At 42.9% G+C, this 57,671-nt stretch carries 49 protein-coding genes (2 of these 49 cut by a window edge); 31 read left to right on the top strand and 18 right to left on the bottom strand.

From position 1 onward, the window contains the following. From JMW39_RS07005 to dnaJ, 3 genes are all read right to left on the bottom strand, one after another. Nucleotides 1–243: the 5' portion of a hypothetical protein gene (locus JMW39_RS07005; RefSeq protein WP_201545124.1), read on the bottom strand. 693 nt of this gene lie to the left of the window's left edge; 243 of the gene's 936 nt are visible here — the first part of the coding sequence; it begins with the start codon at nt 241–243; the stop codon falls past the left edge of the window. Between the two features lie 88 nt (nt 244–331). Next, nucleotides 332–1,162, bottom strand: a complete 831-nt coding sequence (gene dapB / locus JMW39_RS07000; RefSeq protein WP_201545123.1) for a 4-hydroxy-tetrahydrodipicolinate reductase — start codon at nt 1,160–1,162, stop codon at nt 332–334. A 211-nt stretch (nt 1,163–1,373) separates the two neighbouring features. Further along, entirely contained in the window at nt 1,374–2,507 is a 1,134-nt protein-coding gene (gene dnaJ, locus JMW39_RS06995) for a molecular chaperone DnaJ (protein ID WP_201545122.1), read from the bottom strand. A 428-nt stretch (nt 2,508–2,935) separates the two neighbouring features. Between dnaJ and JMW39_RS06990 the strand changes: the two genes are divergently transcribed. Next, nucleotides 2,936–3,601 carry a DUF2939 domain-containing protein gene (locus tag JMW39_RS06990; protein WP_201545121.1) on the top strand — a complete coding sequence of 222 codons (666 nt, stop codon included), beginning with the start codon at nt 2,936–2,938 and terminating at the stop codon, nt 3,599–3,601. A 137-nt stretch (nt 3,602–3,738) separates the two neighbouring features. Here the strand turns inward: JMW39_RS06990 and JMW39_RS06985 are convergent, their stop codons facing one another. After that, nucleotides 3,739–4,821: a thioredoxin fold domain-containing protein gene (locus JMW39_RS06985; protein WP_201545120.1), complete on the bottom strand. Its 1,083-nt coding sequence runs from the start codon at nt 4,819–4,821 to the stop codon at nt 3,739–3,741. Nucleotides 4,822–5,191: 370 nt separating this feature from the next. Then, the gene (locus JMW39_RS06980; protein WP_201545119.1) at nt 5,192–5,896 is read right to left on the bottom strand and encodes a pseudouridine synthase; all 705 of its coding nucleotides are present in this window, start codon (nt 5,894–5,896) and stop codon (nt 5,192–5,194) included. A 197-nt stretch (nt 5,897–6,093) separates the two neighbouring features. Between JMW39_RS06980 and JMW39_RS06975 the strand changes: the two genes are divergently transcribed. The 5 genes from JMW39_RS06975 (at nt 6,094) to JMW39_RS06955 (ending at nt 10,480) form a co-directional block, all read left to right on the top strand. Further along, nucleotides 6,094–6,690, top strand: a complete 597-nt coding sequence (locus tag JMW39_RS06975) for a YigZ family protein (RefSeq protein ID WP_201545118.1) — start codon at nt 6,094–6,096, stop codon at nt 6,688–6,690. A 218-nt stretch (nt 6,691–6,908) separates the two neighbouring features. Then, nucleotides 6,909–7,970: a YheT family hydrolase gene (locus tag JMW39_RS06970; RefSeq protein ID WP_201545117.1), complete on the top strand. Its 1,062-nt coding sequence runs from the start codon at nt 6,909–6,911 to the stop codon at nt 7,968–7,970. A 75-nt stretch (nt 7,971–8,045) separates the two neighbouring features. Further along, complete coding sequence (locus tag JMW39_RS06965; RefSeq protein WP_201545115.1) at nt 8,046–8,588, top strand: acyl-CoA thioesterase; 543 nt, start codon at nt 8,046–8,048, stop codon at nt 8,586–8,588. 214 nt (nt 8,589–8,802) lie between these two features. After that, the gene (locus tag JMW39_RS06960) at nt 8,803–9,180 is read left to right on the top strand and encodes a DsrE family protein (RefSeq protein ID WP_201545114.1); all 378 of its coding nucleotides are present in this window, start codon (nt 8,803–8,805) and stop codon (nt 9,178–9,180) included. 256 nt (nt 9,181–9,436) lie between these two features. After that, nucleotides 9,437–10,480, top strand: coding sequence for an NAD(P)H-dependent flavin oxidoreductase (locus tag JMW39_RS06955; protein ID WP_201545113.1), 1,044 nt, complete (start codon nt 9,437–9,439; stop codon nt 10,478–10,480). Between the two features lie 98 nt (nt 10,481–10,578). Here JMW39_RS06955 and JMW39_RS06950 read toward each other — a convergent pair whose 3' ends face one another. Together JMW39_RS06950 and nadR are read right to left on the bottom strand one after the other, a co-directional pair. Continuing rightward, nucleotides 10,579–11,526 (bottom strand): alpha/beta fold hydrolase, encoded by a 948-nt coding sequence (locus JMW39_RS06950; RefSeq protein ID WP_201545112.1) that lies wholly within the window; start codon nt 11,524–11,526, stop codon nt 10,579–10,581. Nucleotides 11,527–11,641: 115 nt separating this feature from the next. Next, nucleotides 11,642–12,718: a multifunctional transcriptional regulator/nicotinamide-nucleotide adenylyltransferase/ribosylnicotinamide kinase NadR gene (nadR, locus tag JMW39_RS06945; RefSeq protein ID WP_201545111.1), complete on the bottom strand. Its 1,077-nt coding sequence runs from the start codon at nt 12,716–12,718 to the stop codon at nt 11,642–11,644. A gap of 173 nt (nt 12,719–12,891) precedes the next feature. Between nadR and JMW39_RS06940 the strand changes: the two genes are divergently transcribed. Next, on the top strand, nt 12,892–14,472 hold the full coding sequence (locus JMW39_RS06940; protein ID WP_201545110.1) for an MATE family efflux transporter: 1,581 nt from the start codon (nt 12,892–12,894) through the stop codon (nt 14,470–14,472). Nucleotides 14,473–14,510: 38 nt separating this feature from the next. Here the strand turns inward: JMW39_RS06940 and JMW39_RS06935 are convergent, their stop codons facing one another. Continuing rightward, a complete protein-coding gene (locus tag JMW39_RS06935; RefSeq protein ID WP_201545108.1) occupies nt 14,511–15,260 on the bottom strand; it encodes an aspartate/glutamate racemase family protein in 750 nt (249 codons plus the stop codon). Nucleotides 15,261–15,539: 279 nt separating this feature from the next. Here JMW39_RS06935 and JMW39_RS06930 point away from each other — a divergent pair, with 279 nt between their 5' ends. The 8 genes from JMW39_RS06930 (at nt 15,540) to JMW39_RS13395 (ending at nt 22,032) form a co-directional block, all read left to right on the top strand. After that, on the top strand, nt 15,540–15,794 hold the full coding sequence (locus JMW39_RS06930) for a DUF2798 domain-containing protein (RefSeq protein WP_183619317.1): 255 nt from the start codon (nt 15,540–15,542) through the stop codon (nt 15,792–15,794). A 115-nt stretch (nt 15,795–15,909) separates the two neighbouring features. Continuing rightward, complete coding sequence (locus JMW39_RS06925) at nt 15,910–17,010, top strand: DUF2157 domain-containing protein (RefSeq protein WP_201545106.1); 1,101 nt, start codon at nt 15,910–15,912, stop codon at nt 17,008–17,010. Beyond that, nucleotides 17,003–18,181, top strand: coding sequence for a DUF4401 domain-containing protein (locus tag JMW39_RS06920; RefSeq protein ID WP_201545104.1), 1,179 nt, complete (start codon nt 17,003–17,005; stop codon nt 18,179–18,181). Before JMW39_RS06925 ends, JMW39_RS06920 begins: the two co-directional genes overlap by 8 nt. Continuing rightward, the gene (locus JMW39_RS06915) at nt 18,178–18,789 is read left to right on the top strand and encodes a GDYXXLXY domain-containing protein (protein WP_201545102.1); all 612 of its coding nucleotides are present in this window, start codon (nt 18,178–18,180) and stop codon (nt 18,787–18,789) included. The genes JMW39_RS06920 and JMW39_RS06915 overlap by 4 nt, the downstream gene beginning before the upstream one ends. Nucleotides 18,790–18,936: 147 nt before the next feature. Further along, complete coding sequence (locus JMW39_RS06910; protein WP_201545101.1) at nt 18,937–19,914, top strand: zinc-binding dehydrogenase; 978 nt, start codon at nt 18,937–18,939, stop codon at nt 19,912–19,914. A gap of 66 nt (nt 19,915–19,980) precedes the next feature. Next, a complete protein-coding gene (locus JMW39_RS06905) occupies nt 19,981–20,985 on the top strand; it encodes a YhdH/YhfP family quinone oxidoreductase (protein WP_201545100.1) in 1,005 nt (334 codons plus the stop codon). 190 nt (nt 20,986–21,175) lie between these two features. Then, a complete protein-coding gene (locus JMW39_RS13225) occupies nt 21,176–21,829 on the top strand; it encodes a hypothetical protein (RefSeq protein WP_227679445.1) in 654 nt (217 codons plus the stop codon). Beyond that, nucleotides 21,742–22,032 carry an HNH endonuclease gene (locus JMW39_RS13395; RefSeq protein WP_413786225.1) on the top strand — a complete coding sequence of 97 codons (291 nt, stop codon included), beginning with the start codon at nt 21,742–21,744 and terminating at the stop codon, nt 22,030–22,032. Before JMW39_RS13225 ends, JMW39_RS13395 begins: the two co-directional genes overlap by 88 nt. A gap of 191 nt (nt 22,033–22,223) precedes the next feature. On the opposite strand, the gene guaA is transcribed toward JMW39_RS13395, so the two are convergent. Continuing rightward, complete coding sequence (gene guaA, locus JMW39_RS06895; RefSeq protein ID WP_201545099.1) at nt 22,224–23,819, bottom strand: glutamine-hydrolyzing GMP synthase; 1,596 nt, start codon at nt 23,817–23,819, stop codon at nt 22,224–22,226. 634 nt (nt 23,820–24,453) lie between these two features. On the opposite strand from guaA, the gene JMW39_RS06890 reads away from it, so the two are divergent. From JMW39_RS06890 to JMW39_RS06880, 3 genes are all read left to right on the top strand, one after another. Then, nucleotides 24,454–26,202, top strand: coding sequence for an FAD-binding oxidoreductase (locus JMW39_RS06890; protein WP_201545095.1), 1,749 nt, complete (start codon nt 24,454–24,456; stop codon nt 26,200–26,202). Nucleotides 26,203–26,282: 80 nt separating this feature from the next. Then, nucleotides 26,283–27,947, top strand: a complete 1,665-nt coding sequence (locus JMW39_RS06885) for a glycerol-3-phosphate dehydrogenase/oxidase (RefSeq protein WP_201545093.1) — start codon at nt 26,283–26,285, stop codon at nt 27,945–27,947. Between the two features lie 163 nt (nt 27,948–28,110). Further along, the gene (locus JMW39_RS06880) at nt 28,111–29,679 is read left to right on the top strand and encodes an FGGY-family carbohydrate kinase (protein ID WP_201545091.1); all 1,569 of its coding nucleotides are present in this window, start codon (nt 28,111–28,113) and stop codon (nt 29,677–29,679) included. Here JMW39_RS06880 and JMW39_RS06875 read toward each other — a convergent pair. The 3 genes from JMW39_RS06875 to JMW39_RS06865 form a co-directional block, all read right to left on the bottom strand. Then, a complete protein-coding gene (locus JMW39_RS06875; RefSeq protein ID WP_201545090.1) occupies nt 29,672–30,847 on the bottom strand; it encodes a MalY/PatB family protein in 1,176 nt (391 codons plus the stop codon). The genes JMW39_RS06880 and JMW39_RS06875 overlap by 8 nt on opposite strands. Before the next feature lie 245 nt (nt 30,848–31,092). After that, nucleotides 31,093–32,079 (bottom strand): hypothetical protein, encoded by a 987-nt coding sequence (locus JMW39_RS06870; protein WP_201545089.1) that lies wholly within the window; start codon nt 32,077–32,079, stop codon nt 31,093–31,095. 17 nt (nt 32,080–32,096) lie between these two features. Then, complete coding sequence (locus JMW39_RS06865; RefSeq protein WP_201545088.1) at nt 32,097–32,924, bottom strand: crotonase/enoyl-CoA hydratase family protein; 828 nt, start codon at nt 32,922–32,924, stop codon at nt 32,097–32,099. Nucleotides 32,925–33,127: 203 nt separating this feature from the next. On the opposite strand from JMW39_RS06865, the gene JMW39_RS06860 reads away from it, so the two are divergent. Together JMW39_RS06860 and rlmF are read left to right on the top strand one after the other, a co-directional pair. After that, complete coding sequence (locus JMW39_RS06860; protein ID WP_201545087.1) at nt 33,128–33,865, top strand: LysE family translocator; 738 nt, start codon at nt 33,128–33,130, stop codon at nt 33,863–33,865. Between the two features lie 72 nt (nt 33,866–33,937). Then, nucleotides 33,938–34,975, top strand: a complete 1,038-nt coding sequence (gene rlmF, locus JMW39_RS06855; RefSeq protein WP_201545086.1) for a 23S rRNA (adenine(1618)-N(6))-methyltransferase RlmF — start codon at nt 33,938–33,940, stop codon at nt 34,973–34,975. A gap of 111 nt (nt 34,976–35,086) precedes the next feature. On the opposite strand, the gene JMW39_RS06850 is transcribed toward rlmF, so the two are convergent. The 5 genes from JMW39_RS06850 to dnaA form a co-directional block, all read right to left on the bottom strand. Next, complete coding sequence (locus JMW39_RS06850; protein WP_201545085.1) at nt 35,087–35,668, bottom strand: manganese efflux pump MntP family protein; 582 nt, start codon at nt 35,666–35,668, stop codon at nt 35,087–35,089. Between the two features lie 125 nt (nt 35,669–35,793). Further along, a complete protein-coding gene (gene gyrB / locus JMW39_RS06845) occupies nt 35,794–38,379 on the bottom strand; it encodes a DNA topoisomerase (ATP-hydrolyzing) subunit B (protein WP_201545707.1) in 2,586 nt (861 codons plus the stop codon). Between the two features lie 608 nt (nt 38,380–38,987). Next, the gene (recF, locus tag JMW39_RS06840; protein WP_201545083.1) at nt 38,988–40,238 is read right to left on the bottom strand and encodes a DNA replication/repair protein RecF; all 1,251 of its coding nucleotides are present in this window, start codon (nt 40,236–40,238) and stop codon (nt 38,988–38,990) included. 78 nt (nt 40,239–40,316) lie between these two features. Next, nucleotides 40,317–41,492 (bottom strand): DNA polymerase III subunit beta, encoded by a 1,176-nt coding sequence (gene dnaN / locus JMW39_RS06835; protein WP_201545081.1) that lies wholly within the window; start codon nt 41,490–41,492, stop codon nt 40,317–40,319. Between the two features lie 206 nt (nt 41,493–41,698). Next, on the bottom strand, nt 41,699–43,144 hold the full coding sequence (dnaA, locus tag JMW39_RS06830) for a chromosomal replication initiator protein DnaA (RefSeq protein WP_201545079.1): 1,446 nt from the start codon (nt 43,142–43,144) through the stop codon (nt 41,699–41,701). Nucleotides 43,145–43,781: 637 nt separating this feature from the next. On the opposite strand from dnaA, the gene rpmH reads away from it, so the two are divergent. The 8 genes from rpmH to JMW39_RS06790 all read left to right on the top strand — a co-directional run bounded on the left by rpmH (nt 43,782) and on the right by JMW39_RS06790 (nt 51,322). Beyond that, on the top strand, nt 43,782–43,916 hold the full coding sequence (gene rpmH, locus JMW39_RS06825) for a 50S ribosomal protein L34 (RefSeq protein WP_007394757.1): 135 nt from the start codon (nt 43,782–43,784) through the stop codon (nt 43,914–43,916). 200 nt (nt 43,917–44,116) lie between these two features. After that, a complete protein-coding gene (gene rnpA, locus JMW39_RS06820; protein WP_201545078.1) occupies nt 44,117–44,488 on the top strand; it encodes a ribonuclease P protein component in 372 nt (123 codons plus the stop codon). A gap of 1 nt (nt 44,489) precedes the next feature. Next, nucleotides 44,490–44,864, top strand: coding sequence for a membrane protein insertion efficiency factor YidD (gene yidD / locus JMW39_RS06815; RefSeq protein ID WP_201545076.1), 375 nt, complete (start codon nt 44,490–44,492; stop codon nt 44,862–44,864). A 216-nt stretch (nt 44,865–45,080) separates the two neighbouring features. Continuing rightward, nucleotides 45,081–46,763, top strand: coding sequence for a membrane protein insertase YidC (gene yidC, locus JMW39_RS06810; RefSeq protein WP_201545075.1), 1,683 nt, complete (start codon nt 45,081–45,083; stop codon nt 46,761–46,763). Between the two features lie 208 nt (nt 46,764–46,971). Next, nucleotides 46,972–48,417 (top strand): tRNA uridine-5-carboxymethylaminomethyl(34) synthesis GTPase MnmE, encoded by a 1,446-nt coding sequence (mnmE, locus tag JMW39_RS06805; protein ID WP_201545704.1) that lies wholly within the window; start codon nt 46,972–46,974, stop codon nt 48,415–48,417. Nucleotides 48,418–48,530: 113 nt separating this feature from the next. Then, nucleotides 48,531–48,989 (top strand): transcriptional regulator NrdR, encoded by a 459-nt coding sequence (gene nrdR, locus JMW39_RS06800; RefSeq protein ID WP_149490272.1) that lies wholly within the window; start codon nt 48,531–48,533, stop codon nt 48,987–48,989. A 125-nt stretch (nt 48,990–49,114) separates the two neighbouring features. After that, nucleotides 49,115–50,170, top strand: coding sequence for a bifunctional diaminohydroxyphosphoribosylaminopyrimidine deaminase/5-amino-6-(5-phosphoribosylamino)uracil reductase RibD (ribD, locus tag JMW39_RS06795; RefSeq protein ID WP_201545074.1), 1,056 nt, complete (start codon nt 49,115–49,117; stop codon nt 50,168–50,170). A gap of 477 nt (nt 50,171–50,647) precedes the next feature. Beyond that, complete coding sequence (locus tag JMW39_RS06790) at nt 50,648–51,322, top strand: riboflavin synthase (RefSeq protein WP_201545073.1); 675 nt, start codon at nt 50,648–50,650, stop codon at nt 51,320–51,322. Nucleotides 51,323–51,408: 86 nt separating this feature from the next. Here the strand turns inward: JMW39_RS06790 and JMW39_RS06785 are convergent, their stop codons facing one another. Then, on the bottom strand, nt 51,409–54,378 hold the full coding sequence (locus tag JMW39_RS06785; protein WP_201545072.1) for a response regulator: 2,970 nt from the start codon (nt 54,376–54,378) through the stop codon (nt 51,409–51,411). A 233-nt stretch (nt 54,379–54,611) separates the two neighbouring features. On the opposite strand from JMW39_RS06785, the gene fmt reads away from it, so the two are divergent. The 3 genes from fmt to thrC all read left to right on the top strand — a co-directional run. Further along, nucleotides 54,612–55,718, top strand: coding sequence for a methionyl-tRNA formyltransferase (fmt, locus tag JMW39_RS06780; protein ID WP_201545071.1), 1,107 nt, complete (start codon nt 54,612–54,614; stop codon nt 55,716–55,718). Nucleotides 55,719–55,803: 85 nt separating this feature from the next. Further along, the gene (locus JMW39_RS06775) at nt 55,804–57,375 is read left to right on the top strand and encodes a transcription antitermination factor NusB (RefSeq protein ID WP_201545069.1); all 1,572 of its coding nucleotides are present in this window, start codon (nt 55,804–55,806) and stop codon (nt 57,373–57,375) included. Between the two features lie 41 nt (nt 57,376–57,416). Further along, a protein-coding gene (thrC, locus tag JMW39_RS06770) for a threonine synthase (RefSeq protein ID WP_201545067.1) crosses the window boundary here: on the top strand, nt 57,417–57,671 show its 5' portion. 1,167 nt of this gene lie beyond the right edge of the window; 255 of the gene's 1,422 nt are visible here — the first part of the coding sequence; it begins with the start codon at nt 57,417–57,419; its stop codon lies off the right edge, out of view.

Below are 57,671 nucleotides of genomic sequence, written 5' to 3'. Positions count from 1 at the left end.
GTCGCGACTGGCACTTAACTGCTGACGAACCGCTGGTAATAAGCTCTCACCCCCATAAGTATGAATCACATAGGTTTGATAAGTAGCTGCTTGTACGACTATTGGCAATATAGTTAAACTTAAAGTAAATGCTATCGGACGCGCATAACTTATGCTTCTGGCAATTTTTATATTTTTAATAGTATTAAGTATAGCCACCGTGCGACCAAAACTCGCTATTATATTTTCACTAAACTTATTCATAACTGACCTCTAGCAATAAGTAAACGCTATCAAGAGCCATACTCAGCAGCTACCAAACCATAAGCAAAAAACCTTAATCCTTTAAGCTTTAGTCATTTAAGCCTAAAACATCCTGCATATTATATTGCCCAACCTCTTGCTTAATAACCCAAGTTGCCGCACGCACTGCACCAGTTGCAAAAGTCATGCGCGCACGGGCACGATGGGTAATTTCAACCACTTCACCATCTGCAATAAACATCACCGTATGATCACCAATGATTTCGCCACCACGTATCGCATGAATACCAATACTGCCGACTTCACGTGCGCCAGTTTGCCCTTCGCGGCCATAAACGGCAACGTCTTTTAGGTTCTGTCCGCGCGCTTCTGCGACCGCTTCTGCCATCATATAAGCCGTGCCCGATGGCGCATCAATTTTATGCTTATGATGGGCTTCGATGACTTCTACATCGGCATCGGTACCAAAGGCTTTTGCTGCCATCGCTAGTAATTTTAATGATAGATTAACGCCTGTTGAATAATTACCTGCATAGACGATAGCGATTTGCTTACTTGCTTCTTTTAACACTTGCTCTTGCTGCTCATTAAAGCCTGTAGTACCAATCACCATCGCAACATTATTTGCTGCGCAGATTTGCATATTTTGTTCAGTGGCATCAGGTAAGCTAAAATCAATCAGCACATCGATGTCATTAATGACTGCTTTTAAATCATCTACAATCTGCACATCTAAACGACCAATCGCTGCGACTTCGCCAGCATCGGCACCAACAAGGCTTGAACCTTGACGTTCAATCGCGGCGTTCAGCGTTGTTTGCGGGTTGTCCTGTACGGCTTCGATAAGCATACGCCCCATACGCCCACCGGCACCGATAACACCAACATTAATGGTTTTTTTATTTTCTTGCTGACTCATATCTTTATCCTAAATACTTTATTTTTAATAAGAGAGTTTTTGCATAATATTTATCATAAGTTTAGCAAATATCACTGCACGAGTGGCTTTTTATACGCTCAATAAAAAATCCAGAGGTTTCACATGAAACCTCTGGGTTAGCATAACTACTTATTTGAGCGGCTTATTTTAGCTATTTGCTTTAGATATAGCGATTCAGCCATAAACAGCGTTAATCAAACAAGTCGCCAATCTTTTTAAAGAATGACTTTTTATGGGGTGACTGCTGATGTTTGCTGTCGCCATCAAGTGTGTCTTGGAATTGACGTAACAAGTCTTTTTGCTCGCGCGTTAAGTTTACTGGCGTCTCGATGACCACACGGCAAATTAAATCACCTTTCATCGTGGTGCGTACTGGCGTCACACCTTTACCGCGTACACGTAAAAGCTTACCACTTTGCGTACCTTCGGCAACCTTGATTTTGACTTTGCCATCTAAGGTTGGGATTTCAACTTCTTTACCGAGGGCCGCATCAGTAATGCTCACTGGTACATCCATATAAAGGTCGGCACCTTGACGAGTAAAGACATCGTGCGGTTTTACGCGTACTTCGACGTATAAATCGCCGTTTTGTACGCCAGCACCACCCGCTTCGCCTTCACCTGCAAGGCGTACGCGGTCACCATCATCGACGCCTGCTGGAATAGATACTTCAAGCGTGCGTGATTTGTCTTTGACGCCATTACCATGACAATCAGGACAAGGGTTTTTAATCTGTTTACCAGAGCCGCCGCACTGTGGACACGCTTGCTGCACGGCAAAAAAGCCTTGCTGCATACGCACTTGTCCCTGACCATGGCACATCTGACAAGTCACGATATCAGAAGCATTTTTTGCGCCTTTACCATCACAGGTATCGCAAGGCGCAGGAGCGGTAAAGCTGATTTCTTTTTTACAGCCGCGCACCGCTTCTTCTAGGGTCAGCTCAATCACATAACGCAAATCTGAGCCACGGCGCGAACGTCCACCGCCGCCCCCACGCGACTGACCAAATATATCGCCAAAGTTGCCGAAAATATCGCCAAATATATCTTGGAAATTACCACCACCGCCGCCGAAACCGCCACCGCCCATGCCGTTCTCAAAGGCAGCATGACCCATACGATCATAAGCTGAGCGTTTTTCTTCGTTACTCAATACCTCATAAGCCATCGACGCTTCTTTGAACTTCTCTTCGGCATCAGGGTCATCAGAGTTACGATCCGGATGGTATTTCATAGCAAGCTTGCGGTAAGCTCGCTTGATTTCTTTGGTATCTACAGTCTTACTGACACCTAATATCTCATAAAAATCGCGCTTACTCATGGGCTCTCCTATCGTCTTCACAGTCCACCGGTCGGTCGATTCATCAACCCGAGTCAATCATCTTACTTATAATCCTGCTTATATTCGCATCAAAAGGTTTCACATGAAACACAGCAAAATAGGCGCAGGCAAAAAGGATGATTTATGAATCTTACAAGCGAGTACGGCGGGATGCTGCTTAGCCAAATCAATTATTAAAAGTTTGCGCTATTTATGGAGATGGCAATATGATTTATCAAGCGCTTGGCAGTCAAAATTCTCACATATGACGTTTAAGCACTTAAAAAAGGTTTTATTAAGAATTCAATAAAGGTTTTTATACCTTTATAAAGGCTGACCATGCTAGTATTTAGCGCCATATTGATGGGGTTTCAAATCCTATTTTTGAGATTTTTAGCCACTAGGTTTGCAATAAGGTAGCAATTTTTATGAAAAAGCTGATTGTTTTATTGATAGTGATTGCTATTGCAATCTATGGCGGCTCGCCTTACTACAGCGCCTATCAGCTTAAAAATGCCTACGACGCCAAAGATGGTGCGACTATCGCAGCGGCGATTGATTATGAGCAAGTGCGCCCCAGTATCCAAAATCAGCTGACCAGCCAGTTTGCAGTGACCATGACCAAATACCCATTGGTTGCCGAACTTGGCGGCGCGCCATTAACCGAAGCGGCCAACGGTTTTATCATCCAAGCAGTCGATGGTGCGATTACGCCACAAAATATCGAAAAGCTGATTAATACCCAAGGTCAAGCTAACACTGCGACCAAAGAGCTTGCCGCTGCATGGGCAATCGCCAGTAATCAAGTCGATTTAAAGAACTTGATTCAAAGCTTGATTATTCAGCGCGGCGATATCAATGCCGTGGTTAAAAATCAAATGCAGCAAATTATGGATAAACAAGCGGCAGAACTTGAACAACAAGCGGCGCAAGGAACAGATAGCGATAAGCCAAAGTTGGGCTATTGCGGTATTAATTGCTTTAACATTAGCGGTCAGGTTAAAGGCTACCCGCTCACGATCAAAATGCAGCGAGATGGTTTGATAAATTGGAAAATCGTCGATATCATTTTGCCGCAATACACGTTCCCATAATAAACATTGCCACAATAAGTTGGCTAGAGCCAATCGTTAAGCGCATAAAAAAACCACCACATGAATATAGTCATGCGGTGGTTTTTTATTGGTGGTTTTTTATTGATTGTATTCCATGCTATAGCATACTAAACAACTTACTCCACGCCCAAGAACTCTAAAAACTCAGGGCTCTCAAAGCTTGCTTGAAAAAGGACACCATCTTCACGGTAAATAGCCGGCGTTGCCATCACCGCAAGTCCTGCCGCTTTTTCACGATTGGGCGTTATATGGTTGACCTTACAGCTTGCTGGTGCAGGCGTCATCTCTCCCTTTAACATGGCTTTATCTAATGCCTTGCGACGGCTGTCTTCATTGCCCTGACACCAGATAGCACGCATTTGCTCAGGTGACTCTTCATAGATCGGATAGCCAATAGTTTTGACCGTCACGCCCTTTGCATTGAGCATGGGCAGTTGTTGATGCAAGCGGCGGCAATAAGGGCAATTAACATCGGTGGCGACATATATAATTGCTTTTTCAATACCAGTTGCGGGGTAATTAATCAGCTGGCTTTTATCCAAAGTTGCAAATACCGATTGGTTTTTAAGGCGTTCAAAGTTGCCATCAAGCCCGATAAACTGACCGTTTTCAATCACTGATATCTCGCCGTCGGTAATATATTGCCCATCATCTGACAATAAAAAAGGCACGCCTTCTAAGGTTGCTCCCCAAATGACACCCGGCACCGCAGTATAGAAGAACGGTGTTTTAGTGCTCATATTTTTTAGCGCACTCATATTAGCTAGGATGTCAGATTTGACACTGGCGCTAACGGGTTTGCCGACTTGCGCGCTGCTGCTACGCACAGGCGTCTTGGTTACTACGCGTTTGCTTGGATTCTTTTGTAGCTCGCCTTGGATGACATATTTACCATCTTCGGTAATATGCAGCGGCGGCTGTCCTGCTAGATTAACCTGATACATATTTGGCAGTTTAGATACTAAGATAGAGGTGATTTGGGTTTTGATACCGGCTTGGCTCAGCAGTTGACGTAATTGACTATCGACCGCTTTGCTGATACTGCCAGTAGCTTGGGTGTTTTGCATACTTTCGATAGTTTGCGGTGCTTGACTGCTGTTTTTTTTGATAGCATCAGTAGTACTTGGCTGCGCACAAGCAGTGGAGGTCAATAATATGGCACTGATTAAGCTGGCAGATTTTAATATAGGGAATTTCACAAAGACAGTCCTATTGGTTTTTAATAGCCATTACCATTAAAATCACTACTGTTAAATGCTATTTTTTAAATAACGGCAACTATTCATAGTAAGAATTTAAAGGTAACCACAATTAATAAAGATAACTATATTATGTAAAAATATAGATTAAAAAAAGATAGGCTGACTTTAGCACAAGAGCAGTTTTTGCAAAGTATTAAAGGCTTAATTTTGCAAAACTGCTACTGAGCTTTAAGAGATAGGCAACACAGACAGTTGGCAGAGATAATAAAGATAAAAAGTAGGCAGCAAAAAGCAGCACACTTTGCAGTAGCTGCTCATTTTGGAAAGTATTTTAGTGGCTCATCTTAGGATTTAGCACAGCTTAAGTTTAGAACTTAGCCACTTCTTCTGGTGTTAGGAAACGACTGTCGCCTTTATCCAGACCGTCTAAAGTGATATGGCCAATACTGGCGCGGTGCAGCTCAGTCACTCGATTACCAAAGTAGCCCATCATACGTTTTACTTGATGGTATTTACCCTGCTCTAATGTTAAACGCGCATGGGTTTCATCGATGAATTCAAGAATGGCAGGCTTGGTTTCTTCGTGCTCGCCTTCTAACAAGATACCTTCAGCCACTTCTTTAACGGCATTGGCTTGCGCGTCGCTATCCATCGCCTCAGCTAAGGTCAGCTCATAAATCTTGGCATGCTCATGTTTAGGGCTGGTGACACGGTGCAACCATTTGCCATCATCACTGATAAGCAACGCTCCGGTGGTATCGACATCGAGGCGACCTGCAATACGTAAACTTCCAAGCTCTGGTACGGCAATCAGCTCAGTAACGATAGGATGTTCTTTGACTTTTAAAGTACATTCAAAGCCTTCAGGCTTATGCAGCAGAATATAACGATTACCCGCAGCAACTGACAACGGCTCGCCTGCCCACGTTACTTCATCGTTGACGATATCGACGTGCAACCCAGGGTCTTTGACCACAGTATCATTTAGCGTCACTTCACCGGCGTGCAGAATCTTTTTTGATTCTTTGCGCGACAGCTCAGTGGCTTTACTCAGAAATTTATCTAGACGCATACTATTTATTACCATCCGTTTTATGATACCTACTCTACCTTAGCGTCTAACGACACAAGCACTCATACTGAGCTTGTGCGCTATCTTCACTGATAAGAAGTGGTACTATAATAAAAAATTAAATGAACACTGCGCCAAATACGGACGACAGTGAAAGTTAAGTAAGTTTACCATATCCAACCTAGACCTGATGAAATATGAGCTATCAAACGCTAAAACAAGCAGTCACCGCGCGCTTAGAAATTAAAAAATCTGAGTTTATTGCCTATGCTTATCCGGTGACCTCGCGCGAGCAAGCAATGTTTCACGTGGAACAATTACGCGTGCAATATGCCGATGCCCGCCACCACTGCTGGGCGTATATCATCGGTGACCCCAATAACACCACCAGTGCTGGCTTTGACGACGATGGCGAACCGAACGGCACGGCAGGACGACCGATATTAAATGTCTTACAGCATAAATCTATCGGCAACGTCATTATCATCGTGGTGCGTTATTTTGGCGGTATCAAGCTCGGTGCGGGCGGTCTCACTCGCGCCTATGCAGGCTCAGCGCAGGCTGCCGTCGATGAAATGGTTCTGCTACCCTATGTACCGATGGCGCAAGTGCAAATACTCGCTGAGTTTGCTACTGAAGCGCAGTGTCGCTACGTGGTCGAAAGTTTACATGGTCGTATCGATGACGTGGCTTATAGTAAACAAGTGACATTAACCGTGACGCTTGCTGAAGCAGATATAGATCGTTTAAAAGAACGGCTGGCGATGGATGGACGCGTCTTAGATAATTCGTAAGAAATAAGTATTTTTAATTCTCTGTTTCTAACATGCTATTTTTAGTAGCATTGTTTTGAATAACATGGTTTTTAGTAGTATTGATTTGAGTAACCATACGTTCACTGAGCGTTCACTGAAAAGCATTGGTTTTGACCACGTCCGTCGGTATGATAAGGCATTGATTGTTAAAGACGATTTTAACGATAATTCATATAACCATTAAATAAGAAACCTTTATGCCAACATCGAAACCACTTAAAACCTTTTCACCTACCTCTTTTAAACCGCCCTTTTGGCTGAGTAATCCACACCTGCAAAGCATTTTACCGAAATTTTTTGCCCCAAAAACGCCGACTTATCGCCGTGTGGTCGAAAAAGACTCCTTGGATGAAAGTGATATTGCCTATGACTTTTATGACGCCCATCCTATAGACGCCCAGTCTATAAAAGCAGCAGATAATGGCGAGCTTGAGCAAACGCCATTAATCGTGCTATTTCACGGTATGGAAGGCAGTAGTGACAGTCATTACGCCCGTGCTTTGGCGTATCAGATGCATGCGCAAGGATGGCACTTTGTGGTGGCGCACTTTCGCAGCTGCGGCGGTATTCCTGCCAGCGGTCGCGTATTTTATAACGCCGGTGACACTGGCGAGTTGCATCATATGCTAGAGAATTTGCGCGAAAATTACGCCCATATCTATGCGGTAGGTGTGTCGCTAGGTGGCAATGCACTGGCGAAATATATGGGTGAATATGGCGATAAAGCGCTCTGTGATGGCGCGGCGGTGATTTCAGCACCTGTCGATATGTCGTCCGCGGCGCTTAGTATGCACAGCTTTTTGAGTCATCGTATTTATACGCCGTATCTGCTTAATCCCATTATCAAAAAAGCGTTGGCGAATGACATTACCAAAGATGAGATCGACTCTATCAAAGCGGTCAATCGTATCAGCGACTTTGATGATATCTTTACCGCCCCGCGTCATGGCTATCGCTCTAACAATCATTATTATCACGCCTCATCAGCATTGCCCTATTTGATAAAAGTGACCAAACCTTTATTATTAATCAGCGCCAAAGACGATCCTTTCCTTGGCTTTACCGCTACGCCAAACGATGTCTCTGACAGCGTCACTATTTTAAACACTGAGCATGGCGGGCATGTGGGCTTTATTCGTTATAACGCTGATAAAGACAAATCTCCTCATCTTTATAAAAAATCAAGATTTGATATCAATTGGTTACCCGAAACGGTTAGTGCTTATTTCGAGTCTATTGGCGTCGTGTCTAGCGATTGATAATGAGATTTGCTAATCTGCTAAACCCTAATTATATTATTCGAACTTTAAACCTTAATCCTTTGAGATTGCGCCATGTATCCATTTATCCGTTATGCCAGCACCATCGCCCACGCCGCGCTACAAGTAAAAAAGGGCAATACCTTAACGTTTAAAGATACCAGTGAGATTACCTTTCGCTGTCGTTTGACGGACATTGATAATTTCTTGGAGATGAATAATGGTCGCGTGCTGACGCTTTATGATATGGGACGTACCGATTTTGCGGTACGGAGCGGACTTGGCAGCCAACTGCTCAAGCAGCGTTGGGGCTTGGTCGTCGCTGGCAGCACTATTCAATATCGCAGACGGATTCGTGCTTTTGAAAAAGTCACCATGAAAACCAAAATCGTAGGCTTCGATGAGCGCTGGATATATATTGAGCAATCGATGTGGGTAAAGGGCAAACCTTGCTCATCGGCCCTACTACGCACAGGGGTCACCGAAGGCGGTAAGGTGATCGAGACCGCACGCGTACTAGCAGCTTTAAACCAATCGGATTGGGAACTGCCACCGAGCGGCTATGTGGCAGAATGGATTGTGAGTGATGCTGACCGTCCGTGGCCGCCGCAAGCGTAAGTTTTTGCTAGGTTCACTGCAAATATCCACTGATTATTTAACCATTTGCATTACAGCGCTGCTTCACAAGTAGCTCGTCACAAGCAAGTAACCTTATAGCTACTATTTCCTAACAAGACATTATATAAATACATATAATAAATGTTAGGATAGTAGTGAGTCTTATACTCAACTAAATATTGTCTAGCTAAAACAGTCTAATAAGGAAAATAATATGGTTAATAATACGGATTATGTCGGCACGCTGTTTGATAATAGCGAATCAAACCCAAGCAAAATTACTTTAGCATTTACCATGGCAGGTGTGGCGCTGAAAAAAGGTCACTCTGCATCGGTTATATTGATGGTAGACGCGGTACATTTAGCATTGCCAAATGCTTTAGATAACGTTGATATTGGTGCGCCATTTGAACCTGCTAGCGAATTGCTAGAAGCCTTTATTGAAAAAGGCGGTCAAGTATTGGTCTGCGGCGCGTGTATGAAACACAATGGCATAGAAGAATCAGCGATTGATAAGCGCTTCACCGTCATCAGCGGTGATGACGTGGTTGAGCTGTTGATGAATGCGAAGGGTTCTTTACAGTTGAACTAAGAGTTTAAGCTAAGCAGTTAGTTTATAAAAGTAGGTCGGTTTTCTTAACTCTCTTTTCGATGGTGTAAGAGCTGACCTATTTTTTACGTTAAATTTCAACATCAAACCTTGTATTACTCTTTAATGGTGGATACTAGCCACAACTTCTCAACCCCTCCTATTTCTCAACTAAATAAACATTATCTAACACGCACGCCGTTCAGCTTTGTTAAAGTACGTCATGCAAACCTCCTAATAAATAAAAAGGACGCCCGTCATGAGCTTACTGAATACTCTCAATTTAACCCATCCTATCGTACAAGCGCCTATGGCAGGAGCAACCACCCCTGAGCTGGCAGCGACGGTCAGTAATTTTGGTGGATTGGGTTCATTGGGATCTGGCATGACGACGCCAAAGGTTTTAAACAGTGAAATTGATAGCATTAAATCACTCACTGATCGCCCTTTTATGATCAATCTGATGGTATTGTCTGAGCATGAATCTAATACCTTGGACAGCGCGGTTCCAAATTGGCTAAGCCAGTATTATCAAGAAAATAATATAGAAATAGAATTACCGAAACAACCAGCGCTCAGCTTTGCAGAGCAACTACAAGTGCTCTATGACAATCCTGTTCCTGTCGTCAGTTTTACCTTTGGTATTATCAATGCCGAACAAATGCAGCGTTTACAGAGTCTAGGCACACGCGTCATCGGTACTGCCAATCATCCATTAGAAGCAAAAGCATGGGCAGCTATTGGCGCTGATGCAGTATGCGTACAAGGCGTAGAAGCTGGTGGACATCGCGGTGGTTGGTTAGCGCAAAGTGCAAATGACCCATTGGGATTATTGACACTGATTGCTCAAACGCGGGCTTGCACCGATATTCCTTTGATTGCAGCTGGCGGTATTATGACTGGGCAAGCTATTAATGCCGTTCAAACCGCCGGTGCCGAGCTTGCACAAATAGGAACGGCATTTTTGACCACCGATAAGTGCGGTATCAATGATAGCTATAAACAAGCACTACTTGACGCCAGTGAAGGTAAGCGCAGTGCCGAAACGCGCTTAACGCGACTATTTTCAGGTAAACAGGCACGCGCTTTATTGAACGATTATCTGCGTGACTTTGCTCAATTTGAGAGCGCTCATGAGCTACCACCTTATCCACAATTAAATGCCATGACCAAATTGTTGCGTGCCCATGCGACCAAAAATCTTGATGCCGAACATCAATCTTTATGGGCAGGGCAAGGGGTGGCTTTGGTCAGACAAGAGCGCACGATTGAATTATTAGAGCGCTTGGTAAAAGAGAGTTAGTTTGATTGACGTAGGCGGAGTTTTTAACCCAACCTACAACAGCCCATATCCAACCAAAAGCTGAACCAATAAATTCTTACAACATCATAGGTAAATGACTATTTCTTTAGCACTTCACGAAACGTTTTATAATCCTCAGCCGTTTGCTTCACCGCTTCTATCATCGGTACATGACCAATCTCTGGCATCATAATAACTTGTGATTGCGGAATGATTTCTTTTATTAGCGTAACCGTTTCAGGCTTGATCACTTGATCCTTCTCACCCCAAACCACCAGCGTTGGAATATGATAGTCAGCGATAATCTTAGCGCGACCTTCGACATTGTCTTCAGTTATTTGCGCCAGTATTTTAGATTCTAGCGCTTTATTCGCAATACGTTCTTGCGCAAAGACGGCTTTTACAGACTTAGGAATATAAGGCGGCTTATACATGACGAAATCATACATTTTATAGAAGTCTTCATTGCTCTTAATCAACAGCGGATTGTTATCTAACGTCGCACCTTCTAATGATTTAGGAATACCTGCTGACCAAAAACCTGCGCTATCGACGAGCCATAAACTTTTGACGTCTTTGGGATACTTCGCCGCATAAGCCACACTGATTGCGCCGCCCATCGAATTGCCGCCGACATGAACATTGGACGCCAAACCTTTGGCTTGCAGCAATTCATGCAAGCGCGTCGCTTGCGCCTCCGAGCGATAGTCAGCGCTCATCGGTTTACTAGATTCACCAAAACCAAGCAAATCAGGAATGATCAGATGATAGCCTTCTAGATGACGCGCGATACGGGTAAAGTTGTCTTTATTACCGCCAAAGCCATGAATGAGTAATAACGGCTCGCCAGCGACATTGCCGTTTTCCGCATAGACCATCTTATCGCCAGAAGCTAATGTCAGCGATTTAACGTCCAAATCAGATTTATTGCGCTCATATTGAATAATCTTTTGCGTTGTATTGACCGCTAACGCATTGGGCGCGGTGGTACAACCGACCATAGAAAGACTAAAAAGCGCGGCAAGAGCTAGGCGTTTTAAGAGCATCGAAACATCCTTGTGATAGTTGGTGAGTATAGGTAGAAAAGGTTAGAAGTTAAAGACGCTTAAAATCGCAATCTTAGCATAAGAATATTAATAACTGGGTTACTGGGTTACTGGGTTACTGGGTCAATAATTTATCAACATATTTAAGCGATTCTTTATACCTTTCATCATAGTTGCCGCTGATAATGTGATAGCGCACCCCAAACTCATTTAATAAAGATTTTAGTAATTGATTGTTTTTATCGCGAACTTGCGTATCACTAAAAGACCTTAATCCATCAGCGACCCACTCAATATCCGCCTCCAAAAACAGCCACAAGTCATAATCTTGCAGTTTGGCGGTTTCATCAAGTACGCTTTGCCTTACATCAAGATAAGCCATCGAAAAAAACTGGGTCGTAATCGCTTCTGTATCAACGAAATATATCTTATTTGCCGCTTTTTTGGCTTGCCTCTCATGATATTTATGCTCATAAGCAATCTGTGCAAAATCCTCAAGCAAGACGATTTCAGCGTTAATTTGCTCATAAAACTTGCGCCCTGCTTCTTCGACATAGCAAGTGTTATAACGATGGGCTAAATCTTTCGCTAATGTAGTCTTGCCCGTACTTTCTGTACCAACGATGACAACACTTTTGGCAAAATAAGGTTGTACCACGTCGGGCAACCTATCCCAGTGCTGAATCACGCCGTCATGACGTAGCTGGCTTGCAGATATGGGATAAAGCTGACGATCAGCATCGATGATAATATGCTTTGCTTTAGGATATAAATCATCGAAGTAATCACTATATCTTGGCTCAGAACTAAAAATAAAATCAATGGGTTTGCCTATCAAGGTTTTAATGCTATCGGCACAGCTTTCCCAGTCAGGCTCAACGTTAGCATGAGCATAAGAATAAACATTGGTATGAGTATCAGCATTTTTATTAATATTGGTTTCTTCTATTGCATAGACGTGTACATTATCCAGCTCTTTGGTAATTTCATGCCACCAGCGCATTCTTTGCTCCACCGCTATCGGGGCGATTTTACTTTTATGAAAATAAACCTCACGCTCAAAAATCACGTTATAAGTCACTATGACATAAAGCTTATCGACCATAGCCGCCGCTTTACGCATCGCATGCACATGCCCTTTATGCACTATTAAGAACTTACCGCCAAACATGCCTATCGTTTCTTTCTTCATATTGTCATTTTTAGCCCATTTAGATGTCTGTCGATTGAATTGAGGACACGTCCTAATACATTATATAAAAAAATGTTACCAGTCTAACCAAGATGCTACAAGCAAGGTCATTTATAATAAGGGTTTTTATGTCATTAAATAAAGCCAACTTGGATGGCGCAAAAGGATAAACATTGAGTAAAACAACTACCTCCACTGATAAAAGCCGTGACCTCACCCAAGGTTCGATTGCTAAAACCATGCTGCTGTTTGCCCTACCAACCCTTGGCTCATCAGCCCTGCAGTCGTTGAACGGCTCGATTAATGCCGTCTGGGTAGGCCGGTTTTTAGGCGAAGAAGCGCTGGCAGCAACTGCAAACGGTAATATCTTGATGTTTATCCTGATCTCATTCGTTTTCGGTTTTGGTATGGCGGCGACTATTTTGATTGGTCAGGCCATGGGTAGCCGTAACGATACTATAGTCAAAAAAACCATGGGCACGGCGCTGGGTAGCATTATTCCGATCAGTATATTGGTATCGGCAATCGGGTGGATATTTGCTCCACTGCTCCTTGAGCTGCTCGGGACGCCTCCAAGTGCGGTAGATCTTGCCCTGACCTATCTGCGGATGATTTTTGTGGCGATGCCTGTCACATTGACCTTTACGCTGATAATGATGGCACTACGCGGAACGGGTGATTCTACGACGCCGCTTTGGTTTATCATTATATCGGTAATTATCGACCTGATTTTGACGCCGGTACTGATTTTGGGACTAGGCCCCTTTCCTGAATGGGGTATATTTGGCTCGGCCTTTGCAACCGCCGTCGCCAACACACTAGCGCTAATTGGTATGGTCGTGACCATGTATCTGCGTGGTTCTGTGCTGACACTTAAATTGCCAGAGCTGCGTTTTTTGCGTGCAGATCGGGACATCCTAAAGTCGATGTTTTCAAAGGGATTGCCGATGGGCTTGCAGATGATTGTTATCTCTTCAGCAGCATTAACGATGCTGTCGCTGATTAACCGTGAAGGGGTACAGACAACGGCCGCTTACAGCGCAACCCAGCAGCTTTGGACCTACGTGCAGATGCCGGCAATGGCGCTAAGTGCTGCGGCCAGTGCGATGGTCGCACAGAATATCGGTGCCAATCAATGGCATAGGGTTGCAGGAATTACCCGCTGGGGGCTTATTTTTAATGTGATATTAACAGGCGCTATAATCGGGGTTTTGAGCATTTTTGATGACACTATTTTGGGGCTTTTCCTTGGTAGTGACAGCGCAGCGGTGCCGATTGGGCGTCATATTCAGTTGATGGCGACATGGGGCTTTATCTTTTTTGGTATAGCACAAGTGCTGTTTGGCACCATGCGTGCCAATGGCTATGTGATTTGGCCACTAATCGTCATGGTGATTTCGATGTATCCTGTGCGTCTTGGCTTTGCTTTTGGGCTTTATCCGTTCCTTGGAACCGATGCGCTTTGGCTGTCGTTTCCAGCAGGCATGGTAGCAACTGCTCTGATGGGGGCGGGATTATATCTGTACGGTGGCTGGCGCAAAGGTAAAAACATGCCCGCAGAAGAAGCGGCGCAAAGGTCGGAGGAGTTTCGCGCTCATACCGGCACCAGTGCCTCGTTTCGTGATATTTTACCGACCACGGTATGGAAACTGTCCTCTTTACGCCGTATTACAAGGTTGCGTCGACGACTGCAAAGACGACTACAGAAACATCGTATGACAAGAAAGCATAAACGCTCATCGCGTGGTTTATAGATAGTAAGTTCAATTAGTTTAAGCTCAAATTTTTTAAATCAATGACTGAGTAAAAAATCCACCGCTGCAGCGGCATGAATAACGGTGGTATCAAATACGGGAATGGGGCTGTCTGCTTGCTGAATCAGCAGTCCAATTTCGGTACAGCCTAATATGATGCCCTCTGCACCTTTATTCGCTAAATCCTGAATCACTTGCTGATAATACTGGCGTGAGCTAGCAAGTAGCTGACCTTGACATAGCTCCTCATAAATAATGCGATGTACCTCTGCCCGTGCGTCATTTTCTGGTATCAACACTTGCAAGCCTGCATCAATCAAGCGCTGCTTATAAAAGTCCTGCGTTATGGTGAACTGAGTCCCAAGTAGCGCTACTTTGGTCAGACCTTGGTGCTTAATCGCAGCAGCCGTGACATCGGCAATATGAATAATCGGCAGGTTAGTCGCGGCTTGGACATCATCGACAACTTTATGCATGGTATTAGTCGCGATAAGTAAACCTTTCGCGCCAGCCGCTTGTAGACGTTTGCCGCTATTGGCTAATATTGCGCCCATTTCATCCCACGCACCTGTAGCTTGCAGCGCCTCAATCGCCGCAAAGTCCACGCTATGAATTAGTAAATATGCTGAATGCAAATTACCCAACTTAGCCTTGATGCCTTCATTTATCAGTCGATAATAGATTTCGGTACTCTCCCAACTCATGCCACCGATGATGCCAAGCGTTCTTTGTTTAGATAAGGTTTTGGACGGGGACTGTTTCGCTGCATTACTTTGATTGGCAGACATTTTTTATCCTTGTACAATTGTTTAAAAAGAAGGTTATTTTAAATAGCATTAAAGTTCACTTAATAAGCCTGAATAGCAGCGAAGCATTAAAACTGAATGATAACAATATAATAAGGCGAACTTTATGATTGATAATAACCATTTTACCTCGCCGTCATCACGCGTTATCATAGTCGCCGCTAAGCATGAGCAATGCTTTATATCATCCTCTCTCATCGCAAAATCACGTTTATAACACCCTTTAAACGTGGCTCTCATCAAGCAGGACAACAGAACATTATGGCAAAATTCCCGACCGTCAGAATACGCACGCGGCGCAAATACTATCGGCTGATTTTCACCTTTTTAATGGCGCTGATGATGTCGACGATTATCTCGACGGCCCTGCTACTGATTAACGTAGGGTTTGTCGAAGGCTTCTTTATTACCCTGTTTAACTCGTGGAAGTATGCCTTTATGGTTGCTTGGCCGAGCGCTTATATTTGCGCCTATTTAATTCAAGAGCACCTACTAAGCCGTATCGAGTTTTATTAAAGCCTTTATAAAGGTTAGTAAGTTATAAAAGATAGTAAATTATAAACTTTAGTACATTATGCCGGCGTAAAAACAGCTAAGATAGGCTACAAACTGTTTTTAATCAGAGGCGACTATGAGCCACGCACGGCGTACTATCGAGCAGTTACTGCAACAAGATATCCTCCCTCTTAAAAATGCCGAGGCAGCAGCAATACACTTAGAAGTCTATCCTAGTAAACGCACGTGGCTAGACTTTTTTGATAAAGCGCTGCTGATTATTGGCGCGGTGGCACTGGTATTATCCCTTGTGTTCTTTATCGCCTATAACTGGCAAAATATGGGCAAAATAGGCAAATTTGCTTTGGTTGAAGGAGCGTTGTTGATTGCTATTGCGCTTTATGCAGCCCTGTCTTTTAGGCGACAGTTTCAACTGATTCGGCAGTTATTGTTGCTCATTGCTAGCATCATCACCGGTAGCTTATTGGCGCTATTTGGACAGGTATATCAAACCGGCGCTGATACGTGGCAGCTGTTTTTTGGTTGGGCAGTACTGATTACGCCTTGGGTCATGATTGCACGTTTCCCTGCGCTGTGGCTGCTGTGGTTAGGGCTAATCAATGCTTGTTTGGCACTCTATTTAGATGTCGCAAATCTACAATTTATTAACTATAGCCTGCAAAACATCTCTCAAATAGCCATCCTTGCGCTATTTAATTTTATTGCCTTTTATAGTTGGCTGATTAGTTTCGATAATAAAACCCCCTTCTCTACTCCCCATCTGTTTCATCGTATTATCCCTAAAAAATTCACTGCTCAAATCAACAGCTCTCAAACCAAATCCAGCTTACACTGGAGTACTTATATCGTCGGTTTATTACCTACGTTTTTTATGACTTATCTGGCAATTGTCACGGTCTTTGATAGTGGTAATATCTGGACAACGCTCATCGCTATCCTAGTGTGGTTGGGCTGGTGCGGCTTTATGTTTTGGCAGTTTCGTCAGCGCCGTATTGATTTACTGATGCTGACTTATCTATCGTTTTCGATGATTATTGTGGTGATGTTTTGGGTCGGTAAATGGCTGTTAGATGATTTTGACGCCGCTGGATTTTTAGTATTAGCCTTGTTGCTTATTGGCATGAGCTCGTCGGCAGTGATGTGGCTGCGTAAAGTTGCTCTTATAAAGAACGATGAAACTGCTTCTTCTATCATTAAGGAGAACAGTCATGAATAATGACATCAATAATAACGAGCAACATAATAACCTTTTACTATTACAACAGCAGGGACTCATCGATACGCACAATGTGAACTATAAGCTTTTAAATAATGCAGCATCTCAAGCGCACAGCCCTTGGTTTATAAGCTTACTTTTTGGTATGAGCGGTATTCTAGCGAGTCTATTTTTTATAGGGTTTTTAACGTTAATTTTAGATAACACTGGTTTGCTTGATAGTACGCTGGCGGTGATTATCATTGGCGCACTATTAAGCGTCATTGGCGGATTCTTATTTTATAACGCGCGCAGTCGCCATAGCCCTTTTTGGAATGGCTTAGCTTTTGCAATTACGCTAGCAGGTCAAGGTTATATTGCTTTTGCCCTACTGGCGAGTGAGATTGCAGAGCCACTCAATATAATGCTATTGCTCCTTGTGCAACTGTTTATGACTATTGTAATACCCAATTTTATCTATCGTTTATTGAGCGCAACCTTAGCCTTAAGCTGCCTGTTTTACTTATTAAATTATTATCACTTATCCGAAATAAGCTTAGGATTATTGGCATTAATCACTAGCGTGACTCATTTACAACGCTATAGGCTAGCTGCATTTATCCCGACCAAATGGCGCGCCAGCTTCTTTGACATTAGTAGTGCTATTGGCTATGCGAGCGCCTATGTGTTGCTCAATATTTCCGTCTATTTTATCGCTGCTGAATATGGCAATAGCTTTGATAACCTTGATAGCCTTGATAACTACGGTGAAGTCTTTAGCTATAACTACTATCTGGCTCAAGGGCTATTAACGCTTGCCAGCCTTTATGCCGCTTATCTGATTCTTAAGCGCTATCACATCAAATTACTATCAGCAGCAGGACTGCTGATTAGCGCCGCGATTATAATACTTGGCGTTATCTCCATTTATGTCTCAGGCTTATTGGCCACCAGCCTAATTATCATTATCGCGACTGCCAATAGCCAACGCGTGCTGTTAGGACTGGGCGTTATCGCTTTGGTCGGTTATATCTTTTGGTATTACTATCAGCTCGATACTACTCTCCTAGTTAAATCCGCTTCCATGCTTGTCATCGGTATCGCGCTATTACTGCTGCGCTGGCTACTTATCAAAGGCTATTTTGCGAATATAAAACCGAGCACTAACGACAATCAGGAGCGGCTGTCATGAACAATAAAATTTTGACCAAGCGCTTAATTAAGGACACATCAAAGACGCATTGGCTACAAAAACCGGCCGTCACGATTGTTATTGCCCTCCTTGGATTGGCGCTCGTATTGGTGGTGATGACGATGAATATTGCAAAATATGAAAACCATCTTGCGACTGGTGATACCGTCTTATTAGCACTGGCACCCGTTGATCCGCGCGGCTTTATGCAGGGCGATTATATGACGCTTAGCTATGCGCTAGAGCGTGACGTATTTGCCGCCTTAAATAGAGACCCTGGTAGCTATCCTACTAATGAACAAGGCTATGTCATTGTCGCTTTAGATAAACATAACGTCGGCCAGTTTGTGCGCTTAGCTGCCAATAATCAGCCGGATAATTTGGCTACTGATGAGATGGCCATTCATTACCGTATCCGTAACGGCACAATGCAGCTAGCGACCAATGCTTTCTTCTTCCAAGAAGGTCATGGCGAGGCTTTTGAGGCAGCACAATATGGACTATTTCGAGTGAATGATAAAGGTGAGCCGTTATTAACCGAGATTGTAGATAGTAATTTTCAGATTATTAAAGGTAAAGCTGAGTCAGCTGCTGACTCCTCTCCTTAAATAATAAAAAGATCGCTAGGTAATGACTTTCATTAACCAAAGTGATATTGCGATAAGTAAGCTGGGTTTGTTACTGTTGAAGGCTGCAAATTCATTAGCTCGTTAAAAACATTTGGAACAAACTTAAAATTAAAAAAAGGATTTATCATGCGTAGTGCAACTTATGACCATTTTGGCAAACCAACTGAAGTATTGAGCCTCGGCGACCGCCCTATCCCAGAGCCTAAGGCTAATGAAGTCCGCGTCAAAACTATCTTAGCTTCTATCCATAATCATGACTTACTTACCATTCGCGGTCAATACGGCTTTAAACCTGAGATGCCGGCTATCGGCGGTAGCGAAGCATTAGGTGTTATCGATGCCGTTGGTAGTGAGGTCAAAGACCTAAAAGTCGGGCAACGCGTGGCGGCTGCCAGTGTACAAGCAACGTGGGCAGAATATTTTGTCGCCGCCGCTGATATGGTTTTTCCTATTCCTGATAGCTTAGAAGATGAAATGGCCGCGCAGCTGATTGCCATGCCGCTCAGTGCATTGATGCTGCTGGAGTTTTTAGAAGTGGAAAGCGGTCAATGGATTATTCATAATGCCGCCAATGGCGCGGTTGGTAAATCGCTTGCGATGTTAGCGGCAGCACGCGGTGTAAAAACCATTAACCTCGTACGCAGTAGTGATGCGCTAGCAGAATTAGATGGCCTTGGTATCAAAAATAACATCAACACTTCAGATGAAGATTGGAAAGACCAAGTCAAAGCTATCATCGGCGCTGATAAAATCAGCGCGGCGGTCGACTCTGTCGGTGGTGAAAATAGTGGTGATTTATTATCGCTACTCGGTCATGGTGGCACATTCGCCGCGTTTGGGGCGATGTCAGGCAAGCCTATGGTCATTAATCCGACCCATATGATTTTCAAGCAAGCCATTATGAAAGGCTTTTGGGGCAGTAAACTCAGTCAAGAGATGAGTGTGGAGAATAAGCAGCGTTTGGTGAATGAGCTGATTGATAGAGCGGTTGATGGACAATTAAAACTGCCTGTGGAGGCGGTATTTGATTTGGCTGATATCATGAAAGCAGTCGATGGCAAATTACAGTCAGGCAAAAAAGGTAAGGTACTGTTAAAACCTTAAACTATTCATTTTAAACTCAGTCATATAAAATATCTATCAAAAAAGCAATGAAAAAGGATTAACATAATGTCTAATAATAAAACCTTTAAAGCCTTGGTCGTTGAAGAAACTAGCGATGGTAAGTTTAAAAAAAGCATTCAACAGCGTCATGTCAGTGATTTACCTGAAAATGACTTATTAATCGAAGTGCATTATTCATCGTTAAATTTTAAAGATGCGATGTCGGCATCAGGCAATAAAAGAATCACCAAAAACTATCCGCACACCCCTGGTATTGATGCAGCTGGCGTCGTGGTCAGCGACAAATCTGGCGCTTTTAAAGCAGGTCAAGAAGTCGTGGTCTTCGGTTATGATTTGGGCATGGATACCGATGGCGGCTTAAGCCAGATGATATCTATCCCAGCCGATTGGGCGGTCGAATGTCCAGCTTCTTTAACACTAAAAGAAGCGATGATTTACGGTACAGGCGGTCTCACCGCAGCATTAAGTGTGCAAAAGTTAGAAAAAATGGGCGCAAAACCAAGCGATGGACCGGTAGCGGTCACTGGCGCAACGGGCGGCGTTGGTAGTATCAGCATTGCTATCTTAAAGCAGCTGGGCTATGAAGTAATAGCCTTCTCAGGTAAACCTGAGCAAAGCGATTATCTAAAAGAGCTTGGCGCAAGTGAAGTCCGTCATCGCGATACCATCAATGAGATCGGTAACAAACCTATTGGTCGTGAGCTATGGGCAAATGCCATTGATACGATAGGCGGCGATTATTTAGCAAACTTGCTCAAACAAACCAAAGCTGGCGGCGCAGTCACTAGTTGTGGCTTGGCGGGTGGTGCTGAATTTACGATGACGGTCATGCCTTTTATCACCAGAGCAGTTTCCCTACTCGGTATCGATTCGGTCTATATTCCACTGGCGGATAAAAAGGCTATCTGGGATCGTGTCGCCACTGATATGAAGTTGCCTAATCTTGAAAGCTATGGCGAAGAGATTACCTTAGAGCAAACGCCTGAATACTTAGATCGCTTTATGGCGAGCAAGACGGTTGGACGTTATGTGGTGAATGTTCGGGGTTAGATTTTATTTTATAAGCTAAATTTTATAATTAGTTGCGGTGTTCTTTACTTTGGAGAGCACCGCTATTTTTTTAAAATCACATAATACGCTTTTATAAAATCCAAAATTTACAATTAAAGATTAGAAGCAGAAAAACATTTATCAACTATAGTAAACTCTATTAGCTTAATAAAAAAATAAGGAAGCCATAGTGTTTGAAATAGGAAAAATTTATAACCGTCGTTCTGATATACACGGTATATATAAAGGCCAACAATATGGCGGCATAGCAACGCCTGCCGAGTACCCATTTATATTTATTTTTACCGGCGATGCTGGTGGTGAATATGGCTATATTGATGATTTTGATCCTAACGGCACCTTTAGATATACTGGTGAAGGTCAAGAAGGTGACATGAAAATGACCAAAGGTAACCTGGCAATTCATAACCATCAAAAAAATAATAAAGAAATTCTACTTTTCGAATCAACATCACAAGGCTTTGTACGATTTCTAGGTTATTGTAATTATGTTTTTCATCATATTGAAGAACGGCCAGATAGAAATAGCGAGCTTCGTGACGCTATCGTTTTCCACCTAGATATGGTTAATAATAAAAATATTAATAAAGCTCAAACCTCGACTTCCAAAGTAGTTGAAGCCCCTAAAGCCGTTTATATCACTAAACCTAATAAAAGTAAGTCGTTACAGCAATTACGAGAGATTGCCTTAAGCTCAACACCAATCCACGCAAGCACTCAAGCACTCAAGAAAAAATTCAATCTATTCAGAACCGTAGTACAGCAATTAAGCTGTATGCCAAAAAAAGAGCTAATGGTATATGCGAGGGATGTAATGCGATAGCTCCATTTGAAACTAAATCTGGACCTTATCTGGAAGTCCATCATCTAACTAGGTTGGCAGATGGTGGTGCGGACTTACCTCAAAACGTCATCGCTCTGTGCCCTACCTGTCATCGAAAAGCTCACTACTCTTTAGACCATTTAGAATTTAATAACCAGTTAATAAACAAAGTTGCTGCTATCGAAGCAGAACTTAATGAGTGAAACACTTAACTTTGAACCGAAAAAAACACCCAACTAAGTTGAGTGTTTTTTATAGCTATAGTAAGACCATTTGATTATTGATAAGTTGTATATCAATTCAAAAAATTTGAGTAGCGAGGAAAACGAGTGATAGCACTACATTAAGTAGGCTGAACGAGTTTGACAATGCTAATCAGATTTTTAGTTTGATATTACTCCCACTCAATCGTTGCAGGCGGCTTACTCGACACATCATAAGTCACGCGTGATACTTCAGCGATTTCGTTCATGATTCGATTCGATACCGTCTCGATCAAATCATACGGCAGATGGGCAAAGCGCGCAGTCATAAAGTCGACGGTTTCAACGGCACGTAGCGCAATTACCCATGCATAGCGCCGACCATCACCGACCACGCCAACTGATTTAATTGGTTGGAATACCGCAAATGCTTGCGCGGTTTTCTCATACCAGCCTGATTTCTCTAACTCTTCCATAAAGATAGCATCAGCAGCACGTAAGATATCAGCGAATTCTTTGGTAACTTCACCTAAGATACGCACGCCCAAACCCGGTCCTGGGAACGGATGACGGTTAATCATCTTCGCAGGTAGACCAAGGGTGATACCCAGTTTACGCACTTCATCTTTAAACAAATCACGTAACGGCTCAACCAATTCAAACGCCAAATCATCTGGCAAACCACCGACGTTATGATGGCTCTTAATCACATGCGCTTTACCTTGATGCGACTTGGCTGATTCGATGACGTCTGGATAAATCGTCCCTTGCGCTAAGAATTCAATGACTTTACCATCGCTTTGCTCGCTCACTTCACGGGCACTATTAGCGAATACATCGATAAAGGTTTTACCGATGATTTTGCGCTTGGCTTCAGGATCAGACTCGCCAGCCAATGCGGTTAAGAATAACTCTTCGGCATCGACACGGATGACTTTGACACCCATGTTTTCTGCGAAAATTTGCATCACTTGGTCGCCTTCATGCAGACGGAGCAAGCCAGTATCAACAAACACACAGGTTAATTGATCGCCAATGGCTTTATGCAATAATGCCGCGACGACTGAGCTATCTACACCGCCAGATAAACCAAGTAATACTTGCTTATCACCGATTTGCTTTTTGAGCTGCTCAATACGCATATCGATGATGTTATCAGGCGTCCAGCTACCCGCGCAGCCACAGATATCATGGACAAAACGACCAAGCAACGCAGAACCTTGCGCGGTATGCGTGACTTCAGGATGGAACTGTAAACCATAATAATGGCGCGAATCGTCTGCCATGATGGCAATCGGGCAGCTTGGCGTGCTGGCAACGATATCGAAGCCTTGTGGTGCATCAATGACTTTATCACCATGACTCATCCAAACATTTAGCTTCGCTGCTTCGTCTTCGATACCATCAATCAGCGTTGATTTGCCATCGATATTAATGGTTGCTGCGCCAAATTCATGGATATTACTGGCGTGAACTTTACCACCGAAACGCTCTGCCATCGCTTGCATACCATAGCAGATACCTAATACTGGTACGCCTAAGTCAAATACGGCATCGTTAATGCGTGGGCTGTTTTCCGCATGGACACTCTCAGGGCCACCAGATAGGATGATGCCTTTGGCACCAAAATCAGTGATACGCTGGGTATCGATATCATAAGGGAACATCTCACAGAATACGCCTGAATCGCGTACACGGCGGGCGATTAATTGACTATATTGTGAGCCAAAATCGAGGATTAAGATGCGGTCTTCTTTAATTGTAGGAGTGGCAGCGGCAGTGGTCATAAATCGATGTCCATCAAGAAAAAATTAGTGCCCTATTTTAACAAGTTTGCGCGCATTAATGGCTATTAGATGGCTAATTATCCATGATTTTTGCGAGTTATTAGTGTTTATGGGTGATTGTTGATCGTTATTAGCGGATATTCAGGATTATTTGAATATTAGGAAGGTAAGCGTCTAACTTAAGCAGCAAGCTCAACAATACATTCAGCAGCTTCATAAGACTTTTTTTAACGCATGACTACGCAGTGATAAGAATAATATTCCTGAAAAATCATTGATAATTAACGACCAAACAAAAAGTCATGAATTTTTATTATACAAATGACGAGTCTGTATGAAATTTTTGTTTATATTGTGCTATGCTCAGATTATCAGCACTTGGCTTTAACGCTGTAGAGTGTGCATGGTTTACCCAAGCTAACGATCAGCGGTTAAGCAGTGGTTAATTAAATTAGCTCCAATTATCTAAACCACACCTAAATCCAAACTTAAATAACACTGATAGTCGGTTCAAGATAATTTGGACACATGGAAGACGAGTAATATTACTACAGGATAGTAGACTGCGCGCGCCTGAACCTGTGTCCGATTCATATAGAGTTTGACTATATATAAAATTGACAGGTATGTCCCTATGAGCAACATCACATCTCTTTTCCGTAAAAAAGCTATTTCTACTAATACTGATAATATTTCTTTAGATACGGCTTCAAAAGATAACGACCCCACCAATACACCTGCTAATACCTCCGCCAACACTCCTATTGAGCAAACGCGCTGGAATGGTTGGGGTAATATCAATATCAATAAAAAAGTTTCGCCACATGGCGCAAAACTGATTAAATCACATATCGGTAAAACCAAAAAACTAAACTCTGTCAGTTTGGCGCAGGTACTCAAAACCGTCCCAAAATCGCGCTTGCCTGCTGCCCTGACTAAGCTGGATACGGTATCTATCGATAACGAGGTCAGACTCAGACACGCCCGCGGCCAAAGCTTTCCAGACTGGATAGCCATGCATGGTGGCGACTTTGAAGTCTTTCCTGATGGGGTCGCTTTTCCTGAATCGACCGCTGATGTCGAAACCTTATTAAAGCTAGCGAGCGAGCACGACCTTATCGTCATTCCTTTTGGCGGCGGCACTTCAGTAGCTGGTCATATCAATCCACAAAAAGGTTCACGCCCCGTATTGACCATTGCCATGAGCAAGATGGATCAGCTTATTGATTTAGATATCGAGAGCCAAATTGCTACCTTTGGCGCAGGTACACAAGGGCCAGCAGTCGAAGCACAACTGGACGCACACGGCTATCGTTTGGGACATTATCCTCAGTCTTGGGAGCTATCGACACTGGGTGGCTGGATTGCAGCGCGCTCTAGTGGTCAGCAGTCTTTAGGCTATGGACGTATCGAGCAGATGTTTGCCGGTGGTACGTTGGTGACGCCGCAAGGGGTACTCAATATTGCTGATATTCCAGCGTCAGCAGCAGGACCTGATCTGCGTGAAATGATGATGGGCACTGAAGGTCGCGCTGGTATTTTTACTGAAGTCAAAATGCGGGTGCAGTCACAACCAGAAGAAGAGCTGTTTAAAGTCGCCTTTTTACCAAACTGGGAAGCGGGTAAAGAAGTGCTTAGACAAGCCGTACAGAAAAATATTCGCCTATCTATGCTGCGTCTGAGTAATGCAGTCGAGACTGACGCGCATCTACATTTGGGCACGACGCCCAGCCAATTTATGGCCATCAGCACTTATCTAAAAGCGCGCGGACTCAGCTCAGAAAAAGTCATGCTCACTTATGGCGTATCAGGGGATAAAGCGCAGAATAAACTGGCGCTGACGCAGTTTAATAAGCTATTAAAGCAGCAGAATAGTGTCACTGGTAAAATAACCGATATCATGGGTAATATATGGGCACATGGACGCTTTAAATTTCCTTATCTTCGTGGCACTTTATGGGAAAAAGGCATCATGGTCGATACCTTTGAGACTGCAACCAACTGGAATCATATCGACGAGCAAATGGCGCAGATGCAAGAAGCAGTTCAAAACGCTTTGGTAGACGAAGGCGAAAACGTCATGGCCTTTACTCATATCTCACACGTCTATAAACAAGGTGCCAGTCTTTATACCACCTACTTCTTTAGAGCAGCCAAAGACCACGCCACGACCTTAAAACGCTGGCAAAAAATAAAACATGCTGCCAGTTTAAGTCTGGCTAATGGCACAGCGACGATATCGCATCAGCATGGTGTTGGTCGCGATCATGCCCCGTACCTTGCTGCCGAAAAAGGTAAGCTCGGTATTCAAGTAACCCATGATATGCTCAAAAGCTTGGACCCTGAGCAGCGCATGAATCCGGGTGTTTTAATTAAAGAGTAAAAGGCAGCGGTCGCCTGACTGGGTGGCTTAAACACATTGAGTCACTGATTAACCTGAGTGTCATTTGAGATGAGTCGTTTATGAACCAAGCCAATCAACATCAGCAACGCCAGCAACGCACGCAAGCACTAGCGCCTTTAACACGCTCAGAACCGTGGGATATGCTCATCATCGGTGGCGGGATTACTGGCGCTGGTATTGCTCGTGAAGCAGCAAGGCGCGGCTTAGCAGTTTTATTAATTGAGCAAAAAGACTTTGCTTGGGGCACCTCAAGCCGCTCAAGTAAAATGGTACATGGCGGGCTGCGCTACATTGCCTCAGGTGACTATAAAACCACTTTGCTGAGCGTCCGTGAGCGCGAGCGCATGCTTAGCGAAGCAAGTGGTCTCGTCAACGAGATGCATTACGTCATGCCGCATTATAAAGGCAAGTTTCCACCGCCATGGATATTCAATACCTTGCTACGTGTCTACGATGGTTTAGCGGGTAAGCGCTACTCTAAATACTTTAAAAAAGACGCTTTTTTACAGCTTAATCCGCACATCAAGCAAGACAAATTTTTGGGTGCCAGTCAATTTAGTGACGCGGTGACCGATGACTCACGTCTAGTGATGCGCGTGCTGGACGAAGCGACTCATGATGGTGCGCATGCGATTAATTACCTTAAAGCTGAGTCATTAATTACCAATGAGCAAGGCTTGGTAGTTGGCGCTACTCTATTAGATACTTCTGCTGAAGATAGCAATCATACTTACGATGTCCATGCCAAAGTGGTGGTTAGTGCTACGGGTGCTTGGGCAGACACCTTACGGATGCAAGCAAGCAAACAAACAGAACAGAGCTTTCATAAGCAAATTCGTCCGTCGCGCGGCAGTCATTTGGTAGTCAGTCAAGAGCGCCTACCAATCAAGCAAGCCTATACCTTTTTGCATCCTGTCGATAAAAGAGCCGTCTTTGTCTTTCCGTGGGAAAACCGTACCGTCCTTGGAACAACCGATTTGGATCATCCGCCATTAGACGATAACGAAGTCGGTATCACTAATGAAGAGGTGGATTACCTATTGGCGGCGACCAATAATCTCTTTGATAATGTAGACATTAGCCGCAAGGATGTCATCAGCTCATGGGCAGGCGTACGTCCACTGATTTCTGATGGCGGTGATGGTAAGCGCGTCAGCCCGAGTAAAGAAAAACGCGACCATAGCGTCTGGTTGGATAACAACCTAGTTACCGTCAGCGGTGGCAAGTTAACCACCTTTCGCCTAATCGCCCTTGATGTATTAAAGGTTTGTCAAAAGGTGCTCGAACTTGATGAGTCGGCTACTCAAAATAATGTCTTATATAGCAGCCAAGTCTTTAGTAATCAACCGCCAACCAATCCCAAGTTTTCAACCCTAACACCACTATTGCAACAACGCTTGCTAGGGTTTTACGGTCTACAGCTTGATGCCTTATTAGAGTTAGCACATGATAATGACTTGGCTTATGTGACCGATAGCAATACTATCTGGGCGGAGATTCGCTTTGCGGCGCATTATGAGCAGGTCATGCATTTAGATGATTTATTATTACGCCGTACGCGCTTGGGCTTGATACTGCCGCATGGCGCGATGACCCCGCTGATTAGTGTAAGACTGAAGCAAATCTGTCAGCAGGAGCTTGGCTGGGATGAGCAAAAATGGCAGCAAGAAGTTGAACGTTATCAAGCCTTATGGCAACGCTACTATCATCTGCCTGCAGCTTAGGGCTTTTTTATATTGTATTAATAGCAAATGCTACTGGTATAAGTTTTCCTTGCTTGCTGTGCCTACGCAGACAGAGGCTGCGGAAAACTTACCCCAGTAGCACACTATAATCATCGTATTTTTATTGAGCTATATATCTATTTCTACATAGTAAAGGACTACTATGACCCATAACCTTGATGCCCCTATTTATTTCTTAGCTATCGACAATGGCACCCAAAGCGTCAGAGCGCTTATCTTCGATCAATTCGGTAGCGAGATTGCCAAAGCCCGCGTCATTATCGAGCCGTATTTTTCAACGCAGCCAAATTTTGCAGAGCAACATGCCGACTACTATTGGCAAAAATTAAGCGAAGCCTGTCAGCAATTGTGGCAAAACTGCGATATCACGCCCGAGCAAATTGCCGGTGTCAGTCTCGCCACCCAGCGCTATACCATGATATGTTTGGACAAGGATAAACAACCGTTACGCCCAGCTATCGTCTGGATGGATTTGCGTCGCGGCAATACCAATGATATCGGCTTTCTCAATCCGCTAACCAAAATCATCGGCATGGGTGAGCTGGTACAAGAAGCGCAGCAAAAAGCGCGCTGTAATTGGCTTGCACAAAATGAGCCTGAGATTTGGAAAAAGACTGCACACTATGTCAACCTCTCCGCATACCTCACCTACCAACTCACCGGCGAACTCGCCGATTCGACAGGCCATTCGGTTGGCTATTTGCCTTATGACTATAAAGCGCAAGCGTGGCTAAAACCCAAAGATCTTAAATGGCGCTTATTTAGCTGCCGACCTGAGCAAATGCCTATAATTGTTCCACCGGGACAGCCACTTGGTCATATCAGTGCCAAGGCGGCTAAAGCCACGGGGATTTTAGAGGGCACCCCAATGATTGCCGCTGCTAGTGACAAAGCCTGCGAAGCGTTAGGCGCAGCGGGCCTCGCGGCAGACACCGCCTGTTTAAGTTTTGGCACCACCGCGACGATTAATACCACTTCGAGCAATTATGTCGAGATCCTCAAGCACATGCCCGCCTACACCGCTGCCACGCCGAATTACTATAATCACGAATATATGATTTATCGAGGCTTTTGGATGGTCAGCTGGTTTAAGGAGCAATTTGCCCACTATGAAGAGCAACTTGCGAAGACGCAAGGCATCGATACCGAAAAACTCCTCGATCAAGCAGTAAAAGACATTCCAGCGGGCTGTATGGGATTAATGATGCAACCGTATTGGTCACCCGGTGTCCGTCATCCGGGGCTTGAAGGCAAAGGCGCGCTTATTGGTTTTGGCGATGTACACACGCGAGCGCATGTTTACCGCGCTATTCTAGAAGGGCTGGCTTATGAGCTAAAGCTTGGCTTTGATACTATTGAGAAGCGTACAGGCAAACCCATTAAACACCTGCGTGTGTCTGGTGGTGGCTCTCAAAGCGACTCAGCGATGCAGCTCACCGCCGATATCTTCGGTATGGCCGCTTATCGACCGCATACTTATGAAGCCTCGGGACTAGGCGCTGCCATTAACTGTGCGGTGGGACTTGGCGTTTATCCTGATCACGCGACTGCAAGCGAGGCGATGACCCATTTGGGTGATGAATTCTTGCCTATTGACGCCAATGTCCAGCTCTACAAACGCCTTTATAATGAAGTTTATCTCAAAATGTATGAGCGCTTAAAACCTTTATATCAAAGTATTCAAGATATTACCGGTTATCCTGCTAAATGACATTATTGTTTAAAACAACGCTATTTAAGGCTTTATGCATGCGATTCAATCCCTCTATCAATAGCGCTTTAGGACACGCCACATTCAGGCGCATTTTAAGGTGCCCTTCACCACCATATTTAATCCCTGCATTGAGCTCAACCTTAGCGTCTCTTAACTTATCATACAGCGCTTGATTATCTTGCGCGTATGCTGAGCAATCCAGCCATATCAAATACGAGGCTTCTGGGCGCATAACCTTAACTTTGGGCAGATTTTCTTCTAAAAACTGCAGGGTTAAGTTGATATTGGCTTCAATATAATTAAGCGCCTGCGCCAACCACTCACCACCTTGCTCATAAGCAAGACGCATCGCCGTATAAGCAAATAAATTTAGCTCATGCTCGTCACTTAAACGTTGCTGCTGACTGATTTTTCTGAGCAACGCCTCATCTTTAGCAAATATCATTGAGCCTTTGATACCAGCCACGTTAAAGGTTTTTGTCATCGAGGTTAGGCTGACTACTTTGTGCTCATAGCCTTTTGCTAGGGTTAAAAAAGGCGTAAAGGTGTGACCAATCAAAGTTAGATCTTGATGAATCTCATCACTAACAATCGCTACATTGTACTTTTTGCAAATCGAAAGCAGCGCCTCAAGTTCATCCACTGTCCATACACGTCCGCCTGGATTGTGCGGATTACACAATAAATAAAGCTTAACCTTATGCTCGACAATCTTAGCTTCGATATCAGCCAAATCTAAATAATACTTACCATCGATTTCCTTTAATGCAGAAGTCACAAGCGTGAGACCGTTTTGCTCAACCTTGGTCATAAAAGGTGTATAAATGGGATTATTAACCATTACCGCATCGCCTGCTTCGGTAAAAACATTCGTCATCAGTGCTAAGCTTGGCACAACGCCCGGAGAAAAAAGGATATCCTGCTTATCCAGCCACAAGTCATAACGACTGCCATGCCAGTCGATAATCGCTTGATACAACGGCTCGGTCGGCACGGTGTAACCCAATATGCCATGCTGCGACACTTGCTCAATCGCGTTTAAGATAGGCTGGGCGGCCTTAAAGTCCATATCTGCTACCCACAGCGGAATCGTGTCATCGCTATAATGCCATTTGACTGACCCCGTATCACGCCTATCTAATATTTCATCAAAGTTGTACAGCATTGTATTCTCCTAAGTTAGAAAAAATAATAGCTTAGGGTACAACACGAATGGCGTCATCGCCAATCGCTTTATGAGGTTTGCATAGACGTACTCTGAGATTAAGGCTAGAAGATTGATGCTGTGAAACACTAGAAATGTGGTCTAGGCATTTGATTATATCTAAGTAAATAGCCAATCCTGCGATCCGCTATTACTGTTTAACCTATAGATTATTTAGCGTACGAGATTAAAGAGGCGTTATTAATCTAACAGTCATAACCTCTATCATTAATAACAATATCAACTCCAAAAAAAGCAGAAAATTCGTCTGTATATTTATCTAATTGATTAACATCTATTACTTGATAAATACGAATACTACTTTTAAATCCCTCTATTTTAATCTGCATCCAACAACCACCCCAACCTTTTGTTGGATGTAAGTTATCAATCTGAATACTTTCAATTTTATTAGGTAATATCAAAGAAAAATTATCACCCTTAAAGCCTATTACTTCATTTACATTATCAATCCAAACAATATTATCTTCATCATACTTGAGTAATGCCGTAACAAAGCTTGGTACAGGTTTTATACAGTAATCATAATAGTGATGATATTGCTCAATTTTAAGCCCATAGCTCATATAGTGAATTTTGCTAACAGTGCCTTGATGCTGATAATTACTATCTATTAAAATAGGATAAGCATAATCTCTTTTATTATAAATATCTAAGCGAGTACACCTATCAGGTATCGAATAATTAAGAACGTAAAAGATATCTTTTATGCACAAATTGAAAGAGTCTTCATCCATAACCGTATTATCGGTAATTTTTTGCGCGTACGTCTCATATTTAGAGAGCATTCCTGCTAGCTTTGAGTAAGTGTCTGTATGCCTTAACCCCTCTCTAATGTCGACTATATAATGCTGGATTGGTGACGCTAATGAAGTAAAGTTCCATAAAATCTTTGCATGATTAAATTTGATATGACCCACTATAATAGGTATATCAAAATGATAAAACTGCACACCATTTATATCTGTTTCTAGGTGTCCTAAATTAAGCGCTAACAGTTCTGAATATGTCGTATTCCATGATATGCAATATGAAGAGTTTTTATCTACAGTGAAGAAATATAGAATATCTGGAGAGATATAAGGTGAAAGCTCTTCAAAGTCTGGTTGCCAACTTTTTGAAATTTTTAAAAAACACTTAGACCATATCGCTATTATTTTTTGCTTCCACATAAATTAGACCTTATATTTCACTTCCCCTTAAACTCAGCTTCCCGTCTCTCAACCATCGCCATCGCACCCTCTTTTGCATCTTCTGAATGAAATAAATGCGGCAGATAGCCATGAATATTGGCTAACGCTTCTTTTGCGCCATTACGACTGGCATCTTGTGCTGATGACAATAATCCTTGCACGCCAAGCGGTGCAGCGTTGCAAATCTCTTGGGCGATGGTTAGCGCACGCTCATATTCTTCACCATTTTTCACTACTTCACTGACCAAATTCAGTCTATCCGCGGTCTGTGCATCAAAGTTTTTACCCGTTAATAGATACGGCATGGCTCTTTGCCAACCAGCGGCAGCGATAAAGCGTACCGTTGCACCACCAAACGGCATGATACCGCGCTGAACCTCCATTTGGGCAAAGTTACAGTTGTCACTTGCGATAACCACATCCGCATTTAACATCAGCTCAATGCCAGCGGTAAAACATGTGCCTTGTACTGCGACGACGACTGGCTTACTGCGTAATTTGCCACCGATTCCCCACGGATCGATTTCGTCGGCAGCAAACTCAAACGCGCCTTTGTCCCATTTATCCTGTAGCTCCGTCAAATCAAGCCCTGCGGTGAAGTGCTCACCATGGGCGAATATTAACGCACAGCGCAGATTCGCGTCATTTTCATATTGAGTGAGTGCCTCAGAGAGTTGCTTAATCATATAGCTATCAAAGGCATTGCGTTTATCGGCGCGATTGAGCCCGATCAAGCAGATGTAATCTTGGACGTCATAGGTAATGCGAGTGTCATTGCCAGTGTTATTTCCAGCATCATTGCTATTGTGGCTTTCCGTAGTCATGGTCTTATCCTTTTTAAAGCATTCATTTATAGGGTACAAATTACACTAAATTGATATTACTACAGCTAATAAACCTTCCTTTCAATATAGACATACGTTCGGTGCAACGCAAGCACCATATCAGCGGCAATATCAATATCAGTTGACCTCATTTACGATAAGTGCAACTATTATCAAACTTAAGAAATGACTCAGAGCATTTTATGGAATTTTGGCACGGTTTTTTGCTTATCACTAGCGTCCATCTACTCGCTGCCGCCTCCCCGGGTCCTGATTTTGTATTGGTGTCGCAGCAAACCTTGGCAAAAGGGCGACGGACGGGTTTGATTTGTAGCCTTGGTATTACTTTGGGTCTGGCGATACACATCACTTATTCGGTGCTAGGATTGGCAACATTGATTGCCCATTCTCAGCCATTATTGACCGCTATCAAATGGTTAGGCGGTAGCTATCTTATTTATCTAGGATGGCAAGGTATTCAAGCCAAACCTAAAAAGCCCGCAGATTTAGCGCATTCAATAGAGCTAATAGATTCAAGCGCTCACGTTTCAACAGATACGCTTACCAAGCAAACGACGCTTAACACTCACACAACGCTTTCTGATAAAGCCATTTCTACCAAAAAACCGCCTACCGATACAGAATCGACCGCTTCCATTCTGCGCCGTGGCTTTTTTTGCAATGTGTTTAATCCAAAAGCGCCCGTGTATTTCGTCGCGATATTTACCCTCGTACTCTCACCCGATATACCGCTATGGCAATTGGCTATTTATGGCGTATGGATGATGGTCTTGCAGATGGCATGGTTTAGTATCGTGGTCATGTTGTTCTCTATCCCTGCCATTCATCGTCGCTTTCAGCGCTTTGAGCATTGGATAGACCGCGTATTGGGTACAGCGATGATAGTGTTGGGTTTAAATCTCATTTTACGTAGTCGATAAGAGATAAGACGCTGGTGACTGATGAAATCTGCTAAAATGGTGCATTATATTCACATACCAAAGCCCGATACTATGACCAGTAAGCCTATGACCCGTCGCCCGACCGCCAATAATCACAGAAACAGATCGCCTGAAACTGCCAAAAAACTCGGTCAGCTACATCCGCGCAATCCGCACCAAGGTCGTTATGACTTTGCGCTATTAACCCGTGCCCTGCCCGAATTGGCCAAGCATACCATCACCAATCCCAAAGGCGAGTCGACGATTAATTTCTCAGACAGTGCTGCCGTGCGCGTCCTTAATCAGGCGTTACTAGCTCATTACTATGGTGTGAAATTTTGGGATATCCCGGAAGGATATCTATGTCCACCGATTCCGGGACGTGCCGATTACATTCACTATATTGCCGATTTACTCGCGCAAACGACGCATGTGAATAAAGACAATACGCCACCGACTGGTAAAGAAATTCATGCCCTTGATATTGGTACTGGTGCGAGCGCTATTTATCCCATTGTTGGTAGCCAAAGCTATGGCTGGCGCTTTACGGCTTCAGACATTGATCCTATTTCAGTCAATACCGCCGCGCTTATTTGCGAGGCCAATCCTAAGCTAAAAAGTGCGGTTAAAGTAAAACTACAACCTGAGCCTAAGCGTATTTTTGCTAATATCATTGGTCGCCAAGATTACTTCGATGTGGTGGTCTGTAATCCCCCGTTTCATGCCTCATTAGAAGAAGCAATGGAAGCCAATAGCCGTAAGCAGCATAATCTGCAACGACATCGTGGTAAGAATGAGAACGCACAAATTAGTCGCAGCTCAACCAAGTCAGGTAATGCCGCGCAAAACCTAAACTTTGGTGGTCAGCATAAAGAGTTGTGGTCTGAGGGTGGTGAGATTGCCTTTTTAACCAAGATGGCAAAAGAGAGTCAAGACTTTGCTGAGCATGTTGGCTGGTTTACAAGTTTAGTCTCAAAGTCAGAAAACGTGAAACCAATGCAATTGCTATTGAAACAACTTGGTGTTGCCCAAATGCGCATCATTGAGATGAGCCAAGGTCAAAAAAGCACGCGTATACTCGCCTGGCGTTTTGATACTGACGAAGAATAAATAGTAGTTAATATAAAATAGTCATAGTTTCACGTGAAACAAAAAATCACCACTTTAATGATTAAAGTGGTGATTTTTATTGTAGAGAACAAAGCCAAATAAGAGTATTTATTAACGGATAAACATCACCTTTATACCAATGGCTATCAATACCAATCCACCAAGTATCTCAGCTTTATCCTCAAGCCAAGTTCCAGAAGACTTGCCTAAATAGATACCGAAAAAGCCAAATCCAGCAGTGACGATAGCAATAATGAAGCACGCTAGCCATGCATTAAGTGCTAGTAAATTTAAAGTAAAGCCTGCTGCCATCGCATCAATACTGGTAGCGATAGCCAGTGTAAACATCATACGATGATTGATTTTTTCTTGTATATTCTCATCGGAACTGTCTTCTACTAGCGCTTCAATCTCACCAGTGAATGCTTCATATAACATCTTAGCACCAAGCACAATAAGGATGCCGCCACCAATCCACGGTGCAGCAGTCGCTAACCAGCCTAATAATACTGCCCCCAATAAGTAGCCGATCAGTGGCATCACGCCCTGCGCGATACCAAAATACAAACCAGCATAAATGGCTAAGCGCAGCACATACTGCTTATCTTGTCTTTGCGATTTAGCCCCTAGCCCAATTGCAACGGCAAACGCATCCATCGCAAGCGCAATGGCAAGTAATATGACTTCAATCATTTTATTTTTCGCTTATTATCCTAAGTTTCACGTGAAACAAATCTAATGTTAAAAAAATACCACCTTGGATGCCAAAGCGGTATTTTTATTAACTAATAGTCATTAAGCAACTTTTTATAGCCAATTTAGATATCTAAATTAGATACTGTTAATGCATTCTCTTCGATGAAAATACGACGTGGCTCGACATGATCGCCCATTAAGCAGGTAAACATATGGTCAGCAGCAATCGCATCTTCAATCGTCACGCGTAACATACGACGGTTTTCAGGATCCATCGTGGTATCCCACAGCTGATCAGCGTTCATCTCACCCAGACCTTTATAGCGCTGAATCGCCAAACCACGACGCGCATCAAGCATCATTTGCTGCCACAGATAATCAAAGTCGCGTACTGGGATGTCTTTGGTCGTACCTACGGTTGCTTCACGGCGGATAAAGGCATCTTCTGCAAGTAATGTATTCCATTCAGCTGATAAGCGCAGCAGCTTGGTATACTCGCCTGAATTGATAAAGCTAGCATCTAGCAGATAATGATGCGCCAGTTGATGCACATAAACGATAATACGTGGCAACCATTGGGCTTTAGCAGACTGAACTTCACCGTCATTATCTAACGCCGCGCCCGCTTCAGACTCGATGACAGGTCTCATACCCAATAAATCAGCAGCAGCAGCATCCATATTTTTTGGTTGCGGCGCATGGATATTGATCAGTTCAATCTCAGGATTTAAATCACTACCGAAGTGCTCAAGCTGCGTTTGTAATGATGCTTTCCACGCTTCCATCGCTGACTTATCATAGGTCATATCGGTGCTGAGCTTTGGCGTATGCGTCAGCGCATCCAATAACACCGCTGGATAACGAATCTGCAAACGAGCTTTGATAAGCTGGGTTTGGTTATAGTCGTTTAACAATGTTTCTAGCGCTTGACCCGTAATAGCAGGCGCATCAGCACTGATATGCAGCCTAGTATTATCAATCGTTGATGATAATAAATACGCTTTAAGGGCTTCATCATCTTTTAAATACAACTCTTGACGACCTTTTTTCACCTTATAAAGTGGCGGCTGAGCGATATAAATATAACCACGCTCAATCAACTCAGGCGTTTGACGGAAGAAGAAGGTTAACAGCAACGTACGAATGTGCGAGCCATCAACGTCCGCATCGGTCATGATAATGATTTTATGATAGCGTACTTTGTCAGGATTATATTCATCCGGACCAATACCGCAACCGAGCGCCGTAATCAAGTTACCCACTTCAGCAGAAGACAGCATTTTGTCAAAACGAGCACGCTCGACGTTAAGAATCTTACCTTTTAACGGCAAAATTGCTTGGGTTTTACGGCTACGACCTTGCTTTGCTGAACCACCTGCAGAGTCACCTTCCACAATATAAAGCTCTGACAATGCGGGATCTTTTTCTTGGCAATCTGCCAATTTACCCGGTAAACCTGCGATGTCTAACGTGGTCTTACGGCGCGTCATCTCGCGGGCTTTACGCGCCGCATCACGGGCACGGGCAGCATCAATAATCTTACTAGCGATTGCTTTACCAGTACTTGGATTTTCTAACAGATAATCGTTAAACTTATCATGCATCGCTGACTCAACAGCAGATTTTACTTCGCTCGAAACCAGCTTATCTTTGGTCTGGCTTGAAAACTTAGGATCAGGCACTTTCACAGAAACAATCGCCGTCAAACCTTCACGCGCATCATCACCAGTCGCGACCACTTTTTCTTTTTTGAATAAGTTTTCGCGGTCCATATAACTGTTTAAAACGCGTGTCAGCGCCGAACGGAAGCCAGATAAATGCGTGCCACCATCGCGCTGCGGGATATTATTGGTAAAGCACAATACTTTTTCATTATAAGTATCTGTCCACTGTAGCGCCACTTCGACACTGATGCCGTCATCTTGCTCACTGACAAAATGAAAGACATCATTGATGCCATCTTTACCGGCATTAATATAGCTGACAAATTCTGATAAGCCGCCTTTATGTTCGAACTCATGACGCTTATCGATACGCTCATCGGTCAAAACAATGCGCACACCCGAGTTTAAGAAAGACAGCTCACGTAGACGTTTAGCTAAAATATCGTACTCAAAGATAGTGCCGGTAAAGACATCATGACTTGGGTAAAAACGGATTTGGGTACCGGTTTTATTCGTCGCTTCCATCTGCTGAATATCGCCGTCTGGTACGCCATCGGTATAAGTTTGATGATAATGATAGCCTTCACGCCAGATATTCATCTCAAGCTTTTTAGATAAGGCGTTAACAACAGAAACACCGACGCCATGTAGACCGCCTGATACCTTATAACTGTTGTCATCAAACTTACCACCGGCGTGCAGGACGGTCATAATAACCTGTGCTGCCGACACCCCTTCTTCTGGATGGATATCCACAGGGACACCACGACCGTTATCCATGACACTGACAGACTCGTCTTCATGGATAATAATGTCAATTTGGTCACAATGACCAGCCAACGCCTCATCAATCGAGTTATCCACCACCTCAAAGACCATATGGTGCAAGCCGGTACCATCGTCAGTATCACCGATATACATACCAGGACGTACGCGCACTGCTTCTAACCCGCGCAATACACGAATATCTTTGGAGCTATAATCAGAGGGTAATCCTTGAGGGACGACAGCGGGTGCAATAGTATCTAGAGCATTGTCTGGCATCAGTTGCTCGTGGTCGGTAGGTAATGAATCACTCATGTGCATTCCTTAATCTAGCCATCGTCAGCTATTTGTCATCAGTTCACCACGGCGGCAATACTGAATGACGTTATCTTAGATTTAACGTTTAGGGTTAAAATATTTAGTTATAGTATTCGCTAAAACGTTATCAGATGTTGTTTAAAGGATTATAAAACAGGATTAAAAAATCAGCTCTAAACATAGTCTGCTTTTCAATCACCGTTTTTAATATTCGCTGTTATTTCATTTTACCTATCGTTAAAGACTAGTAAAATTAAGCATATATTTATCAAACACTTAGGTACTTATAAGCGTTAAGAAAACCTTAAACAATACTGATAAAAACTTGTAAGATAACTTGCTGAGAATAGGACAAAAATAAAGCTCTATTTTAGCATTTTTTCACCGCTAAGTCACTGTTTACTGACAGTTTTATCGATATTGAGCAAGTATTTTGGGATGGTCATTACTTTGCTAAAAAGATAAGCAGAATAATGATAATTGAGGGGGGATATAAGTAACATATGCTAAGAATTAAGCGCAAATTCAGCTGATATTGGTCATTGGAAATGACTTTTATAAATTGTTGTTCATAAAAGTGTCACACTTCCTTGTTTCACATGAAACATCTTATGATCTGACCAATATCGATGCACCAACGGTAAAATCTCTTCGGTTAAGCTGGTCATAAATACCTGACATGGCAGCTGCGCTAACGTCGATAATAAAATATCTATCGCCCTATCATCTAGCTCTGCTGTAATATCATCGAGCAGAACCACTGGGGTGGCTCTCGATTTGGTATGGCTGTTTGGCACAGTAACACCATTACTGTCTTTTCCTATAGCAAGCGCGGTCTTTTCGTCATTAAGCAATAACGGCAATTGTGATAAGCGTAGAGCGGTAATTAACAATTTTTTCTCACCGCGAGACAACACATTGGCCGCTTGTTCTTTTAAAATTGGTAGTTTGGTATTGATGTCTGTGTTTGCGGTGGGATTTGAACTAGGATCGTTTGTATCGTCACTTGCCGTTTGTGCTGCCTCGCTGGAGCGCCAATGCACATGAATATCAGCACGGTGGTTACCAATACGGGTATAACCCAGTTGCAAATCTTGCTCTAAACGCTCGTTAAGCTGCACCTCAAGCGCCAAACTGGTGTCATAGCCAGCATTATAGCTCAAGCTTAATTGCTCAGCGTATGTAGGCAATAATTGCGCGATACTCTCAGCAAAGTAAGGCTGCCATTCTGTAAAGATACGTTCACGGTAATGATGAATAAGCGCAGCATGATTACTAAGCCCTTTATCCCATGATTTTAGCTCCGCAAGCTGAACCTGCGTCAGATGGCGGCTTTTTTTTAGCAAACTATTGCGCTGTTTTAATAGGCGTTGGTAGGCTATCCACTGTGGATGAAAGCCCTGTTTCATGTGAAACACTAGCCAATCTAATAGCTGACGGCGACTGGCACTACCCTGCTCCAACATATCCATCGTCGATGGATCTATCAGTAGCGTGGGTAACTGTTCAGTTAAGATGCTTTGGTTATAAACCGTGGTTTGATTTAGACGTAGAACCGTCGTCGCATCGGCTTGTTTTTGGATAGCCAAGGTACTGCTATCATTGAGCCTAGCATGCACCGTTGCATATTTTTGATGATGCTGAATATAGCGTTTAGGCTGATGATGACGAAAACTTTTACCTCTTGAAAGCAAAAATATCGCTTCAAGTAAGGAGGTTTTACCACTGCCATTTGCACCAATAATAACGTTGCAAGCAGCAGATTGTAGATTCACTTGGGTTAGATTACGCAGGTGTGAAATTTGTAGACGTTCAATCATAACAGTGACAGCCGCCTATATTACGCCCACTATCTAGCAAGCAAAAGTCCATTAATTAGTATTTATTATAATATCAAACTATATACGCATTGGCATAATGACATACTGGTGGAACTCATCGTTGAGCTGATTGACCAGTACTGAGGCATTTGATTGGCTCATATGCATCTGTAAATCACCTTGAATCACACCTAAGACATCTTGCAGATACGCGGCATTAAATGACAGCTCCATCGGCTCGCCTTGATACTTCGCTTGTATCATCTCAACTGCTTCGTCTTGCTCAGCGTTATTGGCACGTACTTCTACCATACCATCACTGGCAAAGTTAAATACCACGCCGCGAGATTTCTCATTACTTAAAATCGATACACGGCGCAGCACATCAGTCATTTTTTCTTGGTTAAACAACGCCAATTTATCGGTATTGCTTGGCATAACGCGGCGATAATCAGGGAATTTACCGTCAATGAGACGTGCGGTAAAGGTCACCATTAAGTTATCACTCACCTGCCCTGCACTATCCACATCACCAAACGGCAAGCTAACTTGCAAGAATTCACGACCAAAGCTTAGTGTAACTGCATTGTCTTTATCACCTAACATCTTGCCAAGCTCAGAAGCTAAGCGCTCAAGCTCAATTACAGCTTTACGTGGTAAAATCGCCTGCATATTTAAATCTGCGCTAACGTCAATAACGCTACGTGCTAACGCTAATCGGTGGCCGTCGGTTGCCACCGTGGTCAACTGTTGCTGTGAAACATCAAACAACATACCTGTTAGATAATAACGGACATCTTGGATAGCCATCGCAAATTGGGTTTTATGAATCAAGTCGGTTAAACGGCTACGACTAATGGTCAAAGGCGTGATATTTTCAGGATTACCAAGGCTTGGATAATCTTCGCTAGGTAATGTCCCTAAAGTAAAACGACTTTTGCCACTGGTCAACAAGCAACGCTCATTTTCTTGAGTGGTAAGATTGACTTGCGCTTGCGACGGCAGTGATTTACAAATATCTTTAAGTTTGGTCGCAGGTAACGTCGTTGTACCGGCTTCAATACAAGCACCGGCAGGCAATTTCAACGTCGATGTCAGCTCTACTTCTAAATCAGAGGCAGTCAAAATCAGCGCTGATTCAGACAACTGTAGCTTAATATTACCCAGAATAACCATATTGTGGCGCTTATCAGCAGCCTTGGCGATCAAGTTAATAGCTTTTAGTAACGACTCTCGATTAATCGATAATTGCATGCTTAGTTACTCTTGTTTATTAGTTGCTCTTATTAAAAGGGTTTTTTATGTGGTCTTAGATTATATGATTTTAAATTATACGGTCTTAAAGTGATTGCTCAATAATACCCTGTCTACTAATGATAATCCATACAGCTTATGTCTGCTGATAATCTAATTATTATAAACCATGACGGCTCATAACAACATCGTCACACCACAAGCTGTTAACCTGCTTGCAGCATCAAAGCTAAGGTTTTGTAATCCTTATCAAACGCCGGATCGGCAGCGCGTAGCTCATTTACTTTATCACAAGCATGCATCACTGTCGTATGGTCGCGACCACCAAATGACTGCCCAATCTCAGGAAAACTATCACTGGTTAGCTCGCGTGACAATGCCATTGCAATTTGACGCGGTCTTGCGATACTGCGCGTACGCTTTCGTCCCATCATATCTTTGATCGTAATATCGTAATATTCAGCAACTACTTTACGAATATTATCCATATTTACCGCTTGTACGCGCATCGCAACAATGTCTTTTAGCGCATATTGCACCATCTCAAGCGTAATGGGCGCGCCGGTTAGATTGGCATTTGCAAATACTTGATTTAGCGCACCTTCTAAACGTCTGACGTTAGAAACCACATTTTGAGCAATAAATAAGGCACATTCTTTAGGAAGACTCATTCCATATGATGCGGCTTTTCTTTGTAATATTTGCACTCGTGTATCAATCTCAGGAGGATCAACCGCAACCGTTAAACCCCACGAAAAGCGCGATCTAAAACGTTCATCAAACTCAGTCATTTGTGATGGATGACGATCTGATGCCAAAATCAATTGTTTGTCACCGCTGGTAAAGTCTGCAAACAAAGTCAAAAACTCATTACTACTTTTTGTCTTTCCTGCTAATACATGAATATCATCTACAATTAATAAATCTACTTTTTTTATTTTCTTTTTAAAATCTTCAATTTTATTATTTCTTAATGAATAAACCAATTGATTAATAAATTTTTCAGAAGTGAAATAATAAAAGCTTAGATTATTTTTTAAATAGCGATGCGCTACAGAATGCATTAAATGCGTTTTTCCCAAACCAGAAGGTCCATATATAAATAAAGGATTGTGCCGATTTTTTGATTGGCGCTTTCCAAGCTCATAACAAGCCTTGTAAGCCAGATTATTAGACTTACCAGTAACAAAGGTCTCAAAGGTAAAATCAGGATTTAGATAGCTTAATGATTTGGCATCGGCAGACTCAATCAGTTCTGCATGACGCATATTGGCATCAATATCGGCTCTAGCAATATTATTATGCGTGGTTTGGAAATTGTGATCTGCAGGGGAAGGGGAGGGTCTATCGTCTTCAAACAACGAGCCTAACTGTGATTGATTGATGTCATCTATGTCACGACCAGCATTATCAACACGTACAATAACCTCTTCGATACTACCTTGGCTATGTTTAGTGACTAGCTGCTGGATATCTTGCAAATGATTCTTTTTGATATAGGTTACAAAGTAATCATTAGGAGCAAGAATAATCAAGCTATTGGCTTCTTGATGCGCGGATAATGGTCTCAACCACATCGTAAAGACGTTGTCTTTAACGTGATAACGTAAGTCATTTAGGCATTTATCCCAAATAGTTGCTGTATCAATCATGAAAAATACTAACCCCATAGTCCAAAATAATTGGTCAAAAAACAACTTTTTTTATTGTGAAAACCACTGAATTTTTACCCGTAGAGCTTCTCGTTTCTCAACTAAAAGTCTCTACGGTGAGATTACTTAAAATCATACACCAGCTAGGGGGCTAATCTAACACAAACAGCCTGTGGATAACACCTTGTTTTTTGTGGATAAGACTGTGGATAGTTTTGTGGATAAGTAAATAACATGAGTTATCCATATTTCACCCACAGGTTATCCACAACCTTACCCATAGTCTAGTTTTTTGATATTAAAGAGAAAAATAGACTTAACCACAGATAATACCGCTCCCAACAACAACAATATCTATATATATTAATAATTAATTATTATAGAGACCGACACAAACTGTGGATAACTTCCATCACTCAAAAACTAAAATAGATTTTCTAAGAAGTTAAATAGAGCTAGTAGCTATCAATATTCTTAACACCAAACAAGTAAGTATGAAGAATTTAAAAAAGAATTTTATCTGTTATAAAATGCATCTGTAAAAACATGGGGTCAATTAGTTGATTGACCAAAATACTGTGTAGTGGTATAATCCTTCGCTATTACGAATTTAGTCCATTATTTTGATAGGTGAGTTATGAAACGTACATTCCAACCAAGCGTGATCAAGCGTAAACGTACTCACGGTTTCCGTGCTCGTATGGCAACTAAAAAAGGCCGTCAGGTCTTAGCTCGTCGCCGCGCTAAAGGACGTCATCGCCTTACTGTATAATCAGTAGATTGCGATAAGCATGGCTGTTAGTGCTTGTTGTGTATCTATTATTTATAGATTGCGATCGTCAATCATCACAACTGACACTTAGCCATATATTAAAAGCGCCCACATCGGCGCTTTTTTTGTCTCTATAATTTACCTTCGTTTCTACGCTATTATTTCTGCTAATATTATTAGCTCCTATACTAGGTTGTACTATGTCTAATACTGTTTCAGCCCTACCTAATGCTCGCTTTACCAAAGCGCAGCGCCTACTCACGCCTACTGCCTTCCGTGAGGTATTTGATGCACCTGAGCGTAAGCTTCATCAGAGCCATCTAATGGCGTTTGTACGTACCAATACTCATGAGCAACCTCGAGTCGGTATGGCGATTACTAAACGTAAAGTACCTACTGCTGTTGCACGAAATTTAATCAAACGTCAAGTACGTGAGCAGTTTCGCGTAAAAGCTAGTAACTTAGAAAACAAAGATATTGTTTTCATTGTCAAAAAATCTATAAAAGATTTAAGTACTAAAGAATTGATTAATGAAATTAATAATATTTTTAAAAAAATAGAAAAAAAATAGAATGAAATATTTATTGAAAATAATAAATAATTTTTTTTATATTTTATTTTATTATTTTATTGTTTTCTATCAAAAGATAATTAGTCCTATTTTACCTGCTCGATGTCGTTATTATCCAACGTGCTCAAATTATGGTAAACAAGCTTTAGCATGGCATGGGGTTTGGTCAGGTAGTTGGCTGTTATTAAAACGTATTAGCAGTTGTCATCCGTTAGGCGGACATGGCGTTGATTTTGTGCCATTACCTTTATCTTCTTATTATTATCAATATTTACCCCCTATCGTACTTGCTAGCGTCAAAGCCCAAGGTTTATGCGTTTTTAGAGATACGACAAGCTATGTTTCTCGCCTAAATCAGTTGATGAAATTGACTTGAGTTTTGTTACGCACTGGGCAGTTGTGGATATCTATGGAGTTACCCACAAGTTATCCACACTCTTGGTATCATTTAGAGTGGTTTTTTAGTAAAATGATGAACATTTTATGTAATTGACTGCTGATATTACCGCTGAGAACAGGGGTTGATACTGTGTGGTGGTCATGACACATGCATGATTTTTCATTCCCTAATTTTTTAATCTAGGAAAGGTTTATGCAAAAGATATTTCGGGTGATGATCATCATTGCGATGCTAATCACCGCTTATCTGCTGATTTTGGCATGGCGAGATGATTATGCCGATGCGCCAGCTGTAGACACGGTGCCAAAAACTGCAACCTCGGTAGGAGCTGATATTCCTTCTACGGTTGGTGCAGCAGGTGATATTCCAACACAGACATTGCCAGTCGATTCCGGTACTGTAACAGCGACACCTGCTGAAAATACAGGCCTAATCACGGTCACGACTGATCGCTATGACATCAAAATCAATCCAGAAGGCGGTGATATCGTTTACGCTGCGCTAAAGCAGTATGATGCGACGCTCGATAGCGATAAGCCTTTTGTCTTGCTAGAAAATAACAGCAATCGCGTTTACGTGGCTCAGTCGGGTCTGATTGGTCAAAACGGTATCGATACCGCAGAAGGTCGCGCCACCTACAGTCACACGGCTAACAACTATGTGATGGAAAAGGGTCAGCAAACCTTGTCCGTACCGCTTACTTATCAAAAAGACGGTGTGACGGTTACTAAAACCTTTACCTTCACTCAAGATAAGTATCCGATTGATATTAGCTATCAAATCCAAAACGCTTCTGCCAATGCATGGCAAGGGCAGATGTTTGCGCAGTTAAAGCGTGACGATAGTAAAGATCCTGGGATGTCTGATAAAGGCGCGCTAAGCATGGCGACGTATTTGGGCGGCGCTTGGGGCACACCTGACGATCCTTATAATAAGCTGAAGTTTGGTAAGTTTAATGATGGTGAGTTGACCACTAGCAGTGATAAAGGTTGGGTGGGCATCGTACAGCATTACTTCGTTTCTGCTTGGACGCCTGAAAACTTTACCGGTAAGTTCTTTAGCCGTGAAACAGGTAATGATTACTTTATTGGCTTTAACAGCCAGCCTATTAATGTGGCGCCAAACAAGCAAATTACCTTAAAAGCAACCTTGTATGCCGGTCCAAAGGTTCAGTCTGAGCTAAAAGAAGTTGCGGTAGGACTGAACCAAACCGTCGATTATGGATTGCTATGGCCAATATCAAAGATATTGTTTGCGATTTTGGATGGTATTCATAAAGTCATCGGCAACTGGGGTTGGTCAATTATTCTGTTGACGCTACTGGTTAAAATCGCTTTGATGTGGGTTTCTAATAAAAGCTACTACTCAATGGCGAAGATGCGTGCAATCGCCCCAAGGCTTGCTATATTAAAAGAAGAGCACGGCGACGATCGTATGAAAATGTCGCAAGAAATGATGGCTATCTATAAAGAAGAGAAAGTTAATCCGATGGCGGGTTGCTTACCTATCTTAATGCAAATGCCGATTTTCTTAGCGCTATATTGGGTATTGGTTGAAAGTGTTGAGCTACGTCATGCGCCTTGGATCCTATGGATTCGAGATTTATCAGCGATGGATCCGTGGTTCATTTTACCATTGCTCATGGGTGCGTCGATGTTTGTGCAACAGCAGCTAAACCCGCAGCCAGCTGATCCAATGCAAGCGAAAGTGATGAAATTTTTACCGATTATTTTCACCGCGTTTATGTTGTTCTTCCCAGCAGGTTTGGTTTTATACTGGACCGTGAATAACTTATTCAGTATGACGCAGCAGTACTTAATCAACCGTAAAGTTGAAGAAGAGCAAAAACGTCGTACTGTTAAAGTTCTAGATTAAATAGCTTTTAAATTGATAAAAAACCATTGCTACGGCGGTGGTTTTTTTATGTACTAAATTTTAGTATTTTCTTCCATTAATGACTGAAAAAAACCGACATATTCTAATTTTGCTAAAAACAGCTTATTGAAGTTTGTTTTGTCAGTGTGCGTCAAGCCGTCTATAATGGGGTTTTTGCTTATTGAGAGTGATTGTGGATTCTTTAGAGATGGCACTAGCCGCTGATAATTTAGATGAGTCACCTAAAAATTCTAATTTATCTAGCCTTCCGACTATCGCGGCGATTGCAACACCGCTTGGGCGTGGTGGCGTTGGTGTTATTCGTCTATCGGGCGCACGTGCCTATGATATTGCCTGTCAGCTTACTGGTAAGTCGGCTTTCACGCCGCGTATGGCCAGTTTTTGCCGTTTTTATCAGGCTGATGGCACGACTATTGATGAAGGTTTGGTGCTGTACTTTAAAGGTCCGCACTCGTTCACTGGCGAAGATGTGATTGAGCTGCAAGGCCATGGTGGCATGATTTTGCAAAATCAGCTGCTAGCACGGGTGTTTGAATTGGGCGCAAAACAAGCGGGTGCAGGAGAGTTTTCTTACCGTGCTTTTGATAATGATAAATTGGATTTGGTGCAAGCAGAAGCCATCGCTGACGCGATTGATGCCACCAGCGCCGCCGCTGCCAGTAGTGCGATTCGCTCACTTAGCGGTGAGTTTTCGCAAAAAATTAATCAGTTATTAGAGCAGTTGATTCATCTGCGCTTACACGTTGAAGCAGCGATTGATTTCCCCGATGAAGAAGACGTTGATTTTTTATCTGATGGGGTTATTCAAGATAAGCTTGAGCAAACACAAGCCAAAATACAGCAAGTGCTAGCGACCGCCAAGCAAGGTCAGCTATTACGCGACGGCATTCATGTGGTGCTTGCTGGTAGACCAAATGCTGGTAAATCAAGCTTGCTGAATCGTCTGGCAGGGCAAGAGCGTGCTATCGTTACCGATGTGGCTGGGACAACGCGCGATACCCTGCAAGAAACCGTGGTGCTAAATGGCTTGACGCTGCATTTAACCGATACGGCAGGTCTGCGCGAGACTGAAGATACGGTCGAGCGTATCGGTATTGAACGTGCTCGTACGGCTATCACACAGGCTGATATACTGCTGATGGTCTATGATGTAACTCGTGACCTTGAAAGTGACAGCACACCGCTACAGCTCGCTGAGCAGCTATTCGGTGAGTTGCCAGAAGCCAAGCGCTTACTGATTATTGCCAATAAAAGCGATTTATTAAACGATAATAGCAGCAAAGAAATAACGTCTATTTCGCAAGCTGAAATAAAAAATCGTGGTTACGAACAGGTCAATGTTTCATGTGAAACAGGCGCAGGGATTGATGACTTAGTCGAAAGCTTATGTGCTAAAGTAGGTTTTCATCCGCCAGAAAACAGCTTAATCGCCCGTACACGTCATCTAGATGCGCTAAGACGTACCGCTGATTCGTTAGCAGAGGCGCATGAGCAGCTCACGGTATTTAAAGCGGGAGAGTTGGTCGCAGAAAGCTTACGCCAAGCGCAGCACAGTTTGGGTGAGATTACCGGTGAATTTAGCGCTGATGATTTATTAGGTAAGATTTTTGGTAGTTTTTGTATTGGTAAATAATGAGCAAAAGGCTCTTTAAATATTGGATTGCCTGATAAGAAATATCAGTTTTTAGAAAATTTATTTTTATCAATAATTATGTGTGCCTTCATTATTAAACTAAGGAAAAGCGTATGCATTGCCCATATTGTAATGCGTCAGATACTAAGGTTATCGACTCACGGCTGGCTGCTGAAGGCGCACAAGTACGCCGTCGCCGTTCATGCAATAGCTGTCAGGAACGCTTTACAACCTTTGAGGTGGTAGAAGTAGTGATGCCGCGTATTATCAAATCGAGTGGCAAAATCGAACCTTACGATAATGATAAACTGCGTCGCTCGATCTTGTTACCCTTACAAAAACGTCCGATTACTATTGATGAACAAGAAGCGATGATTAGCCGTATTGAAAAGCGCGTACGACAAATGGGTGAGCGCGAGGTGAGCAGTAAAGTGTTGGGCGAAATTATCATGAGCGAGCTTAAAACGCTCGATGATGTCGCTTATGTGCGCTTTGCCAGTGTCTATCGAGACTTTCAAGATATCGACGCCTTTCATCAAGAAATTGCTAACATCCGCCCAAACGAAAAATAGACTGATTTAAATATTAATCAGTCGAGAAATTTGACTAAATATTGAATAACTTTCTTAATTCAAACTTTCTGGAACTATTAAATATTTATAAAAACCATTTTCCAAACTCTATTAAGTACGCCTTTATGCCGAACTCGAATCACTCTCAAGATGCCAAAGACCGCTATTTTATGATGCTTGCCATTGAGCAGGCCAAGCGTGGTTTGTATACGACACGCCCCAATCCAGCAGTAGGTTGTGTGATTGTGCAAGTAGACGAGGTAGTCGGTCGAGGGTTTCATCCTAAAGCAGGGCAGCCACATGCTGAGGTTTTTGCCCTAAAAGATGCTGGTGCGCGAGCTATTGGCGCAACTGCTTATGTGACTTTAGAGCCTTGCAGTCATACTGGACGTACACCTCCTTGCGCACGAGCGCTTATTGAAGTTGGAGTAAAACGTGTCGTCATCGCCGGTCTCGATCCCAATCCACAAGTGGCTGGTCGCGGTGTGAAACTGTTAGAAGAAGCGGGCATAGCCGTAACCGTTGGCGTGTTAACTGCGCAAGCAGAGGCATTAAATAAAGGCTTTTTAAAGGCGATGCGCAGCCAAATGCCTTATGTCAGACTTAAAATTGCCACCAGTCTTGACGGTCGTACGGCGATGGCGTCTGGAGAGTCGAAATGGATTACCGGCGCTGCTGCGCGTGAAGATGTACAGAAACTGCGTGCGCAAAGTGGCGCTATCATTACGGGCAGTGAAACTGTCATCGTTGATAATCCGCAATTAAATGTACGCTCTAGTCAGTTAGGTGTCGCACCTGAGGAAGTTCCAACACCTAAAATAGTAATACTAGATAGGCGAGGGCGACTAAAATACGATTTGCAATCTGACTATCAGTTATGCACTCAAGCAGATACGCTATATTGGCGTGAAGAGAGTTTAATCGAATTATTAAAAATTTTAATGCGTGACTATCAATGCTATGAGGTGTTGGTAGAGGCAGGGGCAAGCATAGCAGGTAGTTTTTTACAACAGCAGCTAGTAGATGAGCTCATTGTTTATCAAGCACCTTGCTTATTAGGTACGCAAGCACGGCCTATGGTTGCTATCAATCCATTATTGTTAGCGCAGCAGCTACGTTTTGATATTCACTGTCATGAGCAATTGGGCGCTGACCTTAAGCTTACCTTATACCCTTTATAAATCTTCTAACAGATACTCTTGTTTTTCAACGTTTTATCCACAAGATTAGAACTACCCACAAGATATGTGGATAAATATAATGATTTAATTAAGGTTTCACATGAAACTGTGTATAACTCTGTTTCACATGAAACTTATAAGGAATTATTATAATGGTTATTTATAATAAATCATTTAAAATCAGATACTTATATTTAGGATTTTAACTCGGTTAATAATTAGCAAGAAATAGACTTACTGTGGATAACTATTTAAATACTAAGGTTTTAACCACGCCATGTCTTGAATTATCCTTAGTTATCCACAACTTATCCTATAATTATTCTTATTTCTTCTAAGCGTAGAATAAATGTCATAACCATTATAAAGTCTAACAGTTGCCATTATTGACAGATTGATTGATGGGTTTAGAAAAGACAACAGACTCAAATAATATACTCTGCCTTTAACGGCAATAAAAAATGAAAAGAGGTTGATATGTTTACCGGAATTATAGAAAGCGTTGGAAAAGTAAAATCTATGCAGCCGACTGGCGGTGATATCCGTCTGACGATAGAATCTGATGGTTTGGATTTTAGTGATGTAAAACTGGGAGATTCGATTGCTTCTAATGGCATCTGTTTGACCGTGGTCGAATTTGGCAGTAATTATTACTCTGTTGATGTTTCACGTGAAACGATTTCTCGTACTGCTTTAGCGGAATTAAAGCCGGGTTATATTGTGAATTTAGAAAAAGCCATGCTACCGACCACGCGCTTTGGTGGGCATATCGTCGCCGGTCACGTCGATGGCGTAGGCGTGGTCAGTAAGCTGCAAAAAGATGCGCGCTCACTTTATATCGAAATTGAGATACCACACGAGTTGGCGCATTATACGGCGACCAAAGGTTCTATCACCCTTGATGGCATCAGCTTGACCACCAATTTAGTACGTGACAATATCGTTTCCCTGAATATTATTCCGCATACCGCGCAAGTGACCAATATAGCGCAGCATTGGTTGGTAGGCGATAAAGTCAATGTGGAAGTGGATATCGTGGCGCGTTATTTAGAGCGACTATTGAATAAATCACAAGCGGATAGCTCAAATATAAGCAGTCCACAGAGCAAGATTACTGAGGCATTTTTGGCAGATAATGGTTTTATGAAGTAGCGGCTAAAGTCTAAAGTCATGTCTATATTTATGCTGCTGGACGGTAATGCTGCCCTGAAAAGGTGGGTGATTTTTGTAAAAGCTCATTAGCTTTTAATAAACGTTTGCAAAATCTCTTGTAGTTTAAGTTTATTAATAGGCTTGGCTAAAAACTCATTCATGCCGACTTGCAAGCAGGCGGCGCGATCTTCTTCGGTATTATTTGCCGTCAATGCCACGATAGGAATATCATCACCTTGCGCGCGAATCGCTTGGGTTGCTTGTAGTCCATCCATCACTGGCATCCGGCAGTCCATCAAAATAAGCGCAATTTCTTGGCGCTGCTCTTTTAATTTATCTAGCGCTTGCTGCCCATCTTCTGCGACCACACTACGATAGCCGATTTTTTCCAAAATTTTGCAGGCTATTTTTTGGTTGGTTAAACTGTCTTCTACTACTAAAATCAATGGCGCTAGAGTTTCGCTGTTAGATTCATTTACAGCTGCGCCTAATTGGCTAGTATTTTCTTGGCTGTTCTCTTTAGTGTCCTCTTTGGTATTATCTTGAATATTTTCTGGTTGTATTAGGGTTTTTCTGACGGGCAACGTCAAACGCAATAATTCAGAGAGTAACAATGCCACATCGATTGGTTTGTTTAAAAAGCCATCACATCTATCTAACAATATAGACGGAATGCGCCGTTCAGCTTTCATGCTAACTAATATCTTTGGCAATGAAGCATTAGCCAGTAAGATGTTTAAAGCTTGTTGTCTATCAATATCTACGCGTGCTTTCTTTTCTAATTCTTCTAATTCATTTTCAGCTTTTATATTTTTATCGTCAGCGATTATTTGAGGCGATAATGTGAGCGTGATTCCTTCATAATATTCATAATCTAGTAGCAAAATAGGAGCAAGTCTCTGCTCATCTTGCGTCAATTTATCGTTTATTTTCTGTAGCGCTGTTCTGTCTATAAAGGTCGAAATAGTGGCTGGTATAGATAAGTAAGCACACAAATCGCGCAGATGTTTAGCACGTAGTGGTTGCTTGATTACCGCAAGCAGATGAATCTGGCTTAGGTGTGGATTAAGATGGTAAATTGGCTGATAATTTGGACGCTTGCACGGTAGGTAAAGATTAAAAGTACTGCCTTTAGTCACCGTACTTTTTATTTCAATAAAACCACCTAATAAGCGCGCAAAACTATTGGCGTTATTTAACCCAAGCCCTTTCTCAGTCGTATATCTTTGCATGTAGTTAACGTTTTGACTTCTACTTGGATTATTGACTTGATGGCTGTTTTGGCTGTTATTATTGTTCTGATTGAGATAAGTCAGTAACTGATGCTGCTTTGCTATATCGATGCCTATACCGCTATCTTGTATACTAAACCGAACCCAGTCGTGTGCTGCATGACTGCTATTGTCTTTATTGATATCAGTGATATCAGTAATTTTAGAAATATTAGGGTCTTTATTAATGTCTATCAACGTTCTATTTTTAGTGGTTAACACTTCTGCGTTACTTACCGTTTCAATGGTTAATGCCACATAACCAGAATTGGTAAATTTAACCGCATTGTCTAATAGATTGTGCAAGATTTGCTGCAGGCGCTTATGGTCGGTATCGATACAACGCGGATTGTCTGGTGTAAAGAAATAAAGTAACTCTAAGCCTTGCTGCCTAGTTCTATCTATGAGTGACTGACTGACCTCTTGCCCAAGTTTATAAATATCGACTGCTTTAATATTTAAGCGTGTTTTGCGTACTTCTATCTCACCGATATCTAGCATATCGTTCAGCATAGTAAGCATCGAATGACTGGTCTGAATTAAGGTGTTTAAAATCTCATTTTGAGCAACTGTTAAAGTTTTGGGGTCAATCGGCTCTAAGGTGTCAATCATTGCCTCTAACGGCAGGCGTAAATCGTGACCCATGGTTGATTTAAGCGTATTAAAATCATCAAGTTGGCGTTGTAGGTGCTGATTTTGTTGTTGTAATTGCTCGCTTTGATTGACCAACTCATGGATATTATTTAGTAGCACTGTAAAGCCATGTACTTGTCCATGCTCGCCAAACCACGGGGTAATATGCAACTGATAAGCTTTTTTATTATGCAATCCATAAACCAGCAGCGTGCGCGTGACCCGCAAATCTGCCAGTTTTTGTAGCAGTGACTGGGTAGCCTTATCTTCAGCAAAGACAAAGTCGGTCAATTGATAATGGCTATCGCTTTTAAAAGGCGTTGCAAATACTTGCTCAAAACGCTGATTAAAAAAGCTGATTTGACCGTGTCTCATAATCATTAGCATCGGCAGCGGGGCATGATCAACCAAACGCTCTAGACGGTGTTTTAGCGTGGTAATGTGTCGATGGTTATGATGCAACTGATAGCTGATACGGCTGAGCGCGTGCCCCAAGCGCAAAAACTCAGCCGTGGTTCTCTTTTCAATAAACGGCGGCGTGATGTAAGCATCTTTGGCATGGCTACTTAACTCATCGGTATAAATGAGCAGTTGTTGCCAATTGGCACTGCGCTTTAGCGTATATAGTAATGCTAGGGTGAAAAACATAATGGCTATCATCAAAGGTAGCCAATAGCGATACGATATCCAATTAATATCAAGCGGCTCATGACGCAATATCGTGTAAATTTTATGACCACTTTTAAGCTCAATGGTGCCGACCAAATTACGATTGCTCAGCGTATAGGCACTATAGTGATTATTATTAGAAGGTAGTGCGGTGATGACATTGGGAAAGGTTATACCGGCAAATTCCCGTTCATTAGGGCGGGTATGACGGTGAATATACGTCTGTCCAGACGGCTTCATAAAAATTAGCTGATAGCTGATATCTTTTAAAAAAGGCTTTTCCAATATCTTTTTAATCTCAGCATTCGTAGGGTTAGTAAGTCCAGTAACCTCGTACTCTAATGAAGAAAAGCTCTCTATACTGTGCTGCTCTTTATGCTGCCTCATCTCATAAAACATGGTGCCGTAATACACCGTCAACATCGCCAATAATGTCAGTGTATAAAAAATCAGCAAGCGTTGTAGAGATTGAAATTGTTGCATAAAAGCATGACCCTAAATCGACCGTAAGTCGGAGTGATGGTGCATCGTAAAATAATGATAAATCTGACAGATTTTCTGGCTATACTTTATGTGATAGATAAATAGCTGAGCTTACTTACTATTATAGAGATAAAACGCCTCATTAGTAGCGCATGATTGCTGCTATTACAATCATGGCACAACACCACAAACTCACCTATAATAGGCAAATTAACCATAAATAATGCCTGACTATGACCACACTTGCAGCACAAACTGATGTATCTACTGACGCCACTCAACCTCAGCAAAGCGCCGTAATCGCAGTACCGACTGTCGCTAAGCCACTCAGAGTGGTCTTTGCTGGTACGCCTGAGTTTGCTGCGGTTAGCCTTGAAGCGCTTATCAAGCAGCAATCAGCGCTTAATATAGATATCGTTGCCGTTTATACGCAGCCTGACCGTAAGGCCGGACGTGGACAAAAGCTGGCCGCGTCGGCGGTCAAGCAAGTGGCATTGGCAAATGATATTATAGTGGAACAACCTGCTACCTTTAAAAAATCTAGCACAGAAGGGTTGGCGGCGCGCGAGACCCTGCGTAGTTATCAGCCCGATGTGATGATTGTCGCCGCTTATGGCTTGATTCTGCCGATTGGTGTATTGACCACGCCGACGCTAGGCTGCCTAAATATTCATGCCTCACTACTGCCACGCTGGCGCGGTGCAGCACCTATTCACCGCGCGCTATTGGCGGGTGATAGCGAGACGGGCATTACCATTATGCAAATGGATAAAGGCTTGGATACGGGCGATATGATTTATAAAGTCAGCGCACCTATTGAGTCTGATGATACGGCTGCTAGCCTACATGATAAGATGGCGACACTTGGCGCAACAGCCATTAACACAGTCTTAAAGGACTTGGCGCACTATCAAGCGCAGGCGCTAGCTCAAGATGACAGCCAAGCAAACTATGCCGAAAAACTTATCAAAACCGAAGGCGAAATTGATTGGACGCAATCCGCTACTGAGATTGAACGACAAATTCGTGGACTGACGCCATGGCCTGGTGCTTATACTTTTTTAGCAGGGCAGCGTGTCAAGATTTTAGCCAGCTTGCCTGTGAATGCATCGCAGCCAACTGATAAACCCGCAGGCACAGTTATCAGCGTTGGACGCAAGGCAATTTTAGTGGCTTGTGGTCATGACAGTAATACTGATAATGGTGTTGAAAAACTGCAAGCCACTACTTTAGCTATTACTCAGCTACAGTTCGCAGGTAGCAAGCCGGTGAGCGCCGAGCAAGTTTGCCATGGTAATCAGCTAAACGATGGTGACAAATTTACTCATGAATCAAAATAATTCAATTACGCTTACTCTACTTTAATAATAAGCAATCCAACTTTTATCAGACGCTCTCGACCAGACGTCAAGGAAATTCAATTTAATGAGACAAACCAGCAGCGCGCCAAGAAACAATAAGCTCAAACCGTCAAGCAACCTTATCATGAATGGTAGCGTTCGCGTTCGCGTTATTCGCACTTTACTGGCGATTCAGAATGGTCAGTCGCTAGCGAGCGTCCTTGATCCGCTATTAAACAGTTTGCATGATGGGGATAAAGGTTTTGCTCATGCGCTATTGTTGACGACGTTACGCCAGTGGTATGCCCTTGAGCGCTTACTCGATAGTCTGGCTGATAACCCGATTGATGAGAAAGAAGTACGTACGACTATTCAAGTAGGTCTAACGCAGCTGCTCTATTTGCAAGTGGCTGACCATGCGGCGATTCATGAAACGGTTGAAGCGGCAAAAGAAATTGAGTTTGCGCATGCGACGGGTTTAATCAACGCCATTTTGCGTAAAGTTGCTAAGAACCCAAGTAAGTTTCGTAAGAAGTGTGATAAAAAACACAGCTTACCGAATTGGCTTGCCTATCAGCTTAAGCAAGATTGGAGTGAGCAGTATGACGACCTGATGCAGGGTTTACGTCAACCTGCGCCGATGTTTTTGCGCGTGAATACAGTGATTACCTCGATAGAGGATTATCAGCAAGCATTGGTGGAATTTGAAGTTGAGGCGGACTTGGTTGAGCTAACGAGTGGTTCACAACTCGAAAACTCGTCGGATACAGCCACATCTAATAGTATATTAACCAAAGGGCTAAGATTACATCAAACTACCGCAGTCAATGCCTTACCTCAATTCGCTGAAGGAGCTGCTAGTGTACAAGATATGCATGCCCAGCTTGCCGCGCCGCTTATTCATAACGCTCTACTCAATAAGCTGAGTGTTAAAAACGATGAGGCAGATGTCGATACAGACACGAATAACAACGAGATCCGCATTTTAGATGCTTGTGCAGCGCCGGGTGGTAAGCTTGCTCATTGGTTAGAATTAATCAGCTCAAATGAGTCGTCGTTGTTTCACGTGAAACGAAACGATGAATCAGTACCTGCGGTTTCAAAAGTTAAGATTACTGCGATAGATAATGAAGCGCCGCGTATCGAGCGTATTCATACTAATTTACAGCGCTTGAATTTAAGTCAGCACGACTTGCAGCAAGCTGAGAAAAATATTGAGCTTAATATTGTCTGTGCTGACGCAACGACATGGCAAGGCGCTGGTAAGAAAAAGAGCAAGCTCGTATTTGACGCTATATTGCTAGATTCACCTTGTACGGCGACTGGCGTGATTCGTCGTCATCCTGATATCAGTATCTTGCGTACCGAAGAAGACGTTGAGCAAACGGCACTCTTACAAGCCGATATTTTGCATAATCTATGGCCACAGCTTAAGGTTGGCGGTTATCTGCTATATGTCACTTGCTCTATTTTAAAGCAAGAGAACGTCGAGCAGATGCAAGATTTTATGACTTACTATAATAATGTAGCAGCTGTTGAATTTAGTGACGATTGCAGTTGGGGTATCGAACAAGCGATCGGTCGCCAGTGTTTACCCATAGATAGCGAGAGCGGCGATGGTTTTTATTATGCCTTGCTGCAAAAAACTGCTGAATAAACTGTTTTAATTAATCATCTCATTGTAGACAGGACAATCTAATGAAATATATCAGTACCCGTGGTCAGACAGCGCCGATGGATTTTAGTGATGTGTTATTAATGGGTCTTGCACCAGACGGTGGTTTGATGTTGCCTGAGCATTATCCAAATATTGATAGTGCGACGCTGACTGAGTGGCGTACGCTAAGCTATCCACAGCTGGCAATGGCTATTATGCAGCGCTTTGCGACTGATATTCCTGCGGCTGATTTGCAAGATATCATTGAGCGCACTTACACCGCTGAGGTATTTGGC

It is taken from the genome of Psychrobacter immobilis, from assembly GCF_904846175.1.
Classification (GTDB): Bacteria; Pseudomonadota; Gammaproteobacteria; order Pseudomonadales; family Moraxellaceae; genus Psychrobacter; species Psychrobacter immobilis_E.
Note: the sequence above shows the minus strand (reverse complement) of the source record. Positions and strands in the feature narration are given on the sequence as shown.

Excerpts from the sequence above, each read along its gene's own strand:
- guaA (WP_201545099.1), bottom strand. The coding sequence starts at position 23,819 with ATGACCACTGCCGCTGCCACTCCTACAATTAAAGAAGACCGCATCTTA.
- JMW39_RS06910 (WP_201545101.1), top strand. The coding sequence starts at position 18,937 with ATGCGTAGTGCAACTTATGACCATTTTGGCAAACCAACTGAAGTATTG.
- JMW39_RS06975 (WP_201545118.1), top strand. The coding sequence starts at position 6,094 with ATGAGCTATCAAACGCTAAAACAAGCAGTCACCGCGCGCTTAGAAATT.
- JMW39_RS06850 (WP_201545085.1), bottom strand. The coding sequence starts at position 35,668 with ATGATTGAAGTCATATTACTTGCCATTGCGCTTGCGATGGATGCGTTT.
- JMW39_RS06785 (WP_201545072.1), bottom strand. The coding sequence starts at position 54,378 with ATGCAACAATTTCAATCTCTACAACGCTTGCTGATTTTTTATACACTG.
- JMW39_RS06880 (WP_201545091.1), top strand. The coding sequence starts at position 28,111 with ATGACCCATAACCTTGATGCCCCTATTTATTTCTTAGCTATCGACAAT.
- yidC (WP_201545075.1), top strand. The coding sequence starts at position 45,081 with ATGCAAAAGATATTTCGGGTGATGATCATCATTGCGATGCTAATCACC.
- fmt (WP_201545071.1), top strand. The coding sequence starts at position 54,612 with ATGACCACACTTGCAGCACAAACTGATGTATCTACTGACGCCACTCAA.
- dnaJ (WP_201545122.1), bottom strand. The coding sequence starts at position 2,507 with ATGAGTAAGCGCGATTTTTATGAGATATTAGGTGTCAGTAAGACTGTA.
- rlmF (WP_201545086.1), top strand. The coding sequence starts at position 33,938 with ATGACCAGTAAGCCTATGACCCGTCGCCCGACCGCCAATAATCACAGA.
- JMW39_RS06955 (WP_201545113.1), top strand. The coding sequence starts at position 9,437 with ATGAGCTTACTGAATACTCTCAATTTAACCCATCCTATCGTACAAGCG.
- JMW39_RS06890 (WP_201545095.1), top strand. The coding sequence starts at position 24,454 with ATGAGCAACATCACATCTCTTTTCCGTAAAAAAGCTATTTCTACTAAT.
- JMW39_RS06950 (WP_201545112.1), bottom strand. The coding sequence starts at position 11,526 with ATGCTCTTAAAACGCCTAGCTCTTGCCGCGCTTTTTAGTCTTTCTATG.
- rpmH (WP_007394757.1), top strand. The coding sequence starts at position 43,782 with ATGAAACGTACATTCCAACCAAGCGTGATCAAGCGTAAACGTACTCAC.
- JMW39_RS06905 (WP_201545100.1), top strand. The coding sequence starts at position 19,981 with ATGTCTAATAATAAAACCTTTAAAGCCTTGGTCGTTGAAGAAACTAGC.
- JMW39_RS06980 (WP_201545119.1), bottom strand. The coding sequence starts at position 5,896 with ATGCGTCTAGATAAATTTCTGAGTAAAGCCACTGAGCTGTCGCGCAAA.
- JMW39_RS06935 (WP_201545108.1), bottom strand. The coding sequence starts at position 15,260 with ATGTCTGCCAATCAAAGTAATGCAGCGAAACAGTCCCCGTCCAAAACC.
- JMW39_RS06970 (WP_201545117.1), top strand. The coding sequence starts at position 6,909 with ATGCCAACATCGAAACCACTTAAAACCTTTTCACCTACCTCTTTTAAA.
- JMW39_RS06915 (WP_201545102.1), top strand. The coding sequence starts at position 18,178 with ATGAACAATAAAATTTTGACCAAGCGCTTAATTAAGGACACATCAAAG.
- JMW39_RS06790 (WP_201545073.1), top strand. The coding sequence starts at position 50,648 with ATGTTTACCGGAATTATAGAAAGCGTTGGAAAAGTAAAATCTATGCAG.
- JMW39_RS06920 (WP_201545104.1), top strand. The coding sequence starts at position 17,003 with ATGAATAATGACATCAATAATAACGAGCAACATAATAACCTTTTACTA.
- dapB (WP_201545123.1), bottom strand. The coding sequence starts at position 1,162 with ATGAGTCAGCAAGAAAATAAAAAAACCATTAATGTTGGTGTTATCGGT.
- JMW39_RS06885 (WP_201545093.1), top strand. The coding sequence starts at position 26,283 with ATGAACCAAGCCAATCAACATCAGCAACGCCAGCAACGCACGCAAGCA.
- JMW39_RS06870 (WP_201545089.1), bottom strand. The coding sequence starts at position 32,079 with ATGTGGAAGCAAAAAATAATAGCGATATGGTCTAAGTGTTTTTTAAAA.
- rnpA (WP_201545078.1), top strand. The coding sequence starts at position 44,117 with ATGTCTAATACTGTTTCAGCCCTACCTAATGCTCGCTTTACCAAAGCG.
- nrdR (WP_149490272.1), top strand. The coding sequence starts at position 48,531 with ATGCATTGCCCATATTGTAATGCGTCAGATACTAAGGTTATCGACTCA.
- JMW39_RS06865 (WP_201545088.1), bottom strand. The coding sequence starts at position 32,924 with ATGACTACGGAAAGCCACAATAGCAATGATGCTGGAAATAACACTGGC.
- JMW39_RS06990 (WP_201545121.1), top strand. The coding sequence starts at position 2,936 with ATGAAAAAGCTGATTGTTTTATTGATAGTGATTGCTATTGCAATCTAT.
- ribD (WP_201545074.1), top strand. The coding sequence starts at position 49,115 with ATGCCGAACTCGAATCACTCTCAAGATGCCAAAGACCGCTATTTTATG.
- gyrB (WP_201545707.1), bottom strand. The coding sequence starts at position 38,379 with ATGCCAGACAATGCTCTAGATACTATTGCACCCGCTGTCGTCCCTCAA.
- JMW39_RS06930 (WP_183619317.1), top strand. The coding sequence starts at position 15,540 with ATGGCAAAATTCCCGACCGTCAGAATACGCACGCGGCGCAAATACTAT.
- JMW39_RS06960 (WP_201545114.1), top strand. The coding sequence starts at position 8,803 with ATGGTTAATAATACGGATTATGTCGGCACGCTGTTTGATAATAGCGAA.
- recF (WP_201545083.1), bottom strand. The coding sequence starts at position 40,238 with ATGATTGAACGTCTACAAATTTCACACCTGCGTAATCTAACCCAAGTG.
- JMW39_RS06925 (WP_201545106.1), top strand. The coding sequence starts at position 15,910 with ATGAGCCACGCACGGCGTACTATCGAGCAGTTACTGCAACAAGATATC.
- dnaN (WP_201545081.1), bottom strand. The coding sequence starts at position 41,492 with ATGCAATTATCGATTAATCGAGAGTCGTTACTAAAAGCTATTAACTTG.
- yidD (WP_201545076.1), top strand. The coding sequence starts at position 44,490 with ATGAAATATTTATTGAAAATAATAAATAATTTTTTTTATATTTTATTT.
- JMW39_RS06965 (WP_201545115.1), top strand. The coding sequence starts at position 8,046 with ATGTATCCATTTATCCGTTATGCCAGCACCATCGCCCACGCCGCGCTA.
- mnmE (WP_201545704.1), top strand. The coding sequence starts at position 46,972 with ATGGCACTAGCCGCTGATAATTTAGATGAGTCACCTAAAAATTCTAAT.
- nadR (WP_201545111.1), bottom strand. The coding sequence starts at position 12,718 with ATGAAGAAAGAAACGATAGGCATGTTTGGCGGTAAGTTCTTAATAGTG.
- JMW39_RS06775 (WP_201545069.1), top strand. The coding sequence starts at position 55,804 with ATGAGACAAACCAGCAGCGCGCCAAGAAACAATAAGCTCAAACCGTCA.
- JMW39_RS06875 (WP_201545090.1), bottom strand. The coding sequence starts at position 30,847 with ATGCTGTACAACTTTGATGAAATATTAGATAGGCGTGATACGGGGTCA.
- JMW39_RS06860 (WP_201545087.1), top strand. The coding sequence starts at position 33,128 with ATGGAATTTTGGCACGGTTTTTTGCTTATCACTAGCGTCCATCTACTC.
- dnaA (WP_201545079.1), bottom strand. The coding sequence starts at position 43,144 with ATGATTGATACAGCAACTATTTGGGATAAATGCCTAAATGACTTACGT.